The organism is Pedomonas mirosovicensis (assembly GCF_022569295.1).
GTDB lineage: Bacteria > Pseudomonadota > Alphaproteobacteria > Sphingomonadales > Sphingomonadaceae > Pedomonas > Pedomonas mirosovicensis.
Genome location: NZ_JAKFIA010000002.1, coordinates 467,672 through 525,342, shown reverse-complemented (window position 1 = coordinate 525,342; position 57,671 = coordinate 467,672). Strand labels below are relative to the sequence as shown.

Below are 57,671 nucleotides of genomic sequence, written 5' to 3'. Positions count from 1 at the left end.
TGATGTGCTGCCGCATCAATTCGGCGACAGCCCCGCTGTCCCGGGAGAGCCAGGTCTCCAGCAACTTGGCGTGCTCTTCGTTGGCCCGCTCATCGCGGCCCAGCGGCTCCAGATGCTTACGGACGTAGCGATCCGACAGGATGTGAAGCCGCTCCAGAAAATTGGTGGTAACCGTCAGCCCCGAAGGCCGGATGAGCGCCAGATGGAACGCCCGGTTGAACGCGCCGACGCCCGAGCCGTGCGCGTCGGTCACCCGGTCGAGCGTCTCCAGCGTCTCGACGGCGAACCGCCGCTCGGCCTCGGAGGCATGGACGGACGCCTGCGCCACCGCATCCGGCTCCAGCTTGAGACGCAGCGCATAAACTTCCTCAGCCTCCGCCGTGCTCAGCGGCCGGACGAAAAATCCCCGGTTGGCCTGGGAACGCAGCAAGCCTTCCTGTTCCAGCCGGGCCAGGGCCTCGCGCAGCGGAATCTTGCTGACGCCCAGTTCGGCCGCCAGGGCATCCTGCCGGATCGCCTTATCCGCCGGAACCTGGCCGGACAGGATACGATCGCGCACCAGCTCCACAAGCTGATCTGAAAGATTCCGTACGATAAGGCTGCTCATAGGCGTAATACCGGTTCCTGATAGCTGGATATGATTATTGCACAGAATGTACGGACTAGCCGTTCCTGCACAGCGCGACCATAGCTTGAAGAGCCGGTTCCGCCAAATACTACGCAAAGTTCATTCTTGGCTGCCGGCAACGCGGCCATGATGGCCCGGAGCTTCGCGCGCCGGCTGGATGCCCTTGTGGGAGGCAGCGGTCGGAAACGCAGGCTCCTGCCCGCCGTGCGCGCGCTGCGAGCCAGGCCAAGTCTGTCCCCTTGAGCCTGAAGGGCGCGCCCGGTTCGGGCAAGAGCAGCGGCCCGGGCGAAGACGCCACGGGCCGCGAACTGTCGATCCGCCTCTCCCCCTTGTCCGCGCGGCGCATCCGCCCGGACTGCATCGCGCCGCCCAGAGGCCGCGCCGATAGATGAGGAGAGGCTGATCCTATGGGGCATCGACTTCCTCAGACCACCGAGAAGCCGGCCCAGAACTTGTCCGCCCGGTCGATCCAGATGGTGTTGAAGCCCGTCGAGATGGCAGAGCCTTCGATGGAGGGAATGATGGCGGGCTGGTCGCCCAGCTTGGTCTCGCCCTCGATCCGGCCGATGAAGCGGCTGCAGATGTAGCTCTCGTGCACGAAGGCATCGCCAACCTTCAGCCGGCCGGTGGCATGCAGGTGCGCCAGACGCGCCGACGTGCCGGTGCCGCAGGGGCTGCGGTCAATGGCGCGCTCGCCGTAGAACACGGCGTTGCGGCCGTCCGCATCCGCGCTCTTGGGCTTGTCGGCCCACAGAACGTGGCTGACGCCGCGAATGGTCGGCTCCACCGGATGAACCGGCTCGTAGACGTCACGCACCATCTGGCGGATGACGCGGCTCAGCTCGACGATGCGCGATGCGCCCAGGTCATCGAGCCCGGTGTAGGCGCCCTGCGGCTCGATGATGGCGTAGTAGTTGCCGCCGTAGGATACGTCGATGGAGAGCGGACCAAAGCCCGGCACCTCGATCTCGATGCCCTGCTTGGCAAGATAGGCCGGGACGTTGCGGATCTTGACCGACGTCACCTTCTGGCCCTCGGCCTTGTAATCGATATCAATGATGCCGGCCGGCACCTCGACGCGCAGCTTGCCGGGTTCGCGCGGCGTGATGAGGCCGTTCTCGAGACCGAAGGTCACCATGCCGATGGTGCCGTGACCGCACATGGGCAGGCTGCCGCTGGTCTCGATGAAGAGAATGCCGCAGTCCGTATCCTCACGGGTCGGCGGATACAGGAAACCGCCGGACATCATATCATGACCGCGCGGCTCGAAGCACAGACCGGTGCGAATCCAATCGAAGCGGGCGAGGAAATCCTGCCGCCGCTCCGCCATCGTCGAGCCCTTGAGCAGGGGGGCACCGCCCGCCACGAGGCGAACCGGGTTCCCAGCGGTATGACCATCAATACAGAAGAACGTATGACGCATACGTTTCAGCCTTTATTTGGCCGAGCGCATCGGCCGGGTTGCTGCATATTTTTTAACCATCGCCATCTCTTTCCACCAGTCGCGCAAGGAACGCCTGCGTGATAGCGATGTCGACAGAATCGTCGGCGGCGAACCGGATCGTGGCGACGGGGTGAGAACCCCGCATTTCTGCGCTTTCGACCCTGCGTCACCTCCATTGAACGCCATAAAAATATACGGTATACGATGCGCCATGACAATGACGAAATTTCACAGTTCGGAAACAGCCATCGTCGTCGGCGGCGGGCTTGTTGGCTTAGCTTGCGCTATCAACCTTCAGGCGCAGGGTTTCAAGACATGTCTTGTTGACCCCACCCAAGAGCCTCGGCCCGCGTCGTGGGGCAATGCCGGGCACATTGCCGTGGAGCAGACGGAGCCGCTGGCCTCCGCCGCCACGATCAAGAGCTTTCCGCGCCGTCTGTTCTGGCGGGGCGGCGCGCTTGGCCTGCCGCTCAGGGACATCGGGGCCTGGCTGCCCTTCTCCCTGCGACTGCTGGCAGCCAGCTTGCCAAAGCGATTCGCCATCGGCAAGGCGGCGCTGAAGGCGACGTTGGCCGAGGCCGTTCCCGCCTGGCAGCGCCTGCTGGCCTCCGCCGGCGCGTCCGACCTCTTCGTCGAGGACGGCCACTACATCGTGTGGGAAACCGAGGCGAGCGCCGCCAAGGGCCGCGCCTCCTGGACCAGCGCGGATACGGGCACGGCGACGGTCCGCGACGCGACGGAGGCGGAGCTTGAGGCGATTGCCGCGCTGACCGGCAAGCGCCCCGCCGGCGCGATCCGCTTCCTTGGCAGCGGGCAGATCCTGGATCTCGGCCAGCTGGCGGAGACGCTTGAGCGGCGTTTCGAGGAACTGGGCGGACAGCGGCTGCGGGGCAGCGTTCAGTCCCTGCACCGGATGGGCGCCTCCCTTTCCGTGGTAATGAGCGACGGCGAACTGCTGGAAGCCGATACGGTGGTGGTGGCCGCCGGCGTTTCCTCGGGCGACCTCTTGCGGCCGCTCGGCTACAAGGTGCCGATCATCGCCGAGCGCGGCTATCATATCCAAACCAGCAACACGAGCTGGCCCGAGGGCATGCCGCCGGTGGTGTTCGAGGATCGCTCGATGATCGTCACCCGCTTCCGCTCCGGCCTGCGCGCGGCGAGCTTCGTGGAGTTCGGACGGCTGGAGAGCCCGGCCGACCCGCGCAAGTGGGCGCGGCTGAAGTCGCACGTCAAGGCGCTCGGCCTGTCGTTCGGCGAGCCGGTGAGCCAGTGGATGGGCGCGCGCCCGACCCTGCCGGACTACCTGCCCGCCATCGGCCGCGCCGAGGATGTGCCGGGGCTCTACTACGCCTTCGGCCACCAGCACCTGGGGCTGACGCTGGCCGCCGTCACCGGCGAGGCGATCGGGGCTCTTGTCACGGGCGAGACTCCGGTGATTAATATCGCACCCTTCTCACTCGAGCGTTTCAGAAAGTGACATCATGACGCGCGGAATTGGCGGCTCCAACGCCGCAGCCGAACTGGCAAGCCTCACCCCGTGGCAGAATCGGGCCCCGGCCATCACCGTCGATGAGCGCCTGGGCCGCATCGAGAAGGCTCGCCGCCTCATGCGCGAGAACGGCGTCGATGCCCTGCTGGTGAACGCCGGCACCAGCCTGCGCTACTTCGCGGGCGTCACCTGGGGCGCAACCGAACGTCTGGTCGCGATGCTGCTGCCGGCAAGCGGCAAGCCCATCGTCATCTGCCCGAATTTCGAGCTGGGCAGCCTTCAGGCCGAACTCGTCATCGACGCCGACATCCGCCTGTGGGAAGAGCATGAAAGCCCGAGCGAACTGGTCGCCAATGCTCTGCGCGAGCTGGGCACCCAGACGCTGGCGCTTGACCCCGCCATGGCCCTGATGTTCGTCGATCGCATCCGCAAGGCCGCGCCGAGCCTCGACGTGGTGGAGGGCTCCGCCATCATCGACGGCTGCCGGATGCAGAAATCGCCCGCCGAACTCGCCCTGATGAAGCAGGCCAAGGCGATGACGCTGGAAGTGCATAAACGCGCCGCCAGCATCCTGCGCGAGGGCATCACGGCAACCGAGGTACGCCGCTTCATCGATGAGGCGCACCGCGCCATGGGCGCTTCGGGCTACAGCTTCTGCATCGTGCAGTTCGGCCGTTCCACCGCCTTCCCGCACGGCCTGCCGGGCGAGTCGTACCTGCACGAGGGCGACGTGGTGCTGATCGACACCGGCTGCACCATCGAGGGCTACCACAGCGACATCACCCGCACCTATGTGTTCGGGCAAGCCAATGCCGAGCAGCGCGCCATGTGGGAGCTGGAAAAGGCCGCCCAGCAGGCCGCGTTCGACGCGGTGAAGCCGGGCGTGCCCTGCGAGGTGGTGGACTACGCCGCCCGCGCCGTGCTGGAAAAGGCGGGCCTTGGCCCCGACTACCGGCTGCCGGGCCTGCCGCACCGCACCGGCCACGGCATCGGCCTTTCGATCCACGAACCGGCCTATCTGGTGCGCGGCGACAAGACCCCGCTCGCGCCCGGCATGTGCTTCTCCAACGAGCCGATGATCGTCGTTCCCGACAAGTTCGGCATCCGCCTGGAGGACCACTTCTACGTGACCGAGAACGGCGCGGAGTGGTTCACCCAGCCTCAGCATGCCATCGACGCGCTGTTCGGCTGAGACCGGCGCGGCGCCTTATCCGGGGCGGCCCTTCCTGCTTGACTTGAAGGGCCGCCCCGGCCGAAACCGGCGGCATGAAGACGCTACGCCTCTTGACTGTCCTCTTCGCGCTGCTGATCGGCCTTGGCGAGATCGCGCGCTGGTGGGGCAACCCGCGCTTCCTGCCGCTGGCGTTCGACGAGATCCTCGTTGCGATCGCCATGCTGGCCGCCGCCCTTTTTGCCGGGCGGCGCGGCACCGCGTTGCTGGTCGCGGCGTGGGGACTTTATGCGGGGCTGATGCTCTCCCTTCTGGTGCCGACGCTCGACCACCTGCTGTTCGGCCCGCCGAAGGAAAGCGCGGTCTTTTACGCCGTCACCCTGGCCGTGATGCTAGGGATTGGCCTGCTGGCGCTGGCGAAGGCGCTGTCGCTGAGCCGGGAACAAGCGCGCGAACCGTGAACGGCCCGTCGTCGGCCCGGCGGTTGTAGCGCGCATCGCCGATGACGACCTGCGCGCCTTCAGGCGTTTGCCGCACGACGGCAAAGGGCAGGCGCGACCAATAAAGAAAGTCCCTGACCGGCTTTTGCCGCATGGCGAGCGGGATGGCCGGGTGGCTCATGTTGGTGGACACAAGGCCGGGCTCCGGCGCGAAGCGCATGGCGGGCGACCAGCGCAGATCGCCGAACCCGTAGGCCTCCCCCAGCTTGAACACGATGCGGCGGCGGAAGGGGTCGACGGGCACCGGGCTGGCGACCACCACCTCCGGCGTGCCGAGGCCGCGGGCCGCCACATCGCGGGCGACGAAGCGCTCGGCCGCAAGGCTCGCCGCGCCCATGGCCCCGGCATAGGCGGCAACCAGAACGAGCGCGGCAAGCGCAGGGGTGCCGGCCCTCAGGGCGTCTGCCCGTTCCCGCCGGCGGGACAGCCAGAAGCCCAGCCCCAGCGCGCCCCACAGCCAGATGTCGATGATGAACAGCGCATCGCCATAGAACCAGCGATCGGAGAAGGGCATGAGACAACGGATGCCGTAGGTGTTGAGAAAATCGAGCAGCGGGTGGCTGAGCGCGCCGATATAAGCCAGTGCCAGCACCCACTTGAAGCGCACCGGCAGGCGGGCCTCCGGGCGCTTGCCGCGCCGGGCCTGCCAGCGGTCGAACGCCACCATGGCCCAGGCGAGCAGGAGCGGAAACAGGGCAAGGGCGAGCGGGCCGTGGGTCCATCCGCGCCGCCAGGCGAGGTTCTCGCCAAAGGCGAGGCCGATCACATCGATATCCGGCAGGTTGGCGGCGATCATCAGCGTCGCCATGCCAAGGCCGGTTTTCTTCTTAAGACCCGCCTGACCGAGCGCCGCGCCCACAAGCGTATGCGCCAGATTATCCATGCAACACCCCCGCACTCCAAGACCGGCCAAGCCTCAGGTATAACGGTGCTGGGCAACGCGTCCAACAGATGTTGGACACTGAAAGCCGGCGGGCGGGGGGCCCTTTATGCCAGGACCATCCTGCCCTAGATTGACCGGTAGGAGCATCTGCGCGGAAAACGACAATGACCTCCATCCGGACGAAGCGCATCTACGATCCCGCCACGCCGGACGACGGCTGCCGCATCCTCATCGATCGCCTGTGGCCGCGCGGGCTGAAAAAGCAAGAGGCCGCCATCGACCACTGGGCCAAGTCCATCGCCCCTTCGACCGAGTTGCGGCAGTGGCTGCATGCCGACCCCGGCCGATGGCCCGATTTTCCCGCCCGCTACCGGGATGAACTCCGCCTCCGCGAGGATGAGTTGCGCCAGCTTTTGGAGCGCGGCGGCGATGGCCCGCTGACCCTGCTCTATTCGGCCAAGGATCGCGACCACAACCACGCGCTCGTTCTCAAGGAGGTGCTGGAGGAGTTACAGCGGCGCTGACCTCAGCTTGCGGCCGCGTACCGCAGGCGCCGCTTGCGCTCCAGCATGACCGACAGCACCAGGGTCGGCAGGCCGCCGAGCGACAGGGCGCAGCCTACCCAGCCGATGGAAGTCCACCCAAAGCCTGCCGAGATGGCAAGGCCCGCCAGCCATGGCCCAAGCGCGTTGGCGACGTTGAAGGCCGAATGGTTCAGCGCGGCGGCCAGTGACTGGGCGTCCTCCGCCACTTCCATCAGCCGGGTCTGCAAAAGGCTGCCAAGCGAGCCGCCCCAGCCGATCACGAACACGTTCGCCATCACGGCCCAGGGATTGTGCGCCGCAAGCGGGAACAGGGCCATGGACGCCGCGCTGAAGATCAGCAGGCCGGCGGCCGTGGGCATGAGCGCCCGGTCGGCAAAGGGCGGCACAACCAGGTTGCCCACGGTCATGCCGATACCGAACACCGCCAGCACCACCGGCACGAAGGCGGGCGTGACGCCGGTCACCTCCACCAGGGTGACGGAGAGGTAGGTATAGACTGCGAACAGGCCGCCGAAGCCGATGGCGGCCGTTACCAGCGTCAGCCACACTTGGCCGCGCGCCAGAGCCCCCAGTTCACGCAAGGGACTGGCAGCGCTGTCAGGCTTGTCGGCAGGAGCCCAGAGGGCAACCAGGGTGGCCGTGAGCAAACCAAGGGCCGCCACGATGACGAAGCTCCAGCGCCAGCCGACCGCCTGGGCGAACCAGCTGGACAGCGGTACGCCGATGATGGTGGCGATGGTGAGCCCGAGGAACATGCGGGAGATGGCCCTGGTGCGCCGCCCCGGTTCCACGAGCGAGGCGATGACCAGCGCCGCGATGCCGAAGTAGGCGCCATGGGGAAGGCCGCTTAAGAAACGGAACAGGATCATCTCGTGGTAGGATTGGGAGACGGCGCTCAACGCATTGCCGAGCGCGAACATGGTCATCAGACCAATGAGCAGCGTGCGCCGGGCGATCCGCGCGGAAAGCACGGCGATGATGGGCGCGCCCACCACCACGCCAAGGGCATAGGCGCTGATGGCATGGCCTGCCGTCGGCTCATCGATGCCGAGATCTCGGGCGAAGAAAGGCAGTAGCCCCATGGCTGCGAATTCGGTGGTGCCAATGGCAAAGGCGCCCGCCGCCAGGGCGAGCATGATGAGCCCGGGGCGCGCGCCGCGGGGAACTGAACTACGCATGTTGTGATCCTGTCTCACCTACGGAGAAACCGTGGGCCTGTCCGTATCGGGCCGGCAGCCGTCTTGCGGACGGCCCCGGCACCGCTGCGCTACATGGCGGCCTTGGGCGCGCATTTCAAGGATTATCGGCGCCCCTCCCCTGGCTGCCGGCGCGCGGCATCGCCGGCCCAAGACAACCAAATGTTGCTGATAGAAAGATGCAAGGGCGCGAGCAATCCGCACGCCATGCCGAATGACCAGCGCTCACGCCAAACTACTGGACAAATTCCACCTTGCCAGAACAATGCGCGCCATAGACTTGACTTTGACCATGTTCGCACTAAGCGCGCTGTCTCTGACTTTATTATTAATAATTTCACCCTGATTACTCTGGCATCTACCTCGGATACTCTGCCAACTGGTTGCATTTGCGAACCGTCTTTGGAATAAGGAAACCCCTGAATTGTACATGAGGACTGGGGCTTCCGTGACCACGCTGGCCATCGACCGACGACTAGACCCGCTGCTCTACGGTATTCTGGCAATTCTCATCGCCGTTCCCTTCGGGGCCGATCTGTTGCTGCCCTTGGGGACGGCGGTATGGGTCATCTACCTGTTCCCCGTAGTCCTCTCCTATCTGACCACGCGCCCGCTGACGCCGGTGATGACGGCAGCCCTGGCCACGGTTCTGATGGTGGCGGGCTATTTCTTCGCCCCGTCCGGGGTGGATCCGGACATTGCCCAGATCAACCGGATTCTCGGCGGCCTGACGGCCTGGATCATCGCCGGCATCGGCTATCTGTTCATCCGCAACCGGCTGGCCATCCGCCGGGAGGAATGGCTGCAGGCTGGGCAGGTAAACCTTGCGCTGCGCCTTGGCGGCGAGCAGCGGCTCGACCAACTGGGCGAGAACATTCTCGGCTTCCTGTCGGAACACATGGGGGCGCAGGCCGGCGCGATCTTCACCCGCAACGGCGACGGCTTCCACCGGATCGCCACCTACGGCACCCCGGCCGATGCACCGGTGCCGGAGCGCTTCCACCTGTCCGACGGATTGCTGGGGCAGGCGGTCAAGGACAAGCGCGGCTTCACGCTCGCCCCCGTGCCAGACAATTATCTCTATTTCGGCTCAGCATTGGGGCGAGGCAAGCCGCGCAGCCTCGTGATCGCCGTCGCCAGGGCGGATGGCATGGTCAACGCTGTCATGGAACTGGGCCTGCCCGGCGCGGTGGACCCGGTCTGCACCGAACTGCTCAATCGGGTTTCGGAGGTGATTGGCGTTGCCATTCGCTCGGCCGAGTATCGCGCCCGCCTGCAGGAATTGCTGGAGGAAACCCAGCAGCAGGCCGAGGAGCTGCAGCAACAGAGCGAAGAACTAAGGGCGGCCAACGAGGAGTTGGAAGCGCAGACCCGCGCCCTGCAGGACTCCCAGTCGCGGCTGGAAGTGCAGCAATCCGAGCTGGAGGAGACCAACGCGCAGCTGGAGGAGCAGGCCCAGGCGCTGGAGGCGCAGCGGGACGAGCTTAGCCGGGCGCAGGCGACCCTCGAGGAGCAGGCAAGCGAACTGGAGCGGGCCAGCCAGTACAAGTCCGAATTCCTCGCCAACATGTCGCACGAGTTGCGGACGCCGCTCAACTCGCTGCTCATCATGGCGCGGCTGCTCGCCGACAACCGCGATGGCAACCTGACGCCTGACCAGGTGAAATATGCCGAGACCATCGAGATCTCCGGCAATGACCTCCTGGTGCTCATCAACGATGTGCTGGACATCTCTAAAATCGAAGCCGGCCACCTGGAGCTGAACCTGCGCCGGGTGCGGATCGCGCCTATCCTGAGCAAGTTGCAGACCGCCTTCGAGGCCAGTGCCACCGAGAAGGGGCTGAACCTGCGGACCGAGCTGCTGCCGGAGCTGCCCAAGGAGATTGAAACCGACCCGCAGCGCGTGGAGCAGGTGCTCCGCAACTTCCTCTCCAACGCCGTGAAATTCACCGAAAAGGGCGAGGTGACGCTGATGGCCGGGCGGACCGCCGACGGGCGGCTTGCCTTCACGGTGCGCGACACCGGCATCGGCATTCCGGCCGAACAGCAGGAGGTGATTTTCGATGCCTTCCGCCAGGCCGATGGCACCATCAGCCGGAAATACGGCGGCACGGGGCTGGGCCTGTCCATCTCCCGTGAACTGGCGCGGCTGCTGGGCGGTGAAATTACCGTTGAGAGCCGCCCTGGCGAGGGAAGCGCCTTCAGCCTGATCCTGCCCGAGAACTATGCTGCGGCAGCCCAGGCCGCGCCGATGCCGCAGATGGCCCAGACGCCGACGGCGCGGAGCCTGCCCCTGACGCCCCCGAAAGCCCAGGCGGCGCGGCCCGCCCAGCCGCCGGCGCCGCGGTCGGTCACCAAGGGGGACGAGGAACGGCCGCGCGCCTTTGAGGATGATCGGGAACGCCTGACCGGCGACAGCCGGATCATCCTGGTGGTCGAGGATGACCCGGCGTTTGCCCGCATTCTCTACGACCTGGCGCACGAAGTCGGCTTCGCCTGCCTTGTCGCCGAAACGGCGGACGAGGGCGTGGTGATGGCGCGGCAATACCTGCCGCAGGCCGTCATTCTCGATATCGGGCTGCCGGACCACACTGGCCTTTCCGTGCTGGACCGGATCAAGCGGGACGTGCGGACCCGCCATATTCCGGTGCACATCGTCTCGGTGAGCGACTATGCCCACCTGGCCCTCTCCTACGGCGCGGCGGGCTACATGCTGAAGCCGGTGAAGCGCGAGGAACTGGTGCGGGTGCTGGAAGGGCTGGAGGCGCAGCTGGCCCAGCGGATGCGCCGCGTGCTCATCGTGGAGGACGACGCCAACCAGCTGGAGAGCCTGAGGCTGCTGCTCGCCACCCGCGACGTGGAGACCGTCAACGCCCGCACCGCCGCCGAGTGCCTGGGCAAGCTCTCCGCCGGTATTTTCGATTGCATGGTGCTGGACCTCAACCTGCCGGATATGTCGGGCCTCGACCTGCTCGAAAAACTCAGCCTCGATGAGGCGGTGAGCTTCCCGCCGGTCATCGTCTACACCGGTAAGGAGCTGTCGGCGGACGAGGAGCTGCGGCTGCGGAAATATTCAAAGTCCATCATCATCAAGGGCGCTCGCTCGCCCGAGCGGCTGCTGGACGAAGTGACCCTGTTCCTGCACCAGGTGGTCTCGGAGTTGCCCGAATTGCAGCGGAACATGCTGACCAAATCCCTCAGCCGCGATTCCGCGCTCGAAGGCCGGCATATCCTCGTGGTCGAGGATGACATTCGTAATGTCTATGCGCTCACCAGCATTTTTGAGCCGCACGGCGCGAGCGTCCGCATCGCGCGCAACGGCATCGAGGCGCTGCGCGCGCTGGAAGAAACCTCCCAGCCGGACGCGCGGCCGGTCGATCTGGTGCTGATGGACGTAATGATGCCGGAGATGGACGGCCTTACCGCCATGCGCGAGATCCGGCGGCGACCGGAGTGGAAGACCCTGCCCATCATCGCCCTCACCGCCAAGGCCATGGCGCACGATCAGGAGCAGTGCCTGGCGGCCGGCGCGAACGATTACCTGGCCAAGCCGCTGGACGTGGACAAGCTGCTGTCCCTCGTTCGGGTATGGATGCCGCGGTGACCATGAGGCGTGATCCGGACGCGGTTGACGATATCGAGCTGGACCTGCTGCTCGAGGCGATCTGGCGGCGGCACCGGTATGATTTTCGCGGCTACTCCCGCGCCTCGCTTCGGCGGCGTTTGGGCAGGGCGCAATATCGTTTCGGATGCGACAGCCTCTCGCAGCTGCAGGGCAAGCTGCTGCATAATCCTGAGATCTTCTCCGAGCTGCTGGGTTTTCTCACCATCCAGGTCAGCGACATGTTCCGCGACCCGTCCTACTACCGCGCCCTGCGCGAAAAGGTGGTTCCGCACCTGCGGACCTTCCCCTCGCTCAAGGTGTGGATTGCCGGGTGCGCGAACGGCGAGGAATTCTATTCGCTCGCCATTCTCTTCCGGGAAGAGGGGCTGGAGGATCGCACCATCTTCTATGCGACAGACATCAGCCCCGCCGCCCTCAAGAAGGCGGAGGCGGGCATCTATGACCTGGACCGGATTCCCCAGTTCACCGAAAATCATCGTCACTCAGGGGGAAAATCCTCGCTTTCGGACTACTATACTGCCGCATACGGCGCGGCCGCATTTGACAAGACCCTGCGCTCGCGTGCCGTCTTTGCCGAACACAGCCTGGTATCGGATGCGGTATTTGCGGAAGTACAGCTTGTTTCCTGCCGTAACGTCCTGATTTACTTCGATCGCGATTTGCAGGATCGCGCCCTTGCCCTGTTTGGGGAATCCCTGGTGCATGGTGGCTTCCTCGGTCTTGGCTCAAAGGAGAGCCTGCGCTTCTCCCGCCATGCCGACAGTTTCAGCGATTTCGCCCGCACGGAGCGCATCTATCGACGCGCAATGCCACACCCTGCTCGCAAGGAGTTCAGCCTTGACTTCGCATGACGTGGTCAAATTTATCTTGGTGGATGACGTTGAGGAGAACCTGCTGGCGCTGGAGGCTCTTCTCAAACGCGAAGGGCTCGAGCTGCTGAAGGCCCGGTCGGGACACGAGGCGCTGGAGTTGCTGCTGGTTCACGACGTCTCGCTGGCGCTCCTGGATGTGCAGATGCCGGGCATGGATGGCTTCGAGCTGGCCGAGCTGATGCGCGGCACGGAGCGCACCCGGAATATTCCGATTATTTTCCTGACGGCCGTCGCCACCGATGAACGCCGCCGGTTCCGGGGCTACGAGACCGGCGCGGTCGATTACCTGCTGAAGCCGCTCGACCCGCAAATCCTGAAGAGCAAGGCCAACATCTTCTTCGAACTCAGCCGCCAGCGGCAGGAACTGGCGCGCCAGCGCGACGAACTGCGCGTTACCGCCCAGACCCTCTCAACGGTGCTGGCCCGGCTTCAGGCGCACAGCGACAATTCTCCCCTCGCCATCGTCGAGTGCGACCAGGATTTCCGCCTGGTGTCATGGTCCGACAGCGCGGAGCGCCTGTTCGGGTGGGGAGCATCGGAAGTGATCGGCAGGCCCATGGGCGAGCTGCGCTGGGTGCACGAGGACAGCGCCGAGGCGTTCGCCGCACTCGCCGCCGAAATGCGCGCGGGCACGCAATCGCGCACCAAGCAGATCTCCCGTGCCTACCGCAAGGACGGCTCCATCATCGACTGCGAATGGTACGGCTCGGCATTGCGCGACGGCCTGGGCCGCCTCACCTCCGTCAACTGGCAGATCCTTGATGTGACCGAGCGCGCGCGGGCGGAAGAGACCCAACGGCTGCTGATCGGCGAACTGAACCACCGGGTGAAGAACACTCTCGCCTCCGTGCAGGCCATCGCGACGCAAACCCTGCGCCACGCGGAAAGCCCCGAGGCCTTCGCCACGGCCTTCATCGGCCGCATCCAGGCGCTGGCGCGCGCTCACTCCCTGCTCAGCAGCGCCATCTGGCGGGGCGCAAAACTGGCGGAGCTGATACAGAACCAGGTACGGCTCGGCCTCATTGACGAGACCCGCCTGGCAGCTATCGGCCCCGACGTGGATTTCGAACCAGAAATGGCCCTGCATCTGGCCCTGGTGCTGCATGAACTGACCACGAACGCCCACAAATACGGGGCCTTCTCCACCCCGCACGGCCGGGTCGACCTGACCTGGACGCTTGAGACCGGTTCCATTCGCATGAGCTGGGTGGAATCCGGTGGCCCGACCGTCAAGCCGCCTACGCGGCACGGCTTTGGCACATCGCTGATCGAGCGGAGCCTGAGGGCCATGGGCGGGCAGGCCAAGGCGACCTATGGAGCGGATGGCGCCCAGTGGCTCTTCACGGTGCCGCTTGCCCTGCAACCCGACCAGCCCGCCGGAACGCAGCCCTCTCCTGCCGGGACGGGGGATGAGGGGTTTGCCCTGCCGGGCGATGCGGCGGGCGAGCCGAGCGGCATTGCCGGCAAACGCTTCATCGTGATCGAGGATGAGCCGCTCGTGGCGCTGGAATTGACGGCTCTGCTGGAGGACGCGGGCGCCAGAGTCGTGGGCACCGCCGGCACGGCCGAACAGGCCATCAGGCTTATCGAAACCGCCGCGCCCGATGGCGCTCTGCTCGATGCCAACCTGCATGGCCAGGCGGTCGATGAAATTGCCTCGGAGTTGACCCGCCGGCATGTGCCCTTCCTGTTTGTCAGCGGCTATGGGCGGGAGCATCTGCCCCGCGACTTCAGCCACGTGGCGGTGGTCGGCAAGCCGTTCGATCCCAAGGGGCTGATTGTGGCCGCACAGCAGCTGACTCCCTCCCTCCAGCCAGAAAACAGCGCTATCAGCGCTGAGGAAAACGCCCCGAAGCGCGTCATTCGCCTGCGGGGCTGAAGCGGCCTTTGCGCGGGCGGAGCCCGCTTTGCGCTTGGCAGGACCGCCAAATCATTGCAATTCAGGGCGCGCTGCCGAAAGAGCGGCCTGATTTGGAACGGAAAACGGTCATGAATACACCCGCCTTCATCGCCGGTGACTGGGGCACCACTCACGCCCGGTTGTGGCTTTGCGCCGAGGATGGAGACATTCTTGAGTCCCGCGAGGCCCCCGGCGTCAGCCAGCTGGACGGCAAAGCGGCGGTCGAGGCGGCCTTCCTTGCGGCCGTGGAGGGGTGGGATGCCGCCCTGCCCGCCGTTCTGTGCGGCATGGTGGGCTCGACCATCGGCTGGGCCGATGCAGGGTATCAGGACTGCCCCTGCCCGCTTGAGGCCATGGGCGGGCAGGCGCTGCGGTTCACCGCCCAGGGACGCGCCATTGCTATCCTGCCTGGCCTGCGCGCCCGCAACAGCTTCGGCCTGCCCGATGTGATGCGCGGAGAGGAAACCCAGATCTTTGGCGCAGCCGCGATCGGCGGCGAACGCAGCTTCGTTGCTGCGCTGCCCGGCACCCACAACAAGTGGGCCTTGGTCGAGAACGGCGTCGTCACCAGCTTCCACACGGCGCTGACCGGCGAACTCTACGATGCCATCGCCCGCCACACGGTATTGCTGGGCGGCAAGCCTGCCGCCGTTTCCCCTGGCGCAGCCTTCGACGCCGGCGTGGAGGCCGTGCGGAGCAATCCGGCGGCGGGCCTGGAATCCCTGGTCTTTTCCGTGCGCGCCCGCCAGGTGGCCGGCAACCTGCCGCGGGAGGACGCGGGCAGCTACCTCAGCGGCCTGCTGATCGGCGCGGACGTCCGCAGCGCCGCGGCCGCGCTGGATCTGACGCGAAAGGGCCTGCCCCTTCGCATCATCTGCTCGGAGCAACTGGCGACGCTCTATGCCCGCGCGCTTGCCGCCTTCGGGCTGGAGAGCAAGCCCCTCTCGGGTGCAGAGACCGTGCGCGCCGGGCTGCAGGCGGCGCACCGCGCCCTCGCCTGAGCGCCGGTTTTTGTTCAAAAAGGGTATCTTGCAGGGGGCGCAACTTCCCCTGCAAAATCTCAAAAACCAAACGCGAAAGTTTATCCGCGGACGGCGGCCATGATGGCGCGGGCCTTGGCGCGCACGATATCCGGCGTGTCACCTGGGCGGTAGATATCGCTGCCGATGCCGAGACCGGCCGCGCCCGCCGCCAGCCACTCCTGCGCGTTGGCCGGGCCGACGCCGCCTACGGCCAGCACCTGGGCCGAGGCCGGCAACACGGCCTTGATGGCCTTGTAATAGTCAAGGCCGAGCGGCCCAGCGGGAAACAGCTTGATGTACTTTGCGCCGGCAGCCACGGCGGCGAAGGCTTCGGTGGGCGTCAGGAAACCCGGCATGGGCACCAGCCCCCGCTCGAGCGCGCGCCGGATGACGGCGGCATCGGTGTTGGGCGTGACGATGATTTGCCCGCCTGCATCGGCCACACGATCCACGTCCGCCGGGTTCAGCACCGTACCCGCCCCAACGAGCGCCCGCCCGGCCGCATGCCGCGCCAGCCGCGCGATGCTGTCAATCGGATCGGGCGAGTTGAGCGGCACTTCGATGAGGGTGACGCCTTCTTCGATCAGCGCATCAGCCACCGCCACCACCTCATCGGGCCGGATGCCCCGCAAGATGGCAACCACCGGTGCCTGCGCCATCGCCTCGACCGCCAGCTGCTCGTTCATCATGTCCATCACCGCCACATTATTTCGGAGATGCTGTCGTAGCGCGCCGCACGCCAAATGGCTACCACGGCTGCGTGGTCGCGGCCAAAGGCCCCAGCGTCCCGCCATGCACAACCGCAACCAATCCGGGTTATTGCAAAGATGGTAGCCATCGACGCAAACCGCCCTACCTGTAAGCTGCTTTACAGCCTAGCGTTGTGTTCGGAAAGTGAGGGGGAGCGTGTTACGGCAGATCGTGTGCGCGCATGCCAAGATGCTGGCAGCTTTTCAGAAGCAGGCCAAATTTAATACGCATGTACAACAGACTGTGGCGCCTCAGGCAAATCAATGACCCGGGACGCGGATTCCTTGGCGACCGAAGTCGCAGATCGGCGCATTAAGGCGCTTGAGCGCGAGAACGCGCAGTTGCGGGCGCTGCTGGCGGCACAGGCCGCCCAATCGAGCGGCGCGCAGGCAAGCGCCCTGCAAGGCTGGCACGAGTCCGCCGCGATGGCGGATGCGAACACCGGCGTTGCGGAAGCCATCACGTTCCGGCGCCTGCGCCACCTTGTCGATTCCCTTCCGTTCCTGATCGCCTACATCGATGCCGACCTGCGCTATCGCTATATCAACGCCACCTACGAGCGCTGGTTTGGGCAGCCCAGGGAGAAAATCATCGGCCAAACGGTTGAGGACCTGCTGGGCACGCCGCACTTCATGGCCAGGCGCGAGCAACTCGAGGCGGCGCTGCGCGGCGAGTATCAGCGGTTTACCCTCATCACGCCCACGGCCCGTGGCCTGACTTCGGACCTGGAGCTTGAATATCTTCCCTGCCGCAACGCAAAAGGGGCTGTGGAGGGGCTGTATGTCCTGGCCATAGACGTCTCTGACCGGAAGCGCGCGGAGAGGGCCCTTCTGAACAGCGAGATCCGGCAGCACGCCATCACCGAGGCAACGCCGGACTGCATCAAGCTCGTCAGCGCGGATGGCCGGCTGCTGCATATGAACCCGGCCGGACTTTCCATGCTGGAGGCGCCCGACCTCGATAGCGTGCGCGGCACCGATATTCTGGATGCCATTGCCCCCGAATGGCGCGAGGAATGGCATCGCAAGCATAACCGGGTTATCGCCGGGGAAAGGCTTAGCTGGCAGTTCGAAATCCTGAGCCTGACCGGCAACCGCCGGTTCATGGAAACCCATGCCGTGCCGCTCCAGATGCCCGATGGCACGGTGGCGCACCTTGCGGTGACGCGCGACATCTCGCAGCAACGGCAGGCCGAAGCCAAGCTGCAGGATCAGAGCCGCATCCTCGAGACCGTAAACCGCACCGGCAAGGCGCTGGCGGCGGAGCTTGACCTTGAGCGCGTGGTCCAGATGGTGACCGACGCCGGCGTTGAACTGACCGGGGCCCAGCTCGGCGCCTTCTTCTATCATGTTCTCGACGACAAGGGCAGCAAGTGCATGCTCTTCACGTTGTCAGGCGCGGATCCCGAAACCTTCAAGGAGATGGGAATACCGCGAAACACCCACGTGCTCAGCCCCACCTTCAACGGTGAAGCCGTGGTGCGCTCTCACGACATTACCCGCGATCCTCGCTTTGGCCGCAACGCCCCGCACCAGGGGATGCCGGAAGGGCATCTGCCGGTCCGCAGCTATCTGGCGGTGCCGGTGATCTCGCGCTCGGGCGAGGTGCTGGGCGGGCTGTTCTTTGGCCATCCAGAGCCGGGGCGCTTCACGGAGCAGCACGAGCAGCTGATGGTTGCCATCGCCAGCCAGGCCTCGGTCGCGCTCGACAATGCCCGGCTTTACCAGGCGGCGCAGCGGGAACTCGCCGAGCGCCGGCGCGTCGAGGAGGCCCTGCGTAGCAGTGAAGCCGCCCTGCGGAAGCTCAATCGCGAACTCGAACAACGCGTATCGGAGCGTACTGCCGAGCTCGATAACATGTGGCGCCTGAGCCAGGATGTTTTCCTGGTCATCACCCCAAAGGGCATTATTCGGGCCATCAACCCCGCCGTGACCCGCCTGCTCGGATACAAGCCGGAGGATATGGTCGGCCGGAGCTTCCGACCCTATGTGCATCCAGATGACCTGGGACGCTCCCTCGAGTTGCTGGCCATTGCCGCCATCACCCGGCCAGAGAGTGATCTGGAGGTCCGGTTGCGGGCGGCCGACGGCACGTGGCGCTGGTTCGCCTGGACGGCCGGCCCTGGCGAGGGACTGATTTATGCGGTGGGGCGGGACATCACGGGCGAGAAGGCGCGCGAGGCCGAACTGGCGCAAATGCAGGAAACTCTCCGCCAGTCCCAGAAGCTGGAGGCCATCGGCCAATTGACCGGCGGCGTTGCCCACGATTTCAATAATCTGCTCACCGTCATCCGGTCTTCCGCCGACCTGTTGCAACGCCAGAACCTAACGGAAGACAGGCGGAAGCGCTATATCGATGCCATCGCCGAGACGGCCGATCGCGCCGCCAAACTGACCAGCCAGCTGCTGGCCTTCTCACGGCGGCAGGCGCTGAGGCCCGAGGTGTTTGAAGTCGGCGAACGCCTGAGCCGGATTACGGAGATGCTCCATTCCGCCGTCGGGGAGCGCGTGACCGTCATCACGAATCCCGGGCCCGGCAACTGCCATGTGGAAGCGGATGCAACCCAGTTCGAGACGGCAATCATCAACATGGCCGCCAACGCCCGCGATGCGATGAACGGCGAAGGCACGATCACGATTACCGTTGCTCCCCGCCAATCGGTGCCCAACCCGAACCTTTGCCCGCCTCTTGAGGGCCCGTGCGTCGCCCTGTCCATCGCCGATACCGGCTGCGGCATCGCGCCCGAACACCTGGGGCGGATTTTCGAGCCCTTCTTCACCACCAAGGAAGTGGGCAAGGGCACGGGGCTGGGACTGTCGCAAGTGTACGGCTTCGCCAAACAGTCAGGCGGCGAGCTGGATGTAGAGAGCGAGCCGGGGAAAGGCACGACGTTTACCGTCTACCTGCCGCGGATTGAAAAGCGCGATGAGGCTGAGGCTCCGGACCAATCACCCCGGCGACACCAAATGCTGGCGCGGCCGTACCGGGTCCTGCTGGTGGAAGATGATATTCAGGTAGGCGAATTTGCGCGCCTCATCCTTACCGATCTCGGCTATCGATCAGAGTGGATGCTTGATCCGCAGTCAGCGCTCGAACTTTTGGAACAGCAGCGGGAGCAATTTGATATCGTGCTCTCAGATGTTGTCATGCCGGGCATGAACGGCATTGAGTTTGCCCAGCTGCTGCAAAGCCGCTACCCGGACCTTCCGGTGGTTCTCACCAGCGGCTACAGCCAGGTTCTGGTGGAAGAAGGCAATCTCGGCTTCGAGCTGCTCAAGAAACCGTACACATCGGAGCGGCTGACCGAGGTTTTGAGCAAGGCCTTGAGCAAATAAGGGCGCTCTCTAGCCCGCCGGGACACTGGCCATAACGCCCCGGCTGCGCGGCAGGGCAGTAAAGAGCTTTCCCCGCGGATGGTTCGGCAGTTTCTGCGTGTGGCCAGCGCCGATAAGCGCAAGGCGGCGCCCGGCGAACCGGAAGCCGATGTTGCGCCTATGGGATACGAATGATCCCGACGCCGTCTTTCAGGAGGATCTCCGTCCCGAAGGGCTTGGAGAGGGATTGCAGCCGCTCAAGAATGCGGCGGCCCACAGTAGGATCGGCCAGTCTTGGCACGCCGCGCCCGGCTCCCTGAACGTTGACGCCGAGGTCTATGGGATAAAGCCGGATCTCGGCCACCCGGCCGTCCACGTAGCGGCTGACGGCAATAACGGACTCGTAGAGCCTCGGGTCAGCGAAGGTTTTCTCTGCCCGGGCCTGCAACAGCTCGGGCACGGTCCTGGAGCCCGGTTCCACGGCGTATTGCTCGTACATGTCCCTCGGCAGGGCATCGAGGGAATTGTTCATCATGGCAAAGTTGCCGAGGGAGTAGAAAATCGGCTTGCCCTTATAAATTTCGATGCCGCGCAAAATGTGCGGCCCATGCCCCACATAGGCATCGGCGCCCTCGTCAATCGCACGTCGGGCCAGCGTGATGGCAAAATCCGCCGGCACATCGCTGTCGTTGCCCGGCTCATGGTTGTGAACGGCAAAGACCATAAAATTACTGTTCTGCTTGCCTTGCCGCACTGCAAGCAGATTGCCCGAAAGGTCCTGCTCGTCCATCTCGTAGCTGAACGTGATTTTGCCGGAGTAGGGCTCGATCGCCCGATATTTCGCGCCCAGCAGACGAACGGTCCCTTCCGACTGCTGCGTTTTGCGGCCAGGGGCCTGGGCGGCCAGTTCGCCCAGCACCGCAAGCTGCGATTTGCTGACCAAGGCAATGCGGTCAACGCGCAGCGGGTTGAGCCCCGGCCGGCCGGGAATTTCGCCAATCGGATCGGCCGCGCGGGACATGGGCGTGAAAGTGGAACTGGTGGCAACCAGCGCCACCCGCCCCTTGCTGCCGTCGTGATATCGCGGGCTGCGGGCCGCCTGCAGCGTGCGGCCGGTTCCCGCAGAGATAAGCCCGGCGGCCTTGAGACGCGCCTCCGTCTCGGCCAGCCCTTCGACGCCCCAGTCCGTTGTATGGTTGTTGGCGAGGCTGAGGACGTCAAAGCCCATTGCCTTCACGTCGTCCACGACGCGCGGGTCGGCGATCAGCCACGTGCCGCCCGACTCCGCCTGGGGTGCGCCACGAAAGTGGGCCAAGTCTATGGCCTGCATCTCAAAGTTGCCGAACGTCACATCCGCGCCGCGCAGCAGCTTCATCATATCAGGCGACTGCGTCTCAAGGGTCGCCAGCATCGGACGCAAGTAGATGAGGTCGCCCACCGCCGCGAAGGTAAATTCGCCCGGCATTGGCGTGGTCGGCACCGGCTTGATAGAGGATGGCTCTTCCAGCGCCAATGCGGGTGCCGCAACGGCAACTGTGATGGCAAACATACAGGCCGCAAAACGGAAAACCGGCAATCCTCTTGCCATCTTGCCCTCCTGCTCTGCCGTCTGCTCCCGTTGTCCACCCCCCGCGGATGCGCCCATCCGGCTTCATCAACTCTAGGTTGAGTAAGGGGCCGCAATCAAGCCTGCGCCTGCCTGCCCGCTGGCCGCCTGCTCAGAATGTCATGGTCATGATGCCGGCGGCGGCCTCGATGCCATCCCACAGGTTCTGCAATCGCAGGTTTTCATCCTCGGCATGCTGGTTGTTATCGTGGTTGGCGATGCCGACCATGATCGACGGCACGTCGAAGGTATTGCGGATAACGTACAGCGGCAGGCTGCCGCCCATTGACGGCAGATTTACGATGGGGCCGATGCCGGCGTGGCGCACCGCATCTGTCACCGCGCGGGCGAAGGGATCGTCCATGTCCGCGCGCTCCGCATTGTAGCCGTCACGCAAGGCGACCTGGGCAACGCGCGGATATCGCGCGCGCTCCTCCGCCGTCGGCTCGCGGTCGGTCACGTAGAAGCCCTGGGCGCGCACATGGGCCACCAGCTTGTCGAACTGGCGGCGATAGTCGTTGCCCCGCACCAGCCGCATGTCGAGCGTCGCCGTGGCGGTGGTGGGAATGATGTTGCGGGCCTTCCCGCCCACCTCGGCGCTTTTGGACCCGTCGATGTTGAGCGATGGCTGACTGATGAGGGCCAGCAGGCTCTGGCCGCCGCCTTCCGGCTGGCCGAAGCCCAGCGCGGCCTGCAGTTCCCGGTCGACCTGCGGAGCCTCGGCAATGGCGCGGCGCTCGGCCTCGCCCAGCGGCTCCACGTCATCATAGAAACCCTTGATGAGCACGCGGCCGGTCTCATCCTTCATGCTGGCCAAGAGGCGCGACAGCTCCATGGCCGGGTTGGGCGCCCAGTTGCCATAATGCCCGCTGTGCAGGGGACGGTTCGCGCCATAAACGGTGATATCCGCCCCGATGATGCCCCGCGCGCCGAATACCACCTGCACGCGTCCCGATTGGTGCGCCGGTCCATCGAAGATCACCCAGCCGTCGGACTTCAGCAGCGCCTTGTGGCGGCCGAGAATATCGGCAAGGTGGGGCGATCCCGCTTCCTCCTCGCCCTCGAAGACGATCTTGATATTGGCGGCAGGCGCGCGCCCTTCCGCCTTCAGCGCATCGATGGCGGCAAGGATGGCCATTACGCCCGCCTTGTCGTCGGACGCCGACCGGGCATAGAGGCGGCTTTCCGGATCGATCTTTTCGCCAGGTTGCGGCATGGGGATAACCGTGCCCCCGGCGTAGAGGGGCTTGTCGCGCAGCACCGGCTTCCAGGGATGGCTGCCAGTCCACTGGCTTGCATCGGTGGGTTGGCCATCATAGTGGGCATAAAGCACGATGGTGCGCTTGGCGCCGGCAACCCGCCACTCGCCATAGACCACCGGCGGAGCCTTTGCATCGGATGATTCCAACAGACGCGGCTTCAGCCCGCGCTTCTCCATCATAGCGACCAGGGCATCGGCATTGCGGCGGATGTTCTCGCGGTCGGATGCCACATTGGGAATGGCGAGCAGCCCGGCCAGCTCGGTCAGAATGGCGTGCTCATTGGCCTGCCGATAGCCTTTCACGGAAGCGGCCGCCGGCATGGCCGATAGAAGCTGAAGTGCCACTGCCGCAGCCGCGATACCGGTCTGCCAGATGGATCTCATGGTGACGCCCCCTCGTGGAATAACAAGCGGATGCAGGCTAGGGCGTGCGGCTGCGCCTTGTCCAGCCATAGCGGAAATGACCGAACCCAGCGGACGGGACCCAACAGCGTGCCGTCGCGCACCGCGAACATCCTCCCGATGCTGCGGAACGCGGCAAATTGTGACATAACACGCTATTGCAACTCACTCTTAATAGTGTATAGGCACATCCCGCTGGGCGGCGGATACTGCCGCGCCCGGCGAACATCGTTCATGCGGTTTCTCGCTGGGGGTATCATGGGCCGTTCTGTCTTCATCGAATCCAATCCGGGCTTGGCCCGCCTTTCCCTGCGCGCTGCCATTCTCGGCGCTGCCGCCCTTGCCGGTACGCCGGCCATTGCCGCCGAGGCCCGGAACGCAGCCATGCCAGACCTGGTGGTCACCGCTCCCAACTACGTGCCCTCGGGCAGCTTGACCGCCACCAAGACCACCGCGCCGCTCATTGAGACGCCGCAGTCCGTCTCGGTGGTGACGCGGGACCAGATCGACCTCCTCAACTTCATCGATGTACAGCAGGCGGTGCGCTACACCGCAGGTATCGTCGGCGAGAACTATGGCCCGGACCTGCGGTTTGATTTCCTGACGCTGCGCGGGTTCATTCCGGTGCAGTACATCGATGGACTGCAGGCCCCGGTCAGCGCCACCATCGCCAACGTGGGCGTCGACCTCTACGGCTTCGAGTCGGTGGACGTTCTCAAGGGCCCGGCCTCCGTGCTTTACGGCACCACGCCGCCGGGCGGCATCTACAACCTGACCAGCCGCCGTCCCTCCGCCGAATTCGGCGGCGAGGTGGCGGTGAAATACGGCACCGATGATTACAAGCAGGCGGCGGGCACCATCACCGGTGCGCTGACGGATGGCGTCACCGCCCGCCTGACCGGCCTCTACCGCGACCGGGACAGCCAGACCGACTTCGTGACCGCCGAGCGGGCCTATGCGGCCCCGGCCGTCAGCATCGCGCTGGGCCCCGACACGACCCTCACCGGCCTTGGCTACTACCAGTACGACCGCACGGAAGGGGATCCCAACGGCTTCCTGCCCGTGCTCGGCGTGCTGGAGGACAATCCGTTGGGCCGGATCAGCCGGGGCACCAACCTGGGCGAGCCGGACCTCAACTTCTATCGCCGCGAGCAGTTTGCGGCCGGATACGAACTGGTGCACCGCTTCAGCGATGCGCTCAGCTTCACCCAGAACGCCCGCTGGACCGAGTATCACGAGGACATGCGAACCATCTACGCAACGGGCCTCGCCGCGGACAACCGGACGGTCTCCCGCGCCGACTATCCGTTCAAGGATGATGTGAACCAGTTCGCCATCGACAGCCGCCTCGACGGCCGGTTCAGCACCGGGCCGATCGAGCACCGCCTGCTGGCGGGGCTGGACTATCGCAATTACCGCGAGGCCTCCGCCTTCGGCTTTGCCGCCACCACGCCGATCGACCTGTTCGACCCGGTTTACGGCACCGCACCCGTCGAAGCCCCGGCCCTCTCCCCCTGGACCGATCAGCGGCTGAAGCAGACCGGCCTTTACGTGCAGGATCAGGCGAAGCTTGGCGGCTTCATCCTCACCCTTTCCGGCCGGCAGGACTGGAGCCGCCGCACCGATTACCTCTCCCCGGATGCGCCGACCGACAAAGACGACAAGTTCACCTATCGGGTGGGCGGCACCTACCTGTTCGACACCGGCATCGCGCCCTATGTGAGCTACGCAACCTCCTTCCAGCCGGTGGTGGGGGCCGATGCAAGCGGGCAGGCGTTCGACCCCTCCGAGGGCAAGCAGTGGGAGGCGGGCGTGAAGTATGACGGCCGCACGCTCAGCCCCGGCGTGAAGCTGTTCGCCACCGCCGCCGTCTACAAGATCACGCAGACCAACGTGGTCACGACCGATCCCAACAATGCGAACTTCAGCGTCCAGACCGGCGAGGTGGAGGTGAAGGGCTTCGAGCTGGAAGCCGTCGCTCGCATCCACGATCAACTCAGCATCAACGGCTCCTACACCTACGCCGATACGGAAGTGACCGAGAGCAACGGCCCGGACCTCGGTGCGCGCCTCGTCGGCCAGCCCAAGCACAAGCTGTCGCTGTTCGTCGACTACACCTTGCAGCAGGGCCCGCTGGCGGGCTTTGGCGTTGGTGTTGGCGGCCGCTACCTCAGCAACAGCCCCGGCAGCCTGCCGAGCGCCTTCGCGCCGACGGTCTACTACACGCCGTCCACCACCCTGTTCGATGCGATCATCCACTACGACACGGCCGACTGGCGCTTCGCCCTCAACGGCAGCAACATCTTTGACAAACGCTACGCCGGGCGCTGCACCGGTCCGGTGGGCTGCTTCTTCGGCCAGAGCCGCCAGGTGATCGCAACTGTGACCCGCAAGTTCTAGGCCCCCTGATGCACGCCCCCGCGCGCCCTGCTGCCCCCCTCACCGCTCCCGCCCGTACGGCGGCGGGCGCGGGGCTGCGCGGGCTCGTGGTGCGGCTGCACCGCTACTTCGGCCTCGCAATCGCGCTGTTTCTGGTGCTTGCCGGATTGACCGGCAGCCTCCTCGTCTTCCAGACCGAGCTGGACGCGGCGCTCAACCCCCGGCTGTTCCAGATCGAGGCAACCGGGCCGTCCCTCTCCCCACAGGATCTGGCGGACCGGATCGAGGCGGCCGACCCGCGCGTGCGGGCGCGCTGGATTCCGCTTGAATCCGAGCCCAGCCGCGCCGCCGACGTGTGGGTTGAGTGGAAGGTGAACCCGGCAACGGGCACGCTTTACCCGGCCGAATACAACCAGGTCTTCATCAATCCGGTAACCGGCGAGATTCAGGGGCGGCGGACCTATGGCGCACCCAGCCTTGCGCGGGAGAACCTCATCCCGTTCCTCCACACGCTGCACAGCAACCTCTACCTGCCGGGGCGGCTGGGCGCGTTCCTCCTCGGAACGGTCGCCATTCTGTGGGCGATCGACAGCCTGTTCGGCTTTTACCTCACCCTGCCCAAAGGCGGCCCGTTCTGGCGGAAGTGGGGCAAGAGCTGGCAACTGAAGCCCAACGCCTCGACCGAACGACGCACGCTCGACATCCACCGGGCGGGCGGCCTGTGGCTGTGGCCGGTGCTGTTCGTCATGGCCGTCAGCGGCGTTGCCCTCACCCTGGAGCACGAGGTGTTCGAGCCGGTGGTGAACAGCGTCTCACCCGTCAGCGAGCCGCGCTATCTGCAACGCCCCATGGCCCCGCCGGAAAAGCCCATCGAGGCTCGCCTCAGCTTCAACGAGGCCTTAGCCCGCGCCACGCTTGCGGCCCGCGCCGCCGGTATCCATGAGCTCACCTCCGGCCTCTACAACGCGGCGGAGCTGGGCGTTTACGGCGTTGGCTTCGGGACAGAGGCGGGCCCCGGCATCGGCGCGTCGTGGGTGTTCGTGGACAGCCGCACGGGTGAGACCATTGATGTGGTCGCCGCGACCGGCGGCACGGCAGGCGACATTTTCATGCGGATGCAGTTGGCGCTGCACAGCGGCACCATTGCGGGCCTGCCCACTAAAATTCTGGCAGCAGCCGCGGGCGTGCTGACGGCAACCCTCTCCGTCACCGGCGTCATTCTCTGGGCGCGCAAGCGTCGCGCCCGCCGCATCCGGGCGCTGCGGGCTGCCCTTGCCTGAAGCGGTAATCCACTCTTGTTCATGGCGCAGTCATCCGCCATGCCTAACCGTTGACTCACACCCTGAGGGAGAAAGGCGGATGACGATGGAGCGGTTTGGACTGATGAGCGCCCCGATGCTGCTGGGGGCCGTGTTGCTGAGCGCCTGCGCGGCGCAGACGGCCGACACCTCCGGCGCGGGCGCGGCAGCGCCCGAGGCTACGACCGCCCCAGCCCTGTCCAGCAGCTGCGATGCGGAGAAGGTGCAGGACATCGTGGGCCAAGCCTATTCGGACGCCCTTGCCGAAAACGCCCGCAAGGCGAGCGGCGCAACCACCCTCCGCATCATCCGGCCGGGGCAGGCCGTCACCATGGATTTCCGCCAGGACCGGCTGAACCTGGAGCTGGACGCTGAAGAGAAGATCGTGCGCGCCCGCTGCGGCTGAGGCCTGCCCCGCCCCCGCGTTCAGGCCGACAGGCCGCTGAGAAAGCGCTCGCGCTCCTGCTCGGTGCGCTGCTGTCCGGCGCGCGCCTGCAACAGATCGCGGCGGGCGAGGATGCCGACGAGCTTGCCGCTGACCGGATCGACGACCGGCACCCGCCCGGCGTCTTCGGTCACCATCAGGTCGGCGACCACGCCCGCGGGCATGTCGGGCCGTGCCAGCACGAGGGAGCGGTCGGACAGCAGATCCCCAAGAATGGCCCCTTCCGGCAGGTCGCTGACCCGCCAGCGCAGGGCATCGGCGCGGGAGACAAGCCCGACCGGACGACCGGCTTCATCCACCACCGGATAGGTGCGGTGACGGGCCGAGCGGGCAAAGAAGTCCGCCGCCTCGACGGCCGGCATATCGGCAGGCAAGGTCTGGGGGGACGGGGTCATGATCTGCCCCACCTGCGTCAGCATCAGCGGATCGACATCATATTCCTGCTGAATATGGCGGCCGCGCCGCGCGATCTTCTCGGTGAGAATGGAGCGGCGCAACAGCAGCACGGCCACGGCATAGCCGGCCCCGGCCGCCGCCACGGCGACGGGCAGGGCGTCGAGCCGCGCCGTCAGCTCGACGGCGAAGATCGCGCCGGTGAGCGGCGCACGCATCCCGGCGCTCATGATGCCGGCCATACCCGCCAGCGCCCAGACGCCCGTCTCTCCCGGCAGCCAATGGCCGAGCAGGCAGCCGAGCGCGCCGCCCAGCGTGAGCAGCGGGGCGAGCACGCCGCCGGACGTTCCTGAACCGAGCGCCACCAGCCAGACGATGGCCTTGATGACCAGCAGCACGAGAACGGCGGCCATGACCATATCGCCACCCAGCAGATCATGGATATTGCCATATCCGGCCCCGAGCACGCGCGGCTCAATGAGGCCGCCAATGCCGACCACAATCGCGCCAAGCGCCGGCCACCACATCCAGTGAACAGGCAGGCGGTGAAACAGATCCTCGATGCGGTAGAGGCTGGCCGACAGGACACTGGCGAGAAGGCCGGTGCCAAGGCCAATGCCAGCCGCCAGCGGCAAAACCCACCAGTCCCCAGGAATGTCGCCCGCGAAGGGAAAGAGCGCACCGGTGCCGATAAGGCTGGGCCGCCAGGCGATCGCAGTAAGCGCGCCGGTAATCACCGGCACCAGGCTGCGCGGCTTCCACTCGAACAGCAGCACCTCGACGGCCAGGAAAACCGCGGCGACCGGCGTGCCGAAAATCGCCGTCATGCCGGCGGCGGCGCCCGCCACCAACAGCGTCTTGCGCTCGGCAGCGCTGAGGCGGAAGCACTGGGCAAACAGCGAGCCGACCGCGCCCCCGGTCATGATGATCGGCCCCTCGGCCCCGAAGGGCCCGCCGCTGCCGATGGAAACGGCGGAGGACAATGGCTTCAGCAGGGCGACTTTCGGCGAGATGCGGCTCTGGCCATAGAGAATGGCCTCGATGGCCTCGGGAATACCATGGCCGCGAATCTTCTCTGAACCGAACCGGGCCATCAGGCCGATAATCAGGCTGCCGATCACCGGCACCGCCAGAATCATGGGGCTTGCCGCCAGGGATGCCAGATCCGCCTCCGCAACCGAAAAGCGCCCATGCCAGGCCAGATTGGTGACCAGCGCGATGAGCTTCAAGAGCACCCAGGCGGCCAGGGTACCGCCTGTGCCCACCACCAGCGCCATTGCGGCCAGCAGGATCATGCGCTGGTCTGCGCTATGGTCGGCAAGGCGGACATTGGGCATAACGGAGCGGGGTTGGGGGGCCTGACGTGTCACGTTTTCCGGTTCCTGCTGGAGATGGGTCCGCCGGGCAGATATATCGTAATGCGATATAAATCAATCGTCGTTCCGTTGGAGATCCGTTGGGGAGAGGAAGAAAATGCGCGAACAGAGACAGGATGCCCGCCCCCTGACGGATGCGGATTATCGGGTCCTGGCTGATCTTCGCCATGCGCTGCGGCGGTTTCTCTGCTTCAGTGAACAGGCGGCGGAGGATGCCGGCCTGACGCCCCAGCAGCATCAGGCGCTGCTGGCCATCCGCGCGGCAGGAGATCAGGGGCTGACGGTCGGTGCCCTCGCCGAGCGGCTGATGCTGCGCCCGCACAGCGCGACGGGCCTGGCCAATCGGCTGGTGCAGCACGGTCTGGTGGCCCGGCAACCCGCGCCGCAGGATCGCCGGCAGGTCGTGCTGGCGTTAACGGACCAGGCCAATGCGCTGCTCACGTCGCTGTCCGCCATCCACCGGACAGAATTGCGCCGGATGCGGCAGGAGCTGATTGCGCTGCTGGAAACGCTTTAGAACATTCCACCAGATTTTCTGATCTGGTTGAGGCTGGTAAGCGTGCATCCAAAGGTGGCGAGAGCCATGTAAATATCGAGGCGGCGTTCACAACGCACGATCAAGCGGCGGAGACGATTGAGCAGACAAAGGGCGCTCAACGATCCAGCAACCGGTCAAGCGACCATGCCCCGCCACCGCGGGCAATAAGGAGAAGCAGCAGCCCTGCCCAACTGAGGTGCGTTGCCCAGGCATCGGGATAGACGAAAATTTCGATCACTGCCGTCATGACGAGAAGAGCTGCCGCCGCTGGCCGGGTGAACAGCCCGAGCGCCAGCAGGATGGGAAACAAGTGCTCGGAATAGGTCGTCACATAAGCCGCAGTTTCTGGCGCCAGGAAGGGAAGCGCATATTCACTGCTGAACAGTGCGTAGGTGGAATCGGTAATGGTCAGCACGCCTTCCACCTTGGTACGGCCGGACAGGAAGAAGATCGCGGCTATGCCCAGCCGGGCAATGAGCAGCAACAGGGCATCCGGCATCAATCGACCCGCCCACGCGCCTGCGCGGCGGTACAGGGAAATCAGCGAGGGCATGGGTCGCCTCTCCTGCAAAAAGCGCCGGCCCGCCTCCCTGCATCAAGGGAGGGCGGCAGGGGCGGGCCGGGCGCAGATTATGCCTTGGGCGTGAGGGAGCCGTTGCCCTTTGGCGTCTTGATCTTGACGCAGGTGCCAGCCTTCACGAGCTTCCAGGCGTTGCCCTGGTAATCCACCTTCGAGCTACCGGCGCAACTCGTGCCCGCACCCGCCTTGCAATCGTTTTGGCCGGCGAGCGCAATGCCATAGCATTTCTCCATCGGCTGGGTGTTTTTCTCAGCTGCTTCTGCGGCGCCCGCGGCAAGCGCGAGGGCGAGAGCGGCAGCAATGGCTGCGGGAGTTGCGGTCATAGGCAGATCCTCTTTTCTCGTCTCCCATGCATCTGAACTGAAAACAGGCGGCTGGCGCATGGTGCCCCTTCTTGGGAGACGGCATGTCGGGTCACGATTGGCCCTACGCAGCGCAGCGTTTGCCGGTTACAGTGGCGTGCCGCATTTTTTCGAGGGGCAATGCGCGGCGCGTGTAACCGGTTGCCTGTCTATTGCGTAAGCCCCGTTCGGGAGAGCGAATGCGCGAAAGCGAGGAACAGCTACAGGCATGGATGATCGGCGGGTTGGATGGCGATGCCGCAGCCCAGGCCGCCCTGCTGCGCGCCCTCGTGCCGCTGTTACGCTCCTTCTATCGCCGCCGCCTGCGAGGAGGCGAGGATGATATCGAGGATCTGGTGCAGGAGACATTAATCGCCATCCATACGCGGCGCGCCACTTATGACCGCGAGCGACCGTTCACGGCGTGGCTGTATGCGATTGCACGCTACAGGCTGATCGACCATCTCCGCCGACGCCGGATTTTGGTGCCGATTGAAAATCTGGAGGATATTCTGGTTACCGAGGGCTTCGAGGCGGCATCCTCCGCGCGACTGGATGTGGACCGGCTGCTGGCCAGCCTGTCACCGAAGCAGGCGCGCGCGATACGCGATACGCATATCGATGGCCTGAGCGTCGCCGAGGCCGCGAGCGGGGCCCAGATCGGCGAATCCGACGTGAAGGTTTCGGTTCATCGGGGGCTCAAGGCGCTTGCCGCGCTTATCAGGAGCAATCCATGAAAAAACGCGGGATGGATACGGAGCAGCTGATTCAATCGCTGACGCGGGACGTCCCTGCCGTGCGCCGCCACGCAGTCAGCCGGCGTATTGCCCTTGGCCTTGTGGGCGGAGGCGCGATTACCACCGTGCTGGTGGCTGTTCTGCTGGGCATCCGCCCGGATCTGCATCTGGCGATGCAGGGCTACTCCTTCTGGCTGAAGTGGATTTACACAATCGCGCTCGGGATTTCCGCCGTGATCGGGGTTGCGCGGCTCGCCCGGCCTGACGACGGATCGTTCGGCTGGCTGTGGCTGGCGGCGGCGCCTGTGCTGCTGCTCGTTGGCGTCTGCGCCGCCGAGTTGGCGGCGACGCCCATGCGCCACTGGCCGCACATGTGGCTGGGCCACAGCTGGATGGTTTGCTCATGGACCGTGCTGGGGCTTTCCCTGCCGATCTTTATCGGCCTGCTTTGGTCGTTCCGGTGGCTAGCGCCCACCCGGCTGCGGGCCGCGGGCGCAACGGCGGGGCTGGCCGCCGGCGCCCTGGCTGCGGCGATCTATTGCCTGCACTGCCCGGAAACCTCGGCCCTGTTCGTGCTCACCTGGTACACCCTCGGCATCGTGCTGACGACGGCCCTGGGCGCGCTCGTGGGCCCGAAACTGCTGCGCTGGTAGGCGTGTAACCGGACAGCGCATCCCTTCGTAAGAGAGAGGCCGATCCGGCAGATCTCTTGAAGGAGCTTCATCCATGATGACCTTATCCTCCGGCCTCAGCCTTGCCGCAACCGCCGCCGCTGTTGCGCTTTCCGGCGCCGCCACGGTTGCGCCCGCGCATGCCGAAGGCGCTCAGACCGTTCACTGCTATGGCATCAACGCCTGCAAGGGCCAGTCGGACTGCAAGACTGCCCATAATGACTGCAAGGGCATGAACGATTGCAAGGGGCAGGGCTTCAAGATGCTCACCGCCGCCGCCTGCGAGGCGCAGGGCGGCAGCCTGACCGCGCCGAAGTAAGTTTCCTGGCCCGGCTGCGCTCCGGCGGCCGGGCCTTGCCCATCCGGGATATCCGTCATGATCGCAGCCCCGCTTCACGGCCTTGGCCTACGCAAGCCCCACTATGCCGATTTTCTTGAAGATCAGGTGCCGGTCGATTTCGTCGAGGTGATCTCGGAGAATTTCATGGTGGAGGGTGGGCGCCCGCGCGACATTCTGCGTCGCATCCGCAGGCGATACCCGGTTGCGCTGCATGGTGTCTCCATGTCGGTGGGCTCCGCCGATGGCATCGACCGCGATTATCTGCGCCGCCTGAAAACGCTGGCCGACGAGGTCGAGCCATTGTTTATCTCCGATCATCTCTGCTGGACGCGGATCGACGGCTTCAACTCCCACGATCTGTTGCCCCTGCCCTATACCGAGGAGGCGCTGGATGTCGTCTGCGCCAACGTCGCCATGGCGCAGGACATGCTGGGGCGCACGCTGCTGCTCGAAAATCCATCCAGCTACATCGCCTTCGCCGACGCCGCGATGACGGAATGGGAATTTCTCGACGCGATCTGCGCGCGCACCGGCTGCGATCTGCTGCTCGATGTGAACAATATTTACGTCAGCGCCGCGAACCACGGGTTTGATCCGCTCGCCTATCTCGCCGGCGTGCCCGCCCAGCGCGTGCGCCAGATCCATCTGGCCGGGCATAGCCAGGGCCGCGACCTCCTGATCGATACCCACGACAAGCCTGTGCCTGCGCCGGTGTGGTCGCTCTATGACGCCGCGCTCAAGCGGGTCGGCCCGGTTGCGACGATGATCGAGCGGGACGACGATATTCCGCCACTTGCCGATCTGCTCGCGGAACTGGAGATCGCCCGCGGCATCGCTGCACAAAGCCAGCGGGGCGCGGCATGAGCCTGCGCGATCTGCAACGCGACTTTCGCGCCTGGCTTAGGGAAGAATCCGCCGATGCTGCCGCACGGCTGGGCAGCCCGAACGGGCTTTCCGTTTATCTCAACACCTATCGCAGCCAGCTGATGGCCTGCCTTGCCGAGACCTATCAGACCGTGCGCGCCTGGATCGGCGACGCCGCCTTCGAGGCGAGTGCCGCTACCCACATCGACCACGTGCCGCCCGGCAGCTGGACACTCGACGCCTATGCGCGGGATTTCCCTGAAACGCTTGCACGGATTTACCCGAACGACGTGGAGGTGATTGAGTTGGCCCGACTGGAGCGGGCGCTTGCGGAAATTTTCGTAGCAGTCGATGCTACTGCCGTTTCCGCAGAGGCGCTGAGCGGCATCGACTGGGACAATGCCATGCTGCGGCTTGTGCCCACCTTCCAGCTAGAGCAAGCAACCACCAACGCCGCCGCGATCTGGTCCGCGATCAATGGGGGATCAACGCCGCCGGCCGCCGCACGGCTGCCGCGCCCGGCAATGCTCGCCGTGTGGCGCAACGGTTTTACGCCCCGCTTCCGCACGCTGGACTCTGCCGAGGCCGCGGCGCTCGCGCATGTGGCCAACGGCATGACCTTCGGCGCGCTCTGCGCCCTCGTGGTCGAGCGGCATGGCGAGACGGACGGCCTTGCCCTGGCGGGCGGCTGGCTCGGCCGGTGGCTGGGCGATGGCATGATCGCCGCCATCGACACCGCGCCAGCCGTCCGGACCTTGCCGCCCGATCAGAGACCTTCGTCGAGCTTGTAGGCCCGTTTGGGGAGATTGTAGGCGAGGTCCACCGCGAGTTCCGCCGCCTCGTCCTCCTCCAGCCGGTGCTCGGCAACGAGGCGGGCGAGGAAGGCGCAGTCGATACGACGGGCCACATCGTGGCGGGCCGGGATCGAGAGAAAAGCGCGGGTGTCGTCGTTGAAGCCGACGGTGTTGTAGAAACCCGCCGTCTCGGTGGTCTGCTCGCGGAAGCGGCGCATCCCCTCCGGCGAGTCATGGAACCACCAGGCCGGGCCCAGCTTGAGGATGGGATAGTGACCCGCGAGCGGGGCCAGTTCGCGGCTGTAGCTGGTTTCATCCAGCGTGAACACGATCACCGACAGGCGGGTGTCGTTGCCGAAGGCATCGAGCAACGGTTTCAGCGCGCGGACATAATCGGTGCGCGTCGGGATATCCGCGCCCTTGTCGCGGCCGTAAGCCTCGAACAGCCACTGGTTGTGGTTGCGGAAGGAGCCGGGGTGAATTTGCATCACCAGCCCGTCATCAATGCTCATCCGCGCCATTTCTGTGAGCATCTGGGCGCGGAACAGCTCGGCCTCCGCAGCGGTGAAATCGCCGCCCGTCACCTTGCGGAACAGCGCCTCCGCTTCCGCCGGGGACAGGTTGGCGGTGGCAGCGGTCGGGTGGCCGTGGTCGGTTGAGGTGGCGCCCACGGCGATGAAGTCCGTGCGCCGCTTGCGGTGGGCGCGCAGGTAGCCGTTCCAGTCGTACACATCCTCGCCGGTCAGCTCGGCGAAGCGGGCCAGCGCGCCCTGGAACTGCTCGTGCTCTGGGTCGATCACCGGATCGGGCCGGTAGGCGGTGACGACGCGCCCCTGCCAACCGCTCGACCGGATGGTCTCGTGGTACTCCAGCGTATCGGTCGGCCCCTCGGTGGTGGCGAGCAGTTCGATGTTGAACCGGTCAAACAGGGCGCGCGGCCGAAAATCCGGCGTCGCCAGCGCGGCGTTGATGATGTCGTAATAGTGGTCCGCCGTCTTCGCATTCAGCGCCACGTCGATGCCGAAGACGGTGGCGAACACGTGGTTGAGCCACATGGACGACGGCGTGCCCCGGAAGAGGTAAAAGTGCTTTGCAAACAGCCGCCACGCTTCGCGGGGATCGGCCTTGCTCGGCCCCGCGCGCGAGGGAACGCCCAGCGCCTCGAGCGAGACGCCCTGGCTGTAGAGCATGCGGTAGAGGTAATGGTCGGGCGCCAGCAGCAGCTCGGTGGGGTTGGCCCACGCTTCGTTCTGCGCGAACCAGCGCGGGTCGGTGTGGCCGTGGGGGCTGATGATCGGCAGCCGCGCCACCTCGCCATAAAGCCGCCAGGCAATCGCGCGGATCTGAGGCTCGGCCGGAAACAGCCGATCTTCGTGCAGTACGAGCCGATTCTGCCATCACACTCCCCTATGCCTTGGTATTGCTTATGCTTGATCTTGCAGCGACGCTTCTTCGCGATGTCCTGATAAGTGGTAACCGGTGTCAAAACCGGATGCAACAGGACAGCGCAATCGATCTACAGGCTTCCCAATCGTAGCAGAGCCTATCGGGCCGCCTTGCAGTAGCACACGACCCCTTGCCTTCTGCATGACACCGGTTACCATTCGAGGCATGACACAGACCGATCCTTACGCGCCCTCCACCATGCCCGCCGCCCACTGCATTGATGGGCGAGATGACGTTGCCGTCGCCCTGCGCCCCATCTCCGCTGGCGAAAGCGTCAGCGCGGGCGGGCGCACGGTTGTGGCGCGCACGGACATCCCCAAGGGGCACAAGATCGCCCTCAAGGCCGTCGCAGCAGGCGAGAACGTCCACAAATATGGCTGGCCGATCGGCCGGGCCAAGGCTGCGATCACGCCGGGCGACCATGTGCATACCCACAATCTGGCGACACGGCTGGAGGGCATCGAGGACTACGCCTACACGCCTGCCGCCGCGCCGCAGCCGGGGGCAACGCCGGCGGGCATTCCCGACACCTTCCTCGGCTATCGCCGCGCCAATGGGCTGGTGGGCACGCGCAACGAAATATGGGTACTGCCGACCGTCGGCTGTGTCGCCCGCACGGCCGAGCGGATCGCCCGCCTCGGCGGGCAGCGCTTCGTGGGCCGGGTGGACGGCATTCACGCCCTCACCCACCCCTTCGGCTGCTCACAGCTGGGGGACGACCTCGCCCACACCCGCAAGGTTCTCGCAAGCCTCGCCGCGCATCCCAATGCAGGCGGCGTGCTGATCGTGGGGCTTGGCTGCGAGAACAATCAGCTCGACAAGCTGCTGGCCGAGGTGCCGGACCACGGCCGCATCCGCGCCTTTGCCGCCCAGATGGCGGAGGATGAAACCGAGGCCGGGCTCGCAGCGCTGGAGGAACTGGTGGCGCTGGCCGCGCAGGACCGGCGCGAGCCCTGCCCGCTTTCCGCGCTGGCGATCGGCCTCAAGTGCGGCGGGTCCGACGGCTTCAGCGGGCTCACCGCCAATCCCCTCGTGGGGCGGATCGCGGACATGCTGGCGAGTGCGGGCGGCACGCCGATCCTGACGGAAATCCCCGAGATTTTCGGCGCGGAGCACCCGCTGATGGAGCGCGCCGCCGACGAACAGGTGTTCGAGGCGATGGCCGAGGTGCTGAACGGCTTCAAGCGCTATTTCCTCGACCACAACCAGCCGGTTTACGAAAACCCCTCTCCCGGCAACATCGCGGGCGGCATCACCACGCTGGAGGAAAAATCGCTGGGCGCGGTGCAGAAGGCGGGCCGGGCCATGGTGACGCAGGTGCTGCGCTATGGCGAGCGCGCCACCCGCAAGGGCCTGGCGTTTCTGGAAGCGCCGGGCAACGACGCCGTGTCTTCCACAGCGCTGGTGGCGGCGGGCGCGACCATCCTCCTGTTCACCACGGGGCGCGGCACGCCTCTGGGCTTCCCTGTGCCGACGCTGAAAATCGCCACCAACTCGGCGCTGGCCGAGCGCAAGCCGCACTGGATCGACTTCGATGCCGGGCCGATTGCGGCGGGCACGGACATGGACACGGCCGCGGAGGACCTGATGCGGCTGATCATTGAGGTGGCCTCCGGCAAGCCGGCGAAGAACGAGATCAACGAAGAGCGCGAAATCGCGATCTGGAAGAATGGCGTGACCCTATGAGCAAGCCCAGACTATCGCGGCAGACCCTTGCCGCCCTGCCCGCCTCCGTGCAACAGCCGCGCTACGATCGCGGCGGACACGCCCCCGGCATCGTGCACTTCGGGCCGAGCGCCTTTTTCCGCGCGCATCAGGCGGCGCATGTGGATGCGCTGCTGGCCAGCGACCCGCGCTGGGGCATTGCGGCGGTGGCCCTCAAGAGCACCGGCGTGCGCGATGCCCTGGCCCCGCAGGACTGGCTTTACACCCTCGCGGTGCTGGACGAAGCGCCCTCGATGCGGGTGATCGGCGCGCTCGACGCAGTGATCGTCGCCGCCGAGGATGCCGCCAGAGTGCGGGCGCGTCTTGCCGCGCCAACGACCCACTTGGTGACACTGACCGTTACCGAGAAAGGCTACTGCCTCGCCCCCGATGGCGGGCTCGATAGGGACCATCCGGATATTCAGCAGGATCTGCGCGAGGGAGCCGCGCCCGCCAGCGTCATCGGCTGGCTGGTCGAGGGCCTGCGCCTGCGCCGCAGCGCGGGGCTACCCGCCTTCACCGTCGCCAGTTGCGACAACCTGACCTCCAACGGCACCAAATTGCGCCGCGCGGTGCTCGACCTCGCCCGCGCAAAAGACCCGGCGCTCGCCGCATGGATCGAGGACGAGGCGCGGTTTCCCTGCACCATGGTCGATTCCATCACGCCCGCGACCGACGACGCCTTGCGCGCCCGCGTGAGCGATGCGCTCGGGCTGGAGGACGCCTGGCCGATCCAGCGCGAGGCCTTCACCCAGTGGGTGATCGAGGATACCTTCGCCGGGCCTCGTCCTGCGCTGGACGAAACGGGCGCAACCTTCACCTCGGATGTGGCGGCGTTCGAGCGGGCCAAGCTGCGGCTGCTCAACGGGCCGCACTCGACGCTGGCTTACATCGGCCTGCTGCTCGGCCACGAGACGGTGGCCGACGCCATGGCCGACCCGGCGCTCAGCACCTTCGTCATGCATCTGATGCGCGAGGATATCGCGCCGACGCTGACGGCGACGCCGGGGCTCAACCTTGAGGATTATGGCGCGGCGGTTCGCAAGCGCTTCCAGAATCCTGCGATCCGCCACCTGCTCTCCCAGATCGCCTGGGATGGATCGCAAAAGCTGCCTTACCGCATTCTGGGGACGATTGCGGACCGGCTGGCCTCCGGCGCGCCGATCGACCGGCTGGCGCTGCCGGTTGCGGCGTGGATGCGCTTTGTGCGCCGTCGGTCGATCGAAGGCGTCAAGATCGTCGATCCGCTGGCCGACCGGCTGGCCGAAATCGGCCGCGCCTGTACCGGCGAGGCCGCAAGCGATGTGGAGCGCTTCCTAGCGCTGGAGACCGTTTTCCCGCAGGCACTCGCGGCCGATCCGCGCTTCCGGGCCGCGCTGGTGGCGGGTTACGCCGCGCTTGAGAATCCCACCGCCGCGATCAGCGGAGAGTAGCCAGAGGCTGACGCAGACAGCTGGGTGGTTATGGGTTGCGCGCGTCGCGCCGCCACTGGGCGGGCGTGACGCCCATGTAACTCTTGAAAGCGCGCTGAAAGGCAGCTTCCGACTGATAGCCCACGGCCTCGGCCACCGCGCCGGTCGAAAGATCGGATGCGCGCAGCATATTGGCGGCAAGCGTCATGCGGATGTCCGTCAATAGATCGGCGGCGGAGCGGCCGAGCCGCTCCTGAAAATGGCGGATGAAGGTGGCGCGCGACATGTTGCAGCGGCTGGCCAGTTCCGGCAGCGTCCAGGGATAGGCCGGTTCATTGAACAGCGCGGTCAGCGCCGGCGTGAGGCGCGGATTGCCCGCCAGTGCCAGCAAACCTTCGGGCGCACTGCCAGCTTCACCCGCAAGCCGCATCGTGACGGCGAAGAGCGCCGCAGTGAGGGCATTGAGCATGGCCTTGCCGCCCAGATTTTCGTTTGCGGACTCAGCCCGCATCAGTGCCACCAGCCCTGCCACCCGCTGGCCGGTATCACTGCCGCTCGCAGCGGCGCTTTCAGGCGCGCGCACGATGAGGCTCAGCGGAAAATAGGTGCGGACCAGACGCTCATGCATGTCGGAGAGGATGAAGCGGCCGCACAGCATATCGAACCGCGCGCCGGGCCCATCATTTTCCTTGATGGTGACACTTAGTGTCTGTCGTGCCCGCACGAGCGCAGGCTCGGCCTTACTGCCGTCACGCAGAATATGCTGCGAACCATGCGGCAGAAGGAGAATGTCACCCGCCACCAGCCGCTGGGGTGGCCCGCCGCCCGGCACTTCGACGATGGCCGACCCCTCCACCACCGCATGAAAAGGAATTTCTCCGGGTCTGGTTGAAGGATGCTCAATGCGCCACGGGGTGCCAAGCATGCAGCGATAATCGAGCGCGCCGCTGACGGGCACCATGGAGAGCAGTTGGCTGAGCCAGTCGGTCGAGGTCATGCATGAGCCCATCGTTGAGACGATTGAGCATGTTAAAGAGATCCCTCGGCATTATCAATATCAGCGCTCAGGGATAGTTTGCCACTCATGGACCGGGCGGTGGTCGCCCGACGGAAAACCAAAGGAGTGTACGATGTCCCGCATTCAAGTCCCCGCCGTTGAAGCCGCAACCGGCGCGACCGCTGATCTCTTCGCCCGCATCAAGAAGTCCCTGGGCAAGGTCCCCAATGCTTATGCCGCCATCGGTGCGCTGCAACCGGCAGCCCTCAATGTAATGCTCGAGGTCGATGCGGTGCTGACCGCGAGCTCCCTCAGCAAGAAGGATATCGAGACCATCAAGCTGGTCATCAGCACCACCGTCGATTGCGATTACTGCGTGGCCGCGCACAGCCTGGTCGGCAAGATGGCGGGCCTGTCGCCCGAGACGCTGCGCCAACTGCGCCAGGGCGAACTGACGGGTGACGCGCAGCGCGATGCTCTGGCTTCCTTCGTACGGTATCTGGCATTAACCAGCGGCACGATCCCGAGCGAGCAGTATGCTGCCATCAAGGCCGCCGGCTACACCGACCAGCAACTGGTCGAGATCAGCCTGGCCATCTCGGCGATCATCTTCACCAACGTCTTCAACCGCATCAACGACACGGACGTTGATTTCCCCGCGGTTGACTAAACAAAGCGCACGGCATGGCGACGTTGCCTTGGCAACGTCGCCGCCGGCTGCCAGCCGGTGCCGTTCAGGATTGCGGATTTACGGGCCCGCCGCCCAACGCCCGCACCAGGGCAATGCTGGCGCGCATTTGTTGGGTCTCAACCGCGAGCAACGCGCGCTGGGCTTGCAGCGCATCGGTTTGGGCAGTCACGACCTCCAGATAATCCGACGCCCCATCCCGATAGCGCTTGAACGCCAACTGGCTGGTCCGCTCCGCCGCTTCCGCCGCGCTGCGCTGATCGACGGCCTGCGTGGCGAGATGACGGTTGGCGGCGATCGCATCCTCCACCTGCCGGAAGGCGGTGAGCACCGTTTCCCGATAGTTCGCCGCAAGCTCCTCATAATCAGCGCGAGATAGCTTCACCTGCGCGCTGCGGCGGCCGCCATCGAACAACGGCAGCACGGCCGAGAGTGGGCCAAGACCCCAGAAGCTGTTGGGCGTTTGCAGCAATTTTCCGTGGGTCGTCTCCCACCCGCCGCTGAGGCCAAGGGTCACGGTGGGGAAAAAGGCGGCCCGCGCCACGCCGATGCGCGCATTGGCGGCGAACATGCGCCGCTCGGCCGCCGCCACATCCGGGCGGCGTTGCAGCAACTCGGATGGCAGGCCCGTCGGCAACGCAGGCGCCTTGAGTGGTTGGACGCGGGCCGGAATGGAGAAATCGGATGCGACCGCCCCCACCAGCGCGGCAATTTCATGCTCGGTTGCGGCCCGTTCGTTGGCCACCGCAGAGATCTGGGCGCGGGCGTTGCCGAGCACGGTTTTCGCGCGGTTGACATCGATGGCCGTGGCGATGCCGCCATCATACCGCTTCGAGGTCAGCGTATAGGCCTTCGCGTAAGCCTCGACCGTCTGGCGCAGCAGCGCGGCCTCCGCATCAAGACCACGCAGGCGCGCATAGGCGTCCGCTACCGCCGCCTGCAGGCTGAGCTGCGCCGAGGCAAGATCAGCCGCGCTTGCAGCGGCATCGGCGCGGGATGCCTTCACGCTGTCGCGGATACGACCCCAGAGATCCAGCTCGTAATCCAGCACGCCGCCGACGGTGTAGTCGCTGTAGGTTTGCGGCGTGCCGTTGGCGAGCGGCCGGTTGCCCGACACGCGCTCGCGGCTCGCCTGCCCCACGGCGTCGACCTCCGGCAGAAGATCGGAAGCGTCGATCCGGGCGATGGCGCGCGCCTGGTCATAGCGGGCGAGCGCCGCCGCCAGCGTGGGGCTCGCCTTGGCTGCACGATTTTCCAGATCATCGAGCACCGGGTCGCCAAACGCCTCCCACCATGCCCCGCGCGGGGCATCATCCATCGGGTTGGCAGCGGCCCAGCCGTCCACTTCCTTGAAGGTCGCGGGCACTTGTGTTTCCGGCGGCCGATACTCCGGCGCCATGGAGCAGCCCGCGAGCAGCGCCAGCGCGAGCGCGGCGCAGCCGTTAACCCGCATGCGTCTTGCCCTTTTCAGCGGACGCCACGGTGGCCGTTTGCACCTTCACATGGTCGCCGGTGCGGATGGCATCGGGCGGCGTGTTGATCACCCGGTCCGTCGGCGCAACACCATTGGAGACGATGACGCTGTTGCCTTCGTCGCGCGCAATGGTGATGGGCTTCACGGTGACCTGGCCTTTATCGTCAACCACGGCAACGGTGGGGCCATCGTTCCCGTAGAGGATAGCGTTGCCCGGCAGGCTGAGACCGTTGCTGTGCCCGCCTTCGAGATCGAATCGCACCTGGGCATAGGCGCCGGGCTTCAGCTCGTTGCCCTTATTGTCCGCCTGCAATTCAACCAGCACCGATCCGGACTGCGGATCGACAGCCCCCGCGCTACGGACCAGCTTTGCCGGAAACGTGCGGCCGGGATATTCCGGCACGGTGAGCGTGGCCGAGGTGCCCGGCTTCACCTGCGCCGAATAACCCTGCGGCACGCGCACGTAAACGCGCATCCGATGCGTGTCGGATACGGTGAAGAGCGGCTGGGCGGCGGCATTGCCGGCCACCACCAGCGCGCCGATCTGCGCCGACCGGCTGGTAACCACGCCGTCGAACGGGGCTTTCAATTCCGTGAAGCCGTGCAGTGCCTGAAGCCGCCGCACATTGGCGAGCGCGGCATTGGCGAGCGCGGTCTTGGCGGCTAGATCGCCGGACTTTTCATCCGCCTCCTGCCGCGACACCGCATCTTCGGCCAGCAGCGCGCTCCAGCGCTTGGCGGTGACTTCGGCGAGCTTCTGGTTCGCCAGCGCGGTCTGATAGTCCGCCTCTGCCTGAGCCAGTTCCTGTTCGACTTCCGGCGCGTCTAAAACGGCAAGCGTTTGCCCGGCGCGCACGTGGTCGCCGATGTCGGCGAGCCAGCGCTGCACATAGCCGTTGGTGCGCGCATAGATGGCCGCGCTGTTGTAGGCAGCCACATTGCCCGGCAGCACCAGTTCACCTGCGCCCGTCTCCGGGGTTGGGGTGACGACGGCAACGACGGGGACCGCAGCGCTTGCCGCGACCTCGCGCAGTTCCTCGGTTGCGTGGATCCGCGATGCCGTTCCGATGGCGACGACGGCGAGCGCGATGATCGCCGCGCCGATGCCGAAACGCTTCAGCGCGCGGGAGCTGGGACCTGCGCTGGATGGATTTTGGATGGGCATAATCTCAGACATGGCTGGGCTGCAATTCCATGGTCGTCTCCTTCGCGTGACGGCGATGCCGGTGGACGAAGCTGAAGACTGTGGGCACGAAGAAGAGAGTCGCGATCGTCGCGCAAATAAGGCCGCCGATCACCGCACGGCCGAGCGGGGCATTCTGTTCGCCGCCCTCGCCAAGACCAAGCGCCATCGGCGCCATGCCGATAATCATGGCGAGCGCGGTCATCAGCACCGGGCGGAAGCGGACCAGACCCGCCTGCAGGGCGGCCTGGGTGGCATCTCCCAGCACCTCCAGCTGTTCGCGCGCGAAGCTGACGACGAGGATCGAGTTGGCGGTGGCGACGCCCATGCACATGATCGCGCCGGTGAGCGCCGGCACCGACAGGGTGGTGCCGGTGGTGAACAGCATCCAGATGATGCCTGCCAGCGCCGCAGGCAACGCAGTGATGATGACGAAGGGGTCAACCCAGCTCTGGAAATTGACGACGATCAGCAGATAGATGAGCAGGATTGCGCCGGCGAGGCCGAAGCCAAGGCCGGAGAAGGCGGTGTTCATCGTCTCGTATTGGCCGCGCAGGGTGACAGTCGTGCCCTTGGGCACTTCCTTCTCCAGAGAGGCGAGCACGCCCTGAATGTCGCTCGCAACCGCGCCGAGATCGCGCCCCTGGGTCGTCGCAAAAACGTCGAGCACCGGCTTGATGTTATAGTGAGTGACCACCGGCACGGTGTTGGACCGGTGGATCGAGGCAAGGCCGCCGAGCGGCTGGGTGGCGTCCGCCCCAGCGCCGGAAACCGGCACGTTGGACAGATCGCTGATCGTGCCCACCCGGTATTCCGGGGTCTGGGCGACGACCGGGTAGGACACCCCGCTCTTCGGATCGACAAAGAAAACAGGGGACGTCTGCGACGTACCGGCAAGTGAGCTTGCCAGGCTGGTGGTAACGTCGCGCTCGGTCAGACCGTATTGTCCGGCGCGCGACCGGTCGACGTCCACATTCAGCTGCGGCGCGCGACCGGGCTGATGGATACGGGCATCGGCGACGCCCGGAATGGTTACAATCCTTGCCAGCACCTTCTGCGCGTAGGCGCGGTTCGCCTCAACGTCCTTGCCGCTGATCTGAATGTCGATCGGGGCGGGCGCACCGAAGTTCAGGATCTGGCTGGTGATATCAGCGGGCAGGAACGAGAAGGTCGTCCCCGGAAAGCGCCGGGGCAGTTCGCGGCGCAGCTCGGCGACCACCTCCTCGGTCGGGCGGTGGCCCTCTTTTAAAGCGATCAGAACGTCGCCGTCCTGCGGGCCGATGGTGCCGCTGTTGTTGTAGACGGTGTTGATGGAGCTGACCGGCAGGCCGATGTTGTCTGTCACCGCGCCCAGCTCGCTCGCCGGAATGATCTCGCGGATGGCGCGGCCGATGCGGTCAAAGCGTGCCGCCGTTTCCTCGATGCGCGACCCGACCGGCACCCGAACGTGCATGGCGATCTGGCCGGAATCAACGCTGGGGAAGAAGTTGCTGCCCAGCAGCGGCAGCAGCCCGAACGACAGGACGACGACCGCGAGGAAGCCGATGAGGAACGGCTTGCGCGCCTGAAGTGTCCGATAGAGCAGCCCCACATAGCCGGTGCGGATGCGCTCGAAGCGGTGCTCGAACCCGCGCTGGAAACGGACCAGCGGGTTATGCGACCCCGGCGCGCCCGCCAGATGCCGGTTCTCGCCCTCGGGCTTGTGCGGCTTGAGGAGATACATCGCCATGGTCGGCACCAGGGTGCGCGACAGGATGAAGGAGGCGATCATCGCGAACACCACCGACAGCGCCATCGGCACGAACAGGAAACCGGCAACGCCCGGCAGGAAGAACATCGGCACGAACACAATGCAGATGCACAGCAGCGAAACGAAGGCGGGCGTGACGATCTGCGCCGCGCCGTCCATGATCGCCTGCATCACGCCCTTGCCCTGTTCCAGGTGCCAGTTGATGTTCTCGATCGTCACCGTCGCGTCGTCGACGAGAATGCCGACCGCCAGCGCAAGGCCACCCAACGTCATGACGTTCATGGTCTGGCCAAAGGCCGCGAGCGCCGCAATGGCCGCGAGAATGGCCAGCGGGATCGACAGCGCGATGATGACGGTCGACCGCCATGAGCCCAGGAACAAGAGAATCATGAGCGAGGTGAGCGCGGCGGCGATCGCGCCTTCATGAACGACGCCCGCCACGGCCGCCTTCACGAACAGCGACTGGTCGCCGATCGGCAACACCTTGAGCGACTCAGGCAGGGTTTCGGCGATGCGCGGCAGCGCTTCCTTGACGCCATTGACGATGGCGAGGGTGGAGGTTGCGCCGTTCTTGAGCACGGTGAGCAGCACCGAGCGCTGCCCTTCCACGTGCACCACGTTCTGCTGCGGGCCGCTGCCGTCGCGCACGTGGGCAACGTCCCGCATATAGATGGTGGCTCCGTTGACCACCTTCACCGGCAGGTCGTTCAACGCCTCGATGGAATCCGGCGCGTTGTTGAGGCGCACGCTGTACTGCGTCGGGCCGATCTTGACGAAACCTGCCGGGTTGATCTGGTTCTGCGCGGCGATGGCATTGCCGATATCCTGCGCGGACAATCCCTTGGAGTGCAGGGCCAGCGGATCGAGGTCGATCTGCACCTGTCGCTCCCGGCCACCCGACGGGTAGGGCATGGCAAGGCCGGGGATGGTTACCAGCTGGGGCCGGACCTGATTTTGACCGAGATCGAACAGCTGCTTTTCCGACAAGCCCTCGCCCGACAGGGCAAGCTGGAGAATTGGCACGGTCGACGCGCTGTAGTTGAGGATCAGCGGCGGCGTAATGCCCGGCGGCATCTGCTTCAGGATGGTCTGCGAAACGGACGCCACCTGCGCCGTGGCCGTGCGGATGTCCGCGCCCGGCTGGAAGAAGATCTTGACGACGCCGATGCCCTGAAGGGACTGGCTCTCGATATGCTCGATGTCGTTAACCGTCGTCGTCAGCACGCGCTCATAGGGCGTGATGATGCGGTCGGACATGTCCTGCGGCGGCAGGCCCGTATACTTCCAGGCCACCGCGACCACGGGGATCTTGATATCAGGGAAGATGTCGACCGGCGTCCGCAGGGCAGCGAGGATGCCGACAATCGCGATAAGAATCGCCATCACGATGAAGGTGAGCGGCCGATGCAACGCAACCTTAACGATGCCGATCATCCTGTTTCCCCCTGGCGATACGCACGAAACCAGCGCGCCATGCTGCGTCGCGCCTGCCGATTTCTTTTTTATACCCTTTTATCGCCCGCCAGACACAGGTTGGCCGACCTTGCTAGCAGACAATGACTGATGGTTTCTGCCGCCTTGGTCTTTCTGCGTCTAATATATAATATGGCTCAATCGATACGTTGCAGGACTTGATCTATGGACCTGAGACACCTTCGCTATTTCCTCTGCGTTGCCGAGGAGATGCACTTCGGGCGTGCCGCCAACCGATTGGGCATTTCGCAGCCACCCTTGAGCCAGCAGATCCGCGCCCTGGAGGAAGAACTGGGCGTGCGGCTGTTCGACCGCACCAGCCGCCGGGTTTGCCTGACGGAGGCCGGGCAATTGTTCGAGCCACAGGCGCGACTGACATTGCAACAGGCCGAACGTGCGGTGCAAACCGCTCGGCTCGCGCAGCGCGGTGAAATCGGTCATCTCGGCCTTGGCTTTCCGTCATCCGGGCCGTTCGTACCCAGCATCGCCAGCGCGCTTTACCGGTTCCGGCAGTCTCATCCCAATGTCGAGCTGACATTGCAGGAGTTGGGGCGGGACGCGCAGATCGAGCAGGTGAAGGACCGGCACCTCGATATCGGGCTCGTCCGCGGCTTCGAGAGGCCGGTTCTGCCCGATGGCATGGTCTCGCACTGCCTTCTGGAAGAGGATATGGTGCTCACCATCCGCGCGGATCATCCACTGGCGCAGCGCAAGGCGGATCCCTGCATCGCCGACCTGGCGGGGCACCCACTGGTGCTCTATGGCCCGGTCAACGGCGCGGGCTTCAATGAGCATTTCATCGGCCTGTGCGAGCAGGCGGGCTTCGCGCCCAATGTGGCTTACCAGGCCAGCAGCCTTTCCACCCTGCTCGGTCTCGTGGCAGCCGGATTCGGCGCGACGGTTCTTGCCCGGTCGCTGGCGCGACTACACGTGGACAACCTCGTGTTCCGCCCCTTTGCGGCGCCGGTGACAAGCCGCCTCTGGCTGATCCACAACCAGGAGCTCTCGCCAACGGCTCAGAAGTTCAAGGCGACGGTGCTCGACGAAAACCGAAAGCAGACGCAAGCCGCAGGCTGAAAGGGCGGAGAGCCCAGGAGTCGGAGAACCGGGGCCGCAAGCGAGAACGGCCCCGCAGCAGAACTGCGAGGCCGCCCGGCGTTACTTCGACAAGTCGGTAAACAAGGTGATGTAGAATTTGATGGCGGGTTGGAAGTTTGCAATCGGAACCCGCTCGTTCAACCCATGGCTGAAGCTTTCGGAGTTCTTGATGAACAGCGGGCTGACGGAATAGCTGGGCACGTTCTTGTGGCGGAACCACATGCTGTCGCTGGCTCCGGCGGACATGCTGGGGATCACCGGCACGCCCGGATAAGCGGTGTGCAATGCCTTCTCGATGGCCTGGATGAAATCCTGACGCATGGGCGACGGGCCCGTCGCCACCGAGCCCACCGTCACATCCTTGAAGCTGACCGCGGGATCCGCTGCCACCTGCTTGAGTTCGGCCATGATCGCCTCCGGGCTGTGGCCGGGGAAGATGCGGCAGTTCACATTGGCGGTGGCGCGCTGCGGCAGGGCGTTCAGCGCATGGCCGCCATTAATCATGGTGGCAACGCAGGTCGTCCCGATCCGCCCGACGAAGGCCGGATCGGCCCGCAGGGTGGCAATCGCCTTCTCGTCCTGCGGGTTGGCGGCGAACGCGCGCATGGCCTCGGCGATTTCAGGCCGCTCATACTTGGCCGCCGCCTGGAAATAGGCGCGGGTCAGGTCATTCAGTTCCGGTTTGAAATGGTAGTTACCAATGCGGACCAGCGCCGCTGCCAGCTGCTGGATCGCGTTGTCGGGACGTGGTTCCGATGAGTGGCCGCCTGGATTGGTGACGGTCAATTCATAGTCGGCGTAGGTCTTCTCGGCCCCGGTCCAGCTGAAATACTCCGGCTTGCCGGTTTGCTCGTTAAGCGTGCCGCCACCGCCATCGATGTTGAGCACCAGTTCGGCGTTGGAAAGCTTCTCGGCAATGATCTCGCTGGTTTTCATCGTCGTTTCCTCGTCACCCGAGAATTCGATGATGATGTCACGCCGGGGCTTGTAGCCCTGCCGTTTCATTTCGATGAGCGAGGAAATCGCCAGCGCGCCGTCCGTCTTCATATCCGTCGCGCCACGGCCGAACAGGTAGCCGTTCTCGACCACCGGCGTGAACGGGTCGCGCTCCCAGTCGGCCGGATTGGCTTCCACCACGTCCATATGGCCGGAGATGACGAGCGGCTTCAGCGAGGAATCGCTGCCCGGCCACCGGGCGATGAAATAAACGGTGTCATCGACCGGCGTGATGGTGATTTCTTTCGGATCGAACCCGCCATTGATGAGCGCCTGCTTGTAAAGCTCGGCCACCTGCGCCGTCTGGTTGCCTTCCCCGCGCACCGATCGCATAGCGATCGATTTCTTGGCGAGATCCAGCGCCTGCGCTTCCGCCTGCGGATGACCAGCCGGTGCGGCCTGCGCCCCGGCCGCCACGGCCAGCAGCGCAATGCCTGCAAACAGTCCCGATCGCATCATGCTCCGTTGCTTCATGAACGCCCCCCCTGTGCTTGCCAATAAAGCTGGAAAAAAGCCGATGGCCGATTTCGGGATAAATTCCGCCCTTTGTCAATCACGCTTGCGGGATGCGCCAGGATGTGCATCCATTCGCGGAGAGGAAATGCCACCGGCCACGGCAGGAAGGCGGAATTGTTTTTGCTTGATGCAAGCAACCCGCCGCCCCGCCATACGGCCTGACTGGCTTGGTTCCATGCCTTCCCGAGCGGTCATGCGGGAAGGGCGTCGTGGCGGCAACGCCAGATCTGGCCCGATGCGTCGCTTGTATTGCGCGGCACGCGGCCGGCTGCATTCCAGACGGTTGCCGCCCTGCGCCGGCGCGCGCTCCGCCAGGGCCCGGAAGGGACGACACATGACCATGGGCACCGCCCCCAACACATCCGCTTCACCGCAAACCGAGGCGCCGCGCAAGCTAGGCCGGTGGATGGCCACGTGCCTTGTGCTCGGCAACATGATCGGCTCAGGCGTTTTCCTGCTGCCTGCCTCGCTCGCCCCGCTGGGGTGGAATTCGGTGTTCGGCTGGTTGTTCACCATCGCGGGCGCGGTGTTTCTGGCCGCCGTGTTCTGCAGGTTGTCCCGCGCCATGTCGGCCGAGGGCGGCCCCTACGCCTATACCCGCGCCGCGTTCGGGCCGCTGGCTGCCTTTCTCGTGGCCTGGAGTTACTGGATGTCACTATGGATCGGCAACGCCGCCATCGCCGTTGCCGCCACCAGCTATCTAACGACGCTCATACCCCCGCTGGGGGACGTGCCGGGGCTGGCGGCCGTTTCTACCTGCCTGCTGATCTGGCTGCTCACGCTGGTCAACGCCCGCGGCGCGCGGCTGGTGGGCGGCGTGCAGGTGATAACCAGCCTTCTCAAGCTCGTGCCGCTGGCGGTCGTGGTGGGGCTGGCAGCGCTCGCGCTCGCCTCCGGCACCGCTGCACCGCTGCCGCTGGAGATCTCCAGCCTGTCCGCACCGCAGATTACTGCCGCAGCCACCTTAACCCTGTGGGCATTCCTCGGGCTGGAATCGGCCACCATCCCGGCAGGCAAGATCAAAGACCCAGCGCGCACCATTCCCTTTGCCACCATGGCCGGTACGGTGCTGACCGGCCTTGTATACCTGTTCACCTGCTCAGCCATCGTCCTGCTCATGCCAGGTGAGGAGATTGCCGGCTCCAACGCGCCGTTCGCCGCCTTCGTCACCCGCTACTGGGGCGCAGGGCCTGCCGTGCTGGTGGCGGTGTTCGCCGCAATCAGCTGCATCGGCGCGCTGAATGGCTGGATCCTCGTGCAGGCGGAAATGCCCTATGCCATGGCGAAAAGCGGCGCGTTTCCCAAGTGGTTCGCCGTTCAGTCCAGCCGGGGCGTGCCAGTGCGGGCGCTGGTGGCGACCAGCCTCTTGATGACCGTGGGCGTACTCCTGAACTATTCACGCTCGCTGGCGGACGTGTTCCAGTTCCTGCTGCTGCTGGCAACCGCCACCACCCTGTTCATGTACCTGGCGTGCGCGCTGGCCGCCCTGCGCCTGTCGGCCAAGAGACAGCTGCCGCGCAAGCCGCTGATGGAAGCCGTGGGCATGCTGGCGGCGCTCTATGCCCTGTGGACTATCTACGGCGCCGGCAAGGAGACTGTCGCCTGGGGCGTGGCGCTGCTGCTGGCGGGCCTGCCCTGCTATGCGCTGATGCGCCGCCCCAAACGCCCGCTGCTGCAGCGCGACCCGGCCTGACCGCGTACCCTTCAGGCGCGGTTCAACAGGGCATCCAGACTCCGCAAGGCAATGGCGGCGGCATCATCCGCCGTGAAATCCTTCGGCCCCAGGCACAGCTCCAGCCACAGGCCATCCACCATCGCCGTGATACCAATTGCGGCCAGGCGGACCTCATTGCGGCCCATTTTCCCCTGCCAGGCATCATCGAGCAGGACTTCGATCTCATGGCGATAATTCGCATAGACCTCGTCATGGATGGCAGCAATCGTGGGGTTGCTTTTGACCAGCGACCAGAAGGCCAGCCAGGTGGACAACAGACCGGGATCAAGAACAGGCTCGCGGAAACTTCCCACCACATAGGCATGAAGGCGGGCGCGGCTATCCGGCCCGGCCTCCTCCATCGCCGCATTAAGCGCTGCCGCCACTCGCTCGCCCACGCTGCGATAGGCTTCAACAATCAGCGCCTCGATGCCGCTGAAATAATGGGTCAGCAAACCGGCCGACACACCGGCCCGGGCGCAGATCGCCCGGACGGATGCACCCTGCACGCCCTTTTCGGCAAGGCACTGGCAAGCTGCATCGATCAGCGCCTGCCGGCGCACATCCGGGCTCTCCCGTACAAAACAGGCCCGCTGGGTCTTTACCGTCTTGCCAGGCTTTTTCATGACGTTGGAGTACCCTCGCCCGTTCAGCAACCGCCACGCTGCGGTTTCTGCCCCTTTTAACGTGCGTTTCCGGCCAATCCAACGGGATATGAATATTCTCCTGCCCAATTCCCGCTTGTAGCGACTGTTGACTTGTTGTACACATGTACAACACAAAGGAGACGGACATGGATGTGGAATCCGATCCGAACGGGGACTGGAGCCTGCCCGCGTGGACCTATTCCGATCCGGAGTTTTTCGAGCTGGAGATGCGGCGCGTCATCCGCCCGTCTTGGCAGGTGGTGTGCCATGTCAGCGACCTGCCACAGGCTGGTGACTATCACACGCTGGACTATGCGGGAGAAAGCATCATCGTCATTCGGGGAGATGATGACCAACTCCGCGCCTTCACCAATGTCTGCCGTCACCGCGGCGCGCGGCTGATGGATGGACCATCGGGCTGCGCCCGCAAGCTGGTCTGCCCCTACCATGCCTGGACCTACGGCCTTGACGGGCAGCTCGTCGGCGTGCCGATGAAATCGGACTATCCCAACCTCGACCCGCGCAAACACGGGCTGGCCGTCGTGGAGCATGAGGTTTTTGAAGGGTTCATCTTCGTCCGGCTGGAGAATGACGGCGGCCCATCCGTCGCCGAGATGATGGCCCCCTACTGGGATGAGGTTCAGCCTTACCGCTTTGGCAGTCTCCAGGCGATGGGCCGCGTCACGTTGCGTCCGCGTGCCGTCAACTGGAAAAACGTGGGCGATAACTATTCCGATGCCCTGCACATTCCCGTGGCACATCCGGGCCTGAAGCGGCTGATGGGCAACGGCTACGGCGTCGAGGCACGCGACCACGTGGACAAGATGTGGGGACCGATCATCGACCGGTTGTCCAACGCGCCATCAGAGCGGGCTTACCAAAAATACCTGCCCCATGTGCCGCATCTGCCGCCCGAGCGGCAACGAACGTGGCTTTACCTCAAACTCTGGCCGAACATTGCATTCGACATCTATCCCGACCAGGTGGACTTCATGCAATGGCTGCCCGTCTCACCGACGGAAACCCTGATCCGTGAAATCGCCTACGCAGTGCCGGACGACCGGCGCGAAATGCGTGCCGCCCGCTACCTCAACTGGCGCATAAACCGGCAGGTCAATGCGGAGGATACCGGGCTCATCACCAGGGTACAGCAGGGCATGGCCTCCGAGAGCTTTACCGTTGGGCCGCTGGGAAAGAGTGAGGTTGCCCTTCGCAGCTTCTGCCGGAAAATCCGGACGCTCATTCCCGAGGCACGCCAATGGCACAAGCCCGCGCCGGGCTGGAGCCGACGGCAAGGCAGCACAACCTGATGTTCAGTTTATCAGCGGGCGGGGCGTGACATGACGAAATACTATGATGCGGTGGTCATCGGGGGCGGCCACAATGGGCTGGTCTGCGCCTTTTACCTGGCCCGCGCCGGATTGAAGGTGAGAGTGCTGGAACGCCGCCCGGTCGTCGGCGGCGCAGCGGTGACCGAGGAGTTCCACCCCGGCTTTCGCAATTCGGCAGCCAGCTACACCGTGAGCCTGCTGAACCCGAAGGTTATCGCCGACATGCGACTGGCGGACCATGGCTACCGTGTCATCGAGCGTCCCATTTCCAATTTCCTGCCTCAGCTGGACGGCGGCTATCTGAAACTGGGCGGTGGGCTGGAGCGCACGCAGGCCGAGTTTCGCAAATTCTCCGCACGTGATGCTGAAAGCCTGCCTGCCTATTACGAGGCGCTCGACACTGTGGCAGACGTGCTGCGCGACCTTGCCTTGCAAACCCCACCCAACGTGGGCGAGGGGCCGCGCACGCTGTTCGATGCCGTGCGGCAGGGCCGCAAGCTGGCCGGGCTGTCGCTGGAACAGCAGCGCGACGTGCTGGACCTCTTCGTCAAGTCTGCCCGCAGTTTCCTCGACGGCTGGTTCGAAAGCGAGGCGGTGAAAGCGGCCTTCGGCTTCGATGCGGTGGTGGGCAACTACGCCAGCCCGGACACGCCCGGTTCGGCCTATGTGCTGCTGCATCACGTGTTCGGCGAGGTCAATGGCAAGAAGGGCGCCTGGGGCCATGCGGTGGGCGGCATGGGGGCCATCACCCAGGCGATGGCCGCCGCGTGCTGGGCAGCAGGGGTCGAGACCAGTCTCGAGTCCCCTGTCGAGCGCGTGCTGCTTAACGGCAGCCGCGCAGCTGGCGTGAGGCTGGAGAGCGGGGAGGAGATTACAGCCGGGATTGTCGCTGCCAACGTGGGACCGCGCCTGCTTTATGACCGGCTGGTGGAGCAGTCTGCCCTGCCCGATGATTTTCGGCGACGCATCCGCGCGTTCAAGGCAGGCTCAGGCACGTTCCGCATGAATGTGGCGCTCTCCGCCCTGCCCCGCTTCTCGGCCTTGCCGGAGGAGGGCGAGCACCACCGCTCGGGCATCATCATCGCGCCGACGCTGGACTACATGGACCGGGCATTTCTGGATGCCAAACAGTTCGGCATGTCGCGCGAGCCCATTGTCGAGATACTGATTCCCTCGACAGTCGATGACAGCCTCGCCCCGCCGGGGTGCCATGTCGCCAGCCTGTTTTGCCAGCAGTTCGCGCCGGAGCTACCCAACGGCCGCAACTGGGACGACGAACGCGAGGCCGCGGCCGACCTCATCATCGATACGGTCGACCACTGGGCGCCCGGCTTCAAGGACTCCGTGATTGCCCGGCAGATCCATTCGCCGCTCGATCTGGAGCGCAAGTTCGGCCTCGTCGGCGGCGACATCATGCACGGCAATATGACGCTCGACCAGCTATGGTCGGCACGGCCGATGCTGGGGCATGGTGCGTACCGCTCGCCCATCCGGGGCCTTTACATGTGCGGCGCCGGTACCCACCCCGGCGGCGGCGTGACCGGTGCGCCGGGGCATAATGCCGCCCGCGAAATCCTCGCGGATCGCGGCCGAATGGCAGGCCTGTTCCGCCGCTGGTAGGCGCCTCTTTTCTGTAAGCAATATCGAAGAGTCAGGGCGCAAGACCTGCTTGCGCCCTGAGCCTAGATTGAAAACGCAAACGCTTCTCTTCCCGTGCAATAGCAACGTGCATTTCAGGAAGATCACAAACGAAACGCCACGCAACTGCCGTGCGCCTTGCCCCTTTTGCCCCCCGGCGCACGAACTGGCGCAGGCGATGCGGCGCGCTTCGGAAGGGGACGCGCCGACCGCCCTGCCCTAGAAATCCAACCCCACCTTAAGGCCGATCATCCGAGGCGTGATCGGCGCGACATAGTAGATGTCGCCGCAATACTCGACGGCGCACTGGGTGTAACGGAAGGGATTGCCGCGCACGTCGAAGAGGTTGGTGACAAAGACCTCCGCGCGCCACACATCGTTCCGCAAGCCGGCGGACAGATCGACCGAGCCGTAGCCGTCGCTTTTGCCGATCGCCCGGTCGATCAGCCGCAGGTCTGACCATACGCTCGATTGGTAAACCGCGGCCGCCTGCACGTGGGCATCCAACTCCCCGACCGGGAAATCATAGCGCACGGTCATGTTGCCCTTGAACTTGGGCGTGACCGGCAGTTGGGTGCCCTCCGGCGCTTCCGGCGCGGCGCAGTCCGTCACCGGCTCGCCCTGCTCGTCCGTATAGCCGCAATAGTTCTCCGACAGCTTGGCATCGATGTATGCCGCGTTGGCGGTCAACGTCAGGCCGCGCACAATGGTCCAGCTGAGATCGCTCTCAACGCCTCGGATGCGCGCCCGCGCCGCGTTGCGGATTTCGGTGAGACCGTTGGGGCCGAGGATAGAAAACTGGAAATTTTTCCAATCCTGATGGAAGAAGGACGCGTTCCATCGCAGGCGGCGGTCAAACCAGGTGGTCTTCCAACCGAACTCGTAGTTGGTGAGATAGTCCTCGTTGTACGGATCGAGCCCGGTGCGCCGGTTGATGCCGCCCGGTCGGAAGCCTCGCGACCAGGTGACGTAGACCATACGCTCAGGGTCGATCTTCCAGGACAGATTGAGCCGGTGAGTGACGCCGTCGCCCTTGGCGCGCTTCGGGATCACATTGCCGTCCTCGTCCAGATCGCCGAGGTTGGTGCAGGGCGCATTATCGGTCGTGGGCGGCCCGAAGCACGCGGCCTCACCGGTCGTGCTGCTAAAGCCCGCGCCATAGCCGTTAAAGCCCACCAGCGTGTTGTTGTATTCAAAATAGCGCAGGCCGCCGGTTACGGTGAGTGCTGGCGTGATATCATAGGCCAGCTCGCCGAAGACCGCCTTGTCGCGGTCGATACGGTCCTGCTTGGTCAGCCAGATGGTGTCCGACCAGCCCGGCACTTCAATAGCCGTGCCGATGTTGTCGATCATGTATCGCTGTTCGATATCGTGCTTCTGGCGCTGGTAGAATAGGCCTGCCACCAGCCGCAGCCGGTGCTCGGCTGGCGAGGAAATCCGAAGCTCGTGGCTCTGCTTGGTGAAGCGGTCGCGGTTGCGGAAATATTGCGACGGATTGGTTGGATTACCGTTGTCGTCGACGAAGTACTCGCCGAACTCATAGCCGATGTTATGGTAATAAACATCGTAGGCGTAGGTGTAGTCGGCATAATCGCTGACGCCGTCGAGCTTGCGCTTCAGATAGGCGCCGGAATAAACCACGTCGAAATTGCCGATCTTGCCCTGGATGGAAAGGGCTGTCTGATACCAGCGATCGTTCTGGAACTCCGCGCGATAGCGGTTGATGTCCAGATCGCCCACCTCCGGATTGTAGCCGAAGGTACCATGGCTTTTCTGCTTCTGGCCCATGATGGTCGGCATGATGGTCCAGTTGTCATCCAGGTCGATCCCAAGCGCCAGGCGCCCGCCATAGGTGTCCACGTCGTTGAAGTCATCTTCGATGAGCGCTTCGTTGTCCGCCACCGCATCGGAGCTGGGATAATCCCGCACCACCCGCACGTTGTCGATGTAACCGCCATCGTGACGATACCAGCCGACGGCACGCACCGCGACCTTCTCCGACAACGGCGCGTTGATAAACCCTTCCAGCGTGCCACCCATGTCGCCGTGCGCCACGGTATTCAGTTCGGCATCGACCGCGCCTTCGAATTTCCCAGCGTCGGGCTTGTTGGTGATGATGCGGATGGTGCCCGCCTCGCTGCTGGCGCCATAAAGCGTGCCCTGCGGCCCGGCCAGCGCTTCGACGCGGGCGATGTCGTAAAGGTGGATATCCAGATTGCCCTGGACGGTGGTGATCGGCTGATCGTCCAGATAGGTGCCGACCGTCGGCAGCGAACCGGAGTGGTTGCCATCGCCCCCGCTGACGACGCCGCGCATGTGCACCAGACTATATCCCGGCCCCACATTCTGCGTCGCAACGCTGGGCAGGAACTTCACGTAGTCCTGAAACGCCTGGATCTGTAGCTCGCTGAGCTTCTCAGTCGAGATCGCCTGAATGCTCAGCGGCACGTCCTGCAAGTTCTGCGCGCGCTTCTGCGCCGTCACTACGATGTCAGTGAATTGCGGGGCGCTGTCCTCAGCCGATTGCGCGACAGCAACTTTCGAATATCCCAGGACCGATGTGGCCAGCAAAATGGATGTAAAAACCGGCCGGCTCGAATAGTCCATCATGCCTCTCCCCCAGAGGTCAAAAAACGGATTACCGCGGCGGATTACGCATAACTCCGCCCTACGCGTCGCAACCGATTTGCCCTCCCCTGCGAGGATGCGCTTCTGCCTTCAAACATCCGGCAGACCGCTTGTTGTACAAATGAATAATAAAGATTTTTGACTGTCAAGCGGCTTAGAGCTTCCAGCTTACGTTCCTTATGCCGATTGTGCTTTTTCCTGCACGCTTGCACGGACAGACTGAGGCAAAGCCGGCACCAGAGCCTCCTTCAACGGGTCAAGCCAGGCCTCGAAATGCCGCCAGTGATCCACGCCATCCTGGAAGATGGGCTGGCGCACCTGCTCGGAACTGGCCGTGCGGACCGCCCGGCGCGATTCATAAAAGCGCAGGCATGCCGGATCAAACGGCAGGCCGAGGAAGGCTAGCAACCGCCGAACCTCCGCCTCCGTATTCGCCACCATGTCCTCATATTGCACCCTGTGCACGTAGCCCGGCAGCACCGCATCGAAATGCGCCATCAGTTCCACGTATCGTGCGTAGTAGTCGCCAAGTTCTCTCAGATCATAGGAGAAGGTCTGCCCCCGCGCGAAATGCTGCTTGAAGTTGGAAAAACAGCACCCCATGGGATCGCGCCGGGCATCGATGATCTTCGCGTTCGGCAGGACAAGCCGGATCAGCCCCACGTGCAGGAAATTATTGGGCAGCTTGTCGATCATGAACGGCCGGTCGGTCTTGCGCTGCACCCGCGTACGCTCAAGGTACTCCTGCCCCAGCCCGGCCAGTTCCTCCGGGCTGAGCGTCGCCAGAATGTCGGGGTAAAGGGTCTCGTCGCTGCGGCTCTGCCGCCCGCCCAGCCGCCGCGCCATGGCAGGAAGATCGGGCAACTCCATGGTGCCCTCCACCAGCGGGTGGCTGGAGAGAATCTGCTCGATCAAGGTCGACCCTGCCCGCGGCATGCCGACGATGAAGATGGGATCGGGCGCAGGACAACCGCCCCCCTCCCGGCTGCGGAGAAAATCCGCGCTGAACAAAGCCTTGCAGCGCCGCACATGGCTGGCCACGTCTTCCGGGTCGTAATGCACCAGGGCCCGGCGCAGACGGTTACCCTCGGCGTAGTGGCGGAAAGACTCGGCAAAATGACCCGCGTCCTCCTCCGCCTTGCCCAGCGCGAAGTGCAGGTGAAAGCGATCTTCCTCCGAGATCTCCTGCGTCAAGGCCTGTCGCATGGTGGCGCAGTCCTCCGGAGTGAAGGATACCCGCTTGAGGTTGGCAAGGCTCCACCACGCTTCTCCAAGCGTCGGGGCCAGGGCCAAGCAGCGGCGGTACGCCGCGATGCTGTCCGCCTTCCGGCCCACCGTCTTCAGCACATGGCCTAAGCTCATCCATAACCGCGGCTGATGGGCGTGGGCTTTCAGCACCTCCTCATAGAGGGCAATGGCGGCTTCGTATTCGCCGATCTGCCCCAGCGCCGCCGCCTTGAGGTTGCGAAGCCCCACATCCTCCGGATTACGAGCCAGCAACTGCTCGATTTGCGCCAGCGCCTCGGCGGAGCGGTTCTGGCGGTTCAATACCAGCGCATAGTGGCGGCGGGCCTCGTGGAAGCCGGGTGCCAGTTCCAGCGCCCGGGCAAGC

At 65.1% G+C, this 57,671-nt stretch carries 43 protein-coding genes and 1 pseudogene (2 of these 44 running past the window's edge); 25 read left to right on the top strand and 19 right to left on the bottom strand.

The annotated features are described in order from the left end of the window. Together L0C21_RS15300 and L0C21_RS15295 are read right to left on the bottom strand one after the other, a co-directional pair. Positions 1 to 607, bottom strand: the 5' portion of a protein-coding gene (locus L0C21_RS15300; RefSeq protein WP_259279293.1) for a GntR family transcriptional regulator. It extends 47 nt beyond the left edge of the window; only the first 607 of its 654 coding nucleotides appear in the window; the start codon lies at positions 605 to 607; the stop codon falls past the left edge of the window. Between the two features lie 445 nt (positions 608 to 1,052). Beyond that, the gene (locus tag L0C21_RS15295; protein WP_259279292.1) at positions 1,053 to 2,051 is read right to left on the bottom strand and encodes a 4-hydroxyproline epimerase; all 999 of its coding nucleotides are present in this window, start codon (positions 2,049 to 2,051) and stop codon (positions 1,053 to 1,055) included. Positions 2,052 to 2,289: 238 nt separating this feature from the next. Between L0C21_RS15295 and L0C21_RS15290 the strand changes: the two genes are divergently transcribed. From L0C21_RS15290 to L0C21_RS15280, 3 genes are all read left to right on the top strand, one after another. Beyond that, on the top strand, positions 2,290 to 3,549 hold the full coding sequence (locus tag L0C21_RS15290; RefSeq protein ID WP_259279291.1) for an NAD(P)/FAD-dependent oxidoreductase: 1,260 nt from the start codon (positions 2,290 to 2,292) through the stop codon (positions 3,547 to 3,549). Between the two features lie 4 nt (positions 3,550 to 3,553). Beyond that, positions 3,554 to 4,753, top strand: a complete 1,200-nt coding sequence (locus L0C21_RS15285; protein WP_259279290.1) for a M24 family metallopeptidase — start codon at positions 3,554 to 3,556, stop codon at positions 4,751 to 4,753. Between the two features lie 74 nt (positions 4,754 to 4,827). Further along, a complete protein-coding gene (locus L0C21_RS15280; protein WP_259279289.1) occupies positions 4,828 to 5,193 on the top strand; it encodes a hypothetical protein in 366 nt (121 codons plus the stop codon). Here the strand turns inward: L0C21_RS15280 and L0C21_RS15275 are convergent. Next, positions 5,108 to 6,115 (bottom strand): metal-dependent hydrolase, encoded by a 1,008-nt coding sequence (locus L0C21_RS15275; protein ID WP_259279288.1) that lies wholly within the window; start codon positions 6,113 to 6,115, stop codon positions 5,108 to 5,110. The two genes, L0C21_RS15280 and L0C21_RS15275, sit on opposite strands and share 86 nt — an antisense overlap. Positions 6,116 to 6,279: 164 nt before the next feature. Here L0C21_RS15275 and L0C21_RS15270 point away from each other — a divergent pair, with 164 nt between their 5' ends. Continuing rightward, complete coding sequence (locus tag L0C21_RS15270) at positions 6,280 to 6,639, top strand: DUF488 domain-containing protein (RefSeq protein ID WP_259279287.1); 360 nt, start codon at positions 6,280 to 6,282, stop codon at positions 6,637 to 6,639. A gap of 2 nt (positions 6,640 to 6,641) precedes the next feature. On the opposite strand, the gene L0C21_RS15265 is transcribed toward L0C21_RS15270, so the two are convergent. Then, complete coding sequence (locus L0C21_RS15265; RefSeq protein ID WP_259279286.1) at positions 6,642 to 7,838, bottom strand: MFS transporter; 1,197 nt, start codon at positions 7,836 to 7,838, stop codon at positions 6,642 to 6,644. 466 nt (positions 7,839 to 8,304) lie between these two features. On the opposite strand from L0C21_RS15265, the gene L0C21_RS15260 reads away from it, so the two are divergent. The 4 genes from L0C21_RS15260 (at position 8,305) to L0C21_RS15245 (ending at position 15,254) form a co-directional block, all read left to right on the top strand. Further along, positions 8,305 to 11,460 carry a response regulator gene (locus L0C21_RS15260; protein ID WP_374940271.1) on the top strand — a complete coding sequence of 1,052 codons (3,156 nt, stop codon included), beginning with the start codon at positions 8,305 to 8,307 and terminating at the stop codon, positions 11,458 to 11,460. Next, complete coding sequence (locus L0C21_RS15255) at positions 11,445 to 12,332, top strand: CheR family methyltransferase (protein WP_259279285.1); 888 nt, start codon at positions 11,445 to 11,447, stop codon at positions 12,330 to 12,332. Before L0C21_RS15260 ends, L0C21_RS15255 begins: the two co-directional genes overlap by 16 nt. Then, on the top strand, positions 12,319 to 14,232 hold the full coding sequence (locus L0C21_RS15250) for a response regulator (protein ID WP_259279284.1): 1,914 nt from the start codon (positions 12,319 to 12,321) through the stop codon (positions 14,230 to 14,232). Before L0C21_RS15255 ends, L0C21_RS15250 begins: the two co-directional genes overlap by 14 nt. 110 nt (positions 14,233 to 14,342) lie before the next feature. After that, positions 14,343 to 15,254: a 2-dehydro-3-deoxygalactonokinase gene (locus L0C21_RS15245; RefSeq protein ID WP_259279283.1), complete on the top strand. Its 912-nt coding sequence runs from the start codon at positions 14,343 to 14,345 to the stop codon at positions 15,252 to 15,254. Positions 15,255 to 15,334: 80 nt separating this feature from the next. Here L0C21_RS15245 and L0C21_RS15240 read toward each other — a convergent pair whose 3' ends face one another. Then, entirely contained in the window at positions 15,335 to 15,970 is a 636-nt protein-coding gene (locus L0C21_RS15240) for a 2-dehydro-3-deoxy-6-phosphogalactonate aldolase (protein WP_259279282.1), read from the bottom strand. 318 nt (positions 15,971 to 16,288) lie between these two features. On the opposite strand from L0C21_RS15240, the gene L0C21_RS15235 reads away from it, so the two are divergent. Then, entirely contained in the window at positions 16,289 to 19,360 is a 3,072-nt protein-coding gene (locus tag L0C21_RS15235) for a PAS domain-containing protein (protein ID WP_259279281.1), read from the top strand. Between the two features lie 157 nt (positions 19,361 to 19,517). Here L0C21_RS15235 and L0C21_RS15230 read toward each other — a convergent pair whose 3' ends face one another. After that, a complete protein-coding gene (locus L0C21_RS15230) occupies positions 19,518 to 20,888 on the bottom strand; it encodes a CapA family protein (protein WP_310593402.1) in 1,371 nt (456 codons plus the stop codon). A 169-nt stretch (positions 20,889 to 21,057) separates the two neighbouring features. Continuing rightward, the gene (locus tag L0C21_RS15225) at positions 21,058 to 22,590 is read right to left on the bottom strand and encodes a M20/M25/M40 family metallo-hydrolase (RefSeq protein ID WP_259279280.1); all 1,533 of its coding nucleotides are present in this window, start codon (positions 22,588 to 22,590) and stop codon (positions 21,058 to 21,060) included. Between the two features lie 276 nt (positions 22,591 to 22,866). Between L0C21_RS15225 and L0C21_RS15220 the strand changes: the two genes are divergently transcribed. The 3 genes from L0C21_RS15220 to L0C21_RS15210 all read left to right on the top strand — a co-directional run bounded on the left by L0C21_RS15220 (position 22,867) and on the right by L0C21_RS15210 (position 26,691). Then, entirely contained in the window at positions 22,867 to 25,008 is a 2,142-nt protein-coding gene (locus L0C21_RS15220) for a TonB-dependent siderophore receptor (protein ID WP_259279279.1), read from the top strand. 8 nt (positions 25,009 to 25,016) lie between these two features. After that, positions 25,017 to 26,267, top strand: a complete 1,251-nt coding sequence (locus L0C21_RS15215) for a PepSY-associated TM helix domain-containing protein (protein WP_259279278.1) — start codon at positions 25,017 to 25,019, stop codon at positions 26,265 to 26,267. A gap of 79 nt (positions 26,268 to 26,346) precedes the next feature. Beyond that, a complete protein-coding gene (locus L0C21_RS15210; RefSeq protein ID WP_259279277.1) occupies positions 26,347 to 26,691 on the top strand; it encodes an I78 family peptidase inhibitor in 345 nt (114 codons plus the stop codon). Positions 26,692 to 26,711: 20 nt separating this feature from the next. Here L0C21_RS15210 and L0C21_RS15205 read toward each other — a convergent pair whose 3' ends face one another. Continuing rightward, the gene (locus tag L0C21_RS15205) at positions 26,712 to 28,418 is read right to left on the bottom strand and encodes a chloride channel protein (protein ID WP_374940286.1); all 1,707 of its coding nucleotides are present in this window, start codon (positions 28,416 to 28,418) and stop codon (positions 26,712 to 26,714) included. Between the two features lie 178 nt (positions 28,419 to 28,596). On the opposite strand from L0C21_RS15205, the gene L0C21_RS15200 reads away from it, so the two are divergent. Further along, positions 28,597 to 29,016, top strand: a complete 420-nt coding sequence (locus L0C21_RS15200; protein WP_259279276.1) for a MarR family winged helix-turn-helix transcriptional regulator — start codon at positions 28,597 to 28,599, stop codon at positions 29,014 to 29,016. Positions 29,017 to 29,152: 136 nt separating this feature from the next. On the opposite strand, the gene L0C21_RS15195 is transcribed toward L0C21_RS15200, so the two are convergent. Both L0C21_RS15195 and L0C21_RS15190 read right to left on the bottom strand, forming a co-directional pair. Continuing rightward, positions 29,153 to 29,590: a DoxX family protein gene (locus tag L0C21_RS15195; RefSeq protein WP_259279275.1), complete on the bottom strand. Its 438-nt coding sequence runs from the start codon at positions 29,588 to 29,590 to the stop codon at positions 29,153 to 29,155. 77 nt (positions 29,591 to 29,667) lie between these two features. Further along, positions 29,668 to 29,940: a BufA1 family periplasmic bufferin-type metallophore gene (locus tag L0C21_RS15190; protein ID WP_259279529.1), complete on the bottom strand. Its 273-nt coding sequence runs from the start codon at positions 29,938 to 29,940 to the stop codon at positions 29,668 to 29,670. Positions 29,941 to 30,158: 218 nt separating this feature from the next. Here L0C21_RS15190 and L0C21_RS15185 point away from each other — a divergent pair, with 218 nt between their 5' ends. From L0C21_RS15185 to L0C21_RS15165, 5 genes are all read left to right on the top strand, one after another. After that, positions 30,159 to 30,695 carry a sigma-70 family RNA polymerase sigma factor gene (locus L0C21_RS15185; RefSeq protein WP_259279274.1) on the top strand — a complete coding sequence of 179 codons (537 nt, stop codon included), beginning with the start codon at positions 30,159 to 30,161 and terminating at the stop codon, positions 30,693 to 30,695. Positions 30,696 to 30,706: 11 nt separating this feature from the next. Then, positions 30,707 to 31,348, top strand: coding sequence for a DUF1109 domain-containing protein (locus L0C21_RS15180; protein ID WP_259279528.1), 642 nt, complete (start codon positions 30,707 to 30,709; stop codon positions 31,346 to 31,348). A 73-nt stretch (positions 31,349 to 31,421) separates the two neighbouring features. Further along, a complete protein-coding gene (gene bufA2, locus L0C21_RS15175; protein WP_259279273.1) occupies positions 31,422 to 31,685 on the top strand; it encodes a BufA2 family periplasmic bufferin-type metallophore in 264 nt (87 codons plus the stop codon). A gap of 57 nt (positions 31,686 to 31,742) precedes the next feature. Continuing rightward, on the top strand, positions 31,743 to 32,570 hold the full coding sequence (gene bufB, locus L0C21_RS15170; RefSeq protein ID WP_259279272.1) for an MNIO family bufferin maturase: 828 nt from the start codon (positions 31,743 to 31,745) through the stop codon (positions 32,568 to 32,570). Further along, positions 32,567 to 33,361 (top strand): HvfC/BufC N-terminal domain-containing protein, encoded by a 795-nt coding sequence (locus L0C21_RS15165; protein WP_259279271.1) that lies wholly within the window; start codon positions 32,567 to 32,569, stop codon positions 33,359 to 33,361. Before bufB ends, L0C21_RS15165 begins: the two co-directional genes overlap by 4 nt. On the opposite strand, the gene uxaC is transcribed toward L0C21_RS15165, so the two are convergent. Beyond that, on the bottom strand, positions 33,337 to 34,743 hold the full coding sequence (gene uxaC, locus L0C21_RS15160) for a glucuronate isomerase (protein WP_259279527.1): 1,407 nt from the start codon (positions 34,741 to 34,743) through the stop codon (positions 33,337 to 33,339). The genes L0C21_RS15165 and uxaC overlap by 25 nt on opposite strands. A gap of 265 nt (positions 34,744 to 35,008) precedes the next feature. Here uxaC and L0C21_RS15155 point away from each other — a divergent pair, with 265 nt between their 5' ends. Further along, entirely contained in the window at positions 35,009 to 36,496 is a 1,488-nt protein-coding gene (locus L0C21_RS15155) for a UxaA family hydrolase (protein WP_259279526.1), read from the top strand. After that, positions 36,493 to 37,947, top strand: a complete 1,455-nt coding sequence (locus L0C21_RS15150; RefSeq protein ID WP_259279270.1) for a mannitol dehydrogenase family protein — start codon at positions 36,493 to 36,495, stop codon at positions 37,945 to 37,947. The genes L0C21_RS15155 and L0C21_RS15150 overlap by 4 nt, the downstream gene beginning before the upstream one ends. Before the next feature lie 28 nt (positions 37,948 to 37,975). On the opposite strand, the gene L0C21_RS15145 is transcribed toward L0C21_RS15150, so the two are convergent. Continuing rightward, a complete protein-coding gene (locus L0C21_RS15145; RefSeq protein ID WP_259279269.1) occupies positions 37,976 to 38,923 on the bottom strand; it encodes an AraC family transcriptional regulator in 948 nt (315 codons plus the stop codon). Between the two features lie 133 nt (positions 38,924 to 39,056). On the opposite strand from L0C21_RS15145, the gene L0C21_RS15140 reads away from it, so the two are divergent. After that, a complete protein-coding gene (locus tag L0C21_RS15140) occupies positions 39,057 to 39,593 on the top strand; it encodes a carboxymuconolactone decarboxylase family protein (RefSeq protein ID WP_259279268.1) in 537 nt (178 codons plus the stop codon). 64 nt (positions 39,594 to 39,657) lie between these two features. On the opposite strand, the gene L0C21_RS15135 is transcribed toward L0C21_RS15140, so the two are convergent. Genes L0C21_RS15135 through L0C21_RS15125 form a run of 3 tightly spaced genes read right to left on the bottom strand, consistent with a single transcriptional unit; the run spans position 39,658 to position 45,452 of the window. Continuing rightward, on the bottom strand, positions 39,658 to 41,064 hold the full coding sequence (locus L0C21_RS15135) for an efflux transporter outer membrane subunit (RefSeq protein ID WP_259279267.1): 1,407 nt from the start codon (positions 41,062 to 41,064) through the stop codon (positions 39,658 to 39,660). Next, complete coding sequence (locus tag L0C21_RS15130) at positions 41,054 to 42,262, bottom strand: efflux RND transporter periplasmic adaptor subunit (protein WP_259279266.1); 1,209 nt, start codon at positions 42,260 to 42,262, stop codon at positions 41,054 to 41,056. Before L0C21_RS15130 ends, L0C21_RS15135 begins: the two co-directional genes overlap by 11 nt. Next, on the bottom strand, positions 42,255 to 45,452 hold the full coding sequence (locus tag L0C21_RS15125) for an efflux RND transporter permease subunit (RefSeq protein WP_259279265.1): 3,198 nt from the start codon (positions 45,450 to 45,452) through the stop codon (positions 42,255 to 42,257). The genes L0C21_RS15130 and L0C21_RS15125 overlap by 8 nt, the downstream gene beginning before the upstream one ends. Before the next feature lie 204 nt (positions 45,453 to 45,656). Between L0C21_RS15125 and L0C21_RS15120 the strand changes: the two genes are divergently transcribed. Then, positions 45,657 to 46,568: a LysR substrate-binding domain-containing protein gene (locus L0C21_RS15120; RefSeq protein ID WP_259279264.1), complete on the top strand. Its 912-nt coding sequence runs from the start codon at positions 45,657 to 45,659 to the stop codon at positions 46,566 to 46,568. An 81-nt stretch (positions 46,569 to 46,649) separates the two neighbouring features. Here the strand turns inward: L0C21_RS15120 and L0C21_RS15115 are convergent, their stop codons facing one another. Then, complete coding sequence (locus L0C21_RS15115) at positions 46,650 to 48,059, bottom strand: M20/M25/M40 family metallo-hydrolase (protein WP_259279263.1); 1,410 nt, start codon at positions 48,057 to 48,059, stop codon at positions 46,650 to 46,652. Between the two features lie 376 nt (positions 48,060 to 48,435). Between L0C21_RS15115 and L0C21_RS15110 the strand changes: the two genes are divergently transcribed. Beyond that, positions 48,436 to 49,794 (top strand): amino acid permease, encoded by a 1,359-nt coding sequence (locus tag L0C21_RS15110; RefSeq protein WP_259279262.1) that lies wholly within the window; start codon positions 48,436 to 48,438, stop codon positions 49,792 to 49,794. 11 nt (positions 49,795 to 49,805) lie between these two features. On the opposite strand, the gene L0C21_RS15105 is transcribed toward L0C21_RS15110, so the two are convergent. Further along, a complete protein-coding gene (locus L0C21_RS15105; RefSeq protein WP_374940270.1) occupies positions 49,806 to 50,549 on the bottom strand; it encodes a TetR family transcriptional regulator C-terminal domain-containing protein in 744 nt (247 codons plus the stop codon). 59 nt (positions 50,550 to 50,608) lie between these two features. On the opposite strand from L0C21_RS15105, the gene L0C21_RS15100 reads away from it, so the two are divergent. Both L0C21_RS15100 and L0C21_RS15095 read left to right on the top strand, forming a co-directional pair. Beyond that, the gene (locus tag L0C21_RS15100) at positions 50,609 to 51,772 is read left to right on the top strand and encodes an aromatic ring-hydroxylating oxygenase subunit alpha (RefSeq protein ID WP_259279261.1); all 1,164 of its coding nucleotides are present in this window, start codon (positions 50,609 to 50,611) and stop codon (positions 51,770 to 51,772) included. A 21-nt stretch (positions 51,773 to 51,793) separates the two neighbouring features. Then, a pseudogene (locus L0C21_RS15095) lies at positions 51,794 to 53,413 on the top strand (phytoene desaturase family protein); the annotation flags it as partial. Positions 53,414 to 53,650: 237 nt separating this feature from the next. Here the strand turns inward: L0C21_RS15095 and L0C21_RS15090 are convergent. Continuing rightward, positions 53,651 to 56,041 (bottom strand): TonB-dependent receptor, encoded by a 2,391-nt coding sequence (locus L0C21_RS15090; RefSeq protein ID WP_259279260.1) that lies wholly within the window; start codon positions 56,039 to 56,041, stop codon positions 53,651 to 53,653. Positions 56,042 to 56,236: 195 nt separating this feature from the next. Next, positions 56,237 to 57,671, bottom strand: the 3' portion of a protein-coding gene (locus L0C21_RS15085; protein ID WP_259279259.1) for a tetratricopeptide repeat-containing sulfotransferase family protein. It continues 596 nt past the right edge of the window; only the last 1,435 of its 2,031 coding nucleotides appear in the window; its start codon lies beyond the right edge, outside the window — the gene reads right to left on this strand; the stop codon is at positions 56,237 to 56,239.

Excerpts from the sequence above, each read along its gene's own strand:
- L0C21_RS15230 (WP_310593402.1), bottom strand. The coding sequence starts at position 20,888 with ATGTTTGCCATCACAGTTGCCGTTGCGGCACCCGCATTGGCGCTGGAA.
- L0C21_RS15200 (WP_259279276.1), top strand. The coding sequence starts at position 28,597 with ATGCGCGAACAGAGACAGGATGCCCGCCCCCTGACGGATGCGGATTAT.
- L0C21_RS15215 (WP_259279278.1), top strand. The coding sequence starts at position 25,017 with ATGCACGCCCCCGCGCGCCCTGCTGCCCCCCTCACCGCTCCCGCCCGT.
- L0C21_RS15195 (WP_259279275.1), bottom strand. The coding sequence starts at position 29,590 with ATGCCCTCGCTGATTTCCCTGTACCGCCGCGCAGGCGCGTGGGCGGGT.
- L0C21_RS15155 (WP_259279526.1), top strand. The coding sequence starts at position 35,009 with ATGCCCGCCGCCCACTGCATTGATGGGCGAGATGACGTTGCCGTCGCC.
- L0C21_RS15265 (WP_259279286.1), bottom strand. The coding sequence starts at position 7,838 with ATGCGTAGTTCAGTTCCCCGCGGCGCGCGCCCCGGGCTCATCATGCTC.
- L0C21_RS15180 (WP_259279528.1), top strand. The coding sequence starts at position 30,707 with ATGGATACGGAGCAGCTGATTCAATCGCTGACGCGGGACGTCCCTGCC.
- L0C21_RS15280 (WP_259279289.1), top strand. The coding sequence starts at position 4,828 with ATGAAGACGCTACGCCTCTTGACTGTCCTCTTCGCGCTGCTGATCGGC.
- L0C21_RS15135 (WP_259279267.1), bottom strand. The coding sequence starts at position 41,064 with ATGCGGGTTAACGGCTGCGCCGCGCTCGCGCTGGCGCTGCTCGCGGGC.
- L0C21_RS15235 (WP_259279281.1), top strand. The coding sequence starts at position 16,289 with ATGACCCGGGACGCGGATTCCTTGGCGACCGAAGTCGCAGATCGGCGC.
- L0C21_RS15110 (WP_259279262.1), top strand. The coding sequence starts at position 48,436 with ATGACCATGGGCACCGCCCCCAACACATCCGCTTCACCGCAAACCGAG.
- L0C21_RS15205 (WP_374940286.1), bottom strand. The coding sequence starts at position 28,418 with ATGATCCTGCTGGCCGCAATGGCGCTGGTGGTGGGCACAGGCGGTACC.
- L0C21_RS15090 (WP_259279260.1), bottom strand. The coding sequence starts at position 56,041 with ATGATGGACTATTCGAGCCGGCCGGTTTTTACATCCATTTTGCTGGCC.
- L0C21_RS15255 (WP_259279285.1), top strand. The coding sequence starts at position 11,445 with ATGGATGCCGCGGTGACCATGAGGCGTGATCCGGACGCGGTTGACGAT.
- L0C21_RS15270 (WP_259279287.1), top strand. The coding sequence starts at position 6,280 with ATGACCTCCATCCGGACGAAGCGCATCTACGATCCCGCCACGCCGGAC.
- L0C21_RS15290 (WP_259279291.1), top strand. The coding sequence starts at position 2,290 with ATGACGAAATTTCACAGTTCGGAAACAGCCATCGTCGTCGGCGGCGGG.
- bufB (WP_259279272.1), top strand. The coding sequence starts at position 31,743 with ATGATCGCAGCCCCGCTTCACGGCCTTGGCCTACGCAAGCCCCACTAT.
- L0C21_RS15220 (WP_259279279.1), top strand. The coding sequence starts at position 22,867 with ATGGGCCGTTCTGTCTTCATCGAATCCAATCCGGGCTTGGCCCGCCTT.
- L0C21_RS15100 (WP_259279261.1), top strand. The coding sequence starts at position 50,609 with ATGGATGTGGAATCCGATCCGAACGGGGACTGGAGCCTGCCCGCGTGG.
- bufA2 (WP_259279273.1), top strand. The coding sequence starts at position 31,422 with ATGATGACCTTATCCTCCGGCCTCAGCCTTGCCGCAACCGCCGCCGCT.
- L0C21_RS15145 (WP_259279269.1), bottom strand. The coding sequence starts at position 38,923 with ATGACCTCGACCGACTGGCTCAGCCAACTGCTCTCCATGGTGCCCGTC.
- L0C21_RS15150 (WP_259279270.1), top strand. The coding sequence starts at position 36,493 with ATGAGCAAGCCCAGACTATCGCGGCAGACCCTTGCCGCCCTGCCCGCC.
- L0C21_RS15245 (WP_259279283.1), top strand. The coding sequence starts at position 14,343 with ATGAATACACCCGCCTTCATCGCCGGTGACTGGGGCACCACTCACGCC.
- L0C21_RS15165 (WP_259279271.1), top strand. The coding sequence starts at position 32,567 with ATGAGCCTGCGCGATCTGCAACGCGACTTTCGCGCCTGGCTTAGGGAA.
- L0C21_RS15210 (WP_259279277.1), top strand. The coding sequence starts at position 26,347 with ATGACGATGGAGCGGTTTGGACTGATGAGCGCCCCGATGCTGCTGGGG.
- L0C21_RS15115 (WP_259279263.1), bottom strand. The coding sequence starts at position 48,059 with ATGAAGCAACGGAGCATGATGCGATCGGGACTGTTTGCAGGCATTGCG.
- L0C21_RS15295 (WP_259279292.1), bottom strand. The coding sequence starts at position 2,051 with ATGCGTCATACGTTCTTCTGTATTGATGGTCATACCGCTGGGAACCCG.
- L0C21_RS15275 (WP_259279288.1), bottom strand. The coding sequence starts at position 6,115 with ATGGATAATCTGGCGCATACGCTTGTGGGCGCGGCGCTCGGTCAGGCG.
- L0C21_RS15285 (WP_259279290.1), top strand. The coding sequence starts at position 3,554 with ATGACGCGCGGAATTGGCGGCTCCAACGCCGCAGCCGAACTGGCAAGC.
- L0C21_RS15190 (WP_259279529.1), bottom strand. The coding sequence starts at position 29,940 with ATGACCGCAACTCCCGCAGCCATTGCTGCCGCTCTCGCCCTCGCGCTT.
- L0C21_RS15185 (WP_259279274.1), top strand. The coding sequence starts at position 30,159 with ATGCGCGAAAGCGAGGAACAGCTACAGGCATGGATGATCGGCGGGTTG.
- L0C21_RS15225 (WP_259279280.1), bottom strand. The coding sequence starts at position 22,590 with ATGAGATCCATCTGGCAGACCGGTATCGCGGCTGCGGCAGTGGCACTT.
- L0C21_RS15130 (WP_259279266.1), bottom strand. The coding sequence starts at position 42,262 with ATGTCTGAGATTATGCCCATCCAAAATCCATCCAGCGCAGGTCCCAGC.
- L0C21_RS15140 (WP_259279268.1), top strand. The coding sequence starts at position 39,057 with ATGTCCCGCATTCAAGTCCCCGCCGTTGAAGCCGCAACCGGCGCGACC.
- L0C21_RS15240 (WP_259279282.1), bottom strand. The coding sequence starts at position 15,970 with ATGGACATGATGAACGAGCAGCTGGCGGTCGAGGCGATGGCGCAGGCA.
- L0C21_RS15120 (WP_259279264.1), top strand. The coding sequence starts at position 45,657 with ATGGACCTGAGACACCTTCGCTATTTCCTCTGCGTTGCCGAGGAGATG.
- L0C21_RS15125 (WP_259279265.1), bottom strand. The coding sequence starts at position 45,452 with ATGATCGGCATCGTTAAGGTTGCGTTGCATCGGCCGCTCACCTTCATC.